The 54765-nt window shown below is 34.1% G+C and carries 37 protein-coding genes (1 of these 37 cut by a window edge); 19 read left to right on the top strand and 18 right to left on the bottom strand.

Going from position 1 to position 54765, the window contains the following annotated elements; all coding sequences use genetic code 11:
- Positions 1 to 189, top strand: a 189-nt coding sequence (locus Q0829_RS17555) for a helix-turn-helix transcriptional regulator (protein WP_298545636.1), incomplete at its 5' end; no start/stop codon positions are given.
- 211 nt (positions 190 to 400) lie between these two features.
- Here the strand turns inward: Q0829_RS17555 and Q0829_RS17550 are convergent.
- The 3 genes from Q0829_RS17550 to Q0829_RS17540 form a co-directional block, all read right to left on the bottom strand.
- Positions 401 to 1723 carry a serine hydrolase gene (locus Q0829_RS17550; protein WP_298545634.1) on the bottom strand — a complete coding sequence of 441 codons (1323 nt, stop codon included), beginning with the start codon at positions 1721 to 1723 and terminating at the stop codon, positions 401 to 403.
- A gap of 55 nt (positions 1724 to 1778) precedes the next feature.
- Positions 1779 to 2978 (bottom strand): leucine-rich repeat domain-containing protein, encoded by a 1200-nt coding sequence (locus Q0829_RS17545; protein ID WP_298545633.1) that lies wholly within the window; start codon positions 2976 to 2978, stop codon positions 1779 to 1781.
- Positions 2979 to 3057: 79 nt separating this feature from the next.
- A complete protein-coding gene (locus Q0829_RS17540) occupies positions 3058 to 3720 on the bottom strand; it encodes an AraC family transcriptional regulator (RefSeq protein ID WP_298545631.1) in 663 nt (220 codons plus the stop codon).
- Positions 3721 to 4697: 977 nt separating this feature from the next.
- On the opposite strand from Q0829_RS17540, the gene Q0829_RS17535 reads away from it, so the two are divergent.
- Positions 4698 to 5090, top strand: coding sequence for a hypothetical protein (locus Q0829_RS17535; protein WP_298545630.1), 393 nt, complete (start codon positions 4698 to 4700; stop codon positions 5088 to 5090).
- Here the strand turns inward: Q0829_RS17535 and Q0829_RS17530 are convergent, their stop codons facing one another.
- The 4 genes from Q0829_RS17530 to Q0829_RS17515 form a co-directional block, all read right to left on the bottom strand.
- Positions 5091 to 5717, bottom strand: a complete 627-nt coding sequence (locus Q0829_RS17530) for a pirin family protein (RefSeq protein ID WP_298545629.1) — start codon at positions 5715 to 5717, stop codon at positions 5091 to 5093.
- Positions 5718 to 5782: 65 nt separating this feature from the next.
- On the bottom strand, positions 5783 to 6556 hold the full coding sequence (locus Q0829_RS17525; RefSeq protein WP_298545628.1) for a TauD/TfdA family dioxygenase: 774 nt from the start codon (positions 6554 to 6556) through the stop codon (positions 5783 to 5785).
- 39 nt (positions 6557 to 6595) lie between these two features.
- Positions 6596 to 7156 (bottom strand): RNA polymerase sigma factor, encoded by a 561-nt coding sequence (locus tag Q0829_RS17520; RefSeq protein ID WP_298545627.1) that lies wholly within the window; start codon positions 7154 to 7156, stop codon positions 6596 to 6598.
- A 158-nt stretch (positions 7157 to 7314) separates the two neighbouring features.
- A complete protein-coding gene (locus tag Q0829_RS17515; RefSeq protein WP_298545626.1) occupies positions 7315 to 11031 on the bottom strand; it encodes a sigma 54-interacting transcriptional regulator in 3717 nt (1238 codons plus the stop codon).
- Between the two features lie 279 nt (positions 11032 to 11310).
- Between Q0829_RS17515 and Q0829_RS17510 the strand changes: the two genes are divergently transcribed.
- The 3 genes from Q0829_RS17510 to Q0829_RS17500 all read left to right on the top strand — a co-directional run bounded on the left by Q0829_RS17510 (position 11311) and on the right by Q0829_RS17500 (position 13948).
- Positions 11311 to 12693, top strand: coding sequence for a sigma-54 dependent transcriptional regulator (locus Q0829_RS17510; RefSeq protein WP_298545625.1), 1383 nt, complete (start codon positions 11311 to 11313; stop codon positions 12691 to 12693).
- Between the two features lie 231 nt (positions 12694 to 12924).
- The gene (locus Q0829_RS17505) at positions 12925 to 13470 is read left to right on the top strand and encodes a YHS domain-containing (seleno)protein (protein ID WP_298545624.1); all 546 of its coding nucleotides are present in this window, start codon (positions 12925 to 12927) and stop codon (positions 13468 to 13470) included.
- A gap of 94 nt (positions 13471 to 13564) precedes the next feature.
- Positions 13565 to 13948, top strand: a complete 384-nt coding sequence (locus tag Q0829_RS17500) for a DoxX family protein (RefSeq protein ID WP_298545623.1) — start codon at positions 13565 to 13567, stop codon at positions 13946 to 13948.
- A 156-nt stretch (positions 13949 to 14104) separates the two neighbouring features.
- Here the strand turns inward: Q0829_RS17500 and Q0829_RS17495 are convergent, their stop codons facing one another.
- The 9 genes from Q0829_RS17495 to Q0829_RS17455 form a co-directional block, all read right to left on the bottom strand.
- Positions 14105 to 15310, bottom strand: a complete 1206-nt coding sequence (locus Q0829_RS17495; protein WP_298545622.1) for an alginate export family protein — start codon at positions 15308 to 15310, stop codon at positions 14105 to 14107.
- 152 nt (positions 15311 to 15462) lie between these two features.
- Positions 15463 to 15912: a DMT family transporter gene (locus Q0829_RS17490; protein WP_298545621.1), complete on the bottom strand. Its 450-nt coding sequence runs from the start codon at positions 15910 to 15912 to the stop codon at positions 15463 to 15465.
- A 4-nt stretch (positions 15913 to 15916) separates the two neighbouring features.
- On the bottom strand, positions 15917 to 16342 hold the full coding sequence (locus Q0829_RS17485; RefSeq protein WP_298545620.1) for a DoxX family protein: 426 nt from the start codon (positions 16340 to 16342) through the stop codon (positions 15917 to 15919).
- Positions 16339 to 16995, bottom strand: coding sequence for an SCO family protein (locus Q0829_RS17480; protein WP_298545618.1), 657 nt, complete (start codon positions 16993 to 16995; stop codon positions 16339 to 16341). Before Q0829_RS17480 ends, Q0829_RS17485 begins: the two co-directional genes overlap by 4 nt.
- Positions 16996 to 16997: 2 nt before the next feature.
- On the bottom strand, positions 16998 to 18386 hold the full coding sequence (locus tag Q0829_RS17475) for a tyrosinase family protein (protein WP_298545616.1): 1389 nt from the start codon (positions 18384 to 18386) through the stop codon (positions 16998 to 17000).
- A gap of 49 nt (positions 18387 to 18435) precedes the next feature.
- Complete coding sequence (locus Q0829_RS17470; RefSeq protein WP_298545614.1) at positions 18436 to 18963, bottom strand: YceI family protein; 528 nt, start codon at positions 18961 to 18963, stop codon at positions 18436 to 18438.
- Between the two features lie 10 nt (positions 18964 to 18973).
- The gene (locus Q0829_RS17465) at positions 18974 to 20815 is read right to left on the bottom strand and encodes an amidohydrolase (protein WP_298545613.1); all 1842 of its coding nucleotides are present in this window, start codon (positions 20813 to 20815) and stop codon (positions 18974 to 18976) included.
- A gap of 15 nt (positions 20816 to 20830) precedes the next feature.
- On the bottom strand, positions 20831 to 21580 hold the full coding sequence (locus tag Q0829_RS17460) for a hydrolase (RefSeq protein WP_298545610.1): 750 nt from the start codon (positions 21578 to 21580) through the stop codon (positions 20831 to 20833).
- 49 nt (positions 21581 to 21629) lie between these two features.
- A complete protein-coding gene (locus Q0829_RS17455) occupies positions 21630 to 22343 on the bottom strand; it encodes a pirin family protein (protein ID WP_298545609.1) in 714 nt (237 codons plus the stop codon).
- A gap of 392 nt (positions 22344 to 22735) precedes the next feature.
- Between Q0829_RS17455 and Q0829_RS17450 the strand changes: the two genes are divergently transcribed.
- The 9 genes from Q0829_RS17450 to Q0829_RS17410 all read left to right on the top strand — a co-directional run bounded on the left by Q0829_RS17450 (position 22736) and on the right by Q0829_RS17410 (position 39187).
- On the top strand, positions 22736 to 23203 hold the full coding sequence (locus Q0829_RS17450; protein ID WP_298545607.1) for a YHS domain-containing (seleno)protein: 468 nt from the start codon (positions 22736 to 22738) through the stop codon (positions 23201 to 23203).
- Positions 23204 to 23365: 162 nt separating this feature from the next.
- Positions 23366 to 23731 carry an asparaginase domain-containing protein gene (locus Q0829_RS17445; RefSeq protein WP_298545606.1) on the top strand — a complete coding sequence of 122 codons (366 nt, stop codon included), beginning with the start codon at positions 23366 to 23368 and terminating at the stop codon, positions 23729 to 23731.
- Positions 23732 to 24467: 736 nt separating this feature from the next.
- Positions 24468 to 25733 (top strand): hypothetical protein, encoded by a 1266-nt coding sequence (locus tag Q0829_RS17440; protein ID WP_298545604.1) that lies wholly within the window; start codon positions 24468 to 24470, stop codon positions 25731 to 25733.
- A 508-nt stretch (positions 25734 to 26241) separates the two neighbouring features.
- Positions 26242 to 27462, top strand: coding sequence for a site-specific integrase (locus tag Q0829_RS17435; RefSeq protein ID WP_298545603.1), 1221 nt, complete (start codon positions 26242 to 26244; stop codon positions 27460 to 27462).
- 704 nt (positions 27463 to 28166) lie between these two features.
- Positions 28167 to 29027, top strand: a complete 861-nt coding sequence (locus tag Q0829_RS17430) for a hypothetical protein (protein ID WP_298545601.1) — start codon at positions 28167 to 28169, stop codon at positions 29025 to 29027.
- A gap of 1397 nt (positions 29028 to 30424) precedes the next feature.
- Positions 30425 to 33226, top strand: a complete 2802-nt coding sequence (locus Q0829_RS17425; RefSeq protein WP_298545600.1) for an RICIN domain-containing protein — start codon at positions 30425 to 30427, stop codon at positions 33224 to 33226.
- A gap of 546 nt (positions 33227 to 33772) precedes the next feature.
- On the top strand, positions 33773 to 36748 hold the full coding sequence (locus tag Q0829_RS17420) for a glycosyl hydrolase family 28-related protein (protein ID WP_298545598.1): 2976 nt from the start codon (positions 33773 to 33775) through the stop codon (positions 36746 to 36748).
- Positions 36749 to 37154: 406 nt separating this feature from the next.
- Positions 37155 to 38090, top strand: a complete 936-nt coding sequence (locus Q0829_RS17415) for a M57 family metalloprotease (RefSeq protein ID WP_298545597.1) — start codon at positions 37155 to 37157, stop codon at positions 38088 to 38090.
- Between the two features lie 551 nt (positions 38091 to 38641).
- Positions 38642 to 39187, top strand: a complete 546-nt coding sequence (locus Q0829_RS17410) for a sigma-70 family RNA polymerase sigma factor (protein ID WP_298545596.1) — start codon at positions 38642 to 38644, stop codon at positions 39185 to 39187.
- Between the two features lie 99 nt (positions 39188 to 39286).
- On the opposite strand, the gene Q0829_RS17405 is transcribed toward Q0829_RS17410, so the two are convergent.
- The gene (locus Q0829_RS17405) at positions 39287 to 41500 is read right to left on the bottom strand and encodes a polysaccharide lyase (protein ID WP_298545594.1); all 2214 of its coding nucleotides are present in this window, start codon (positions 41498 to 41500) and stop codon (positions 39287 to 39289) included.
- Between the two features lie 108 nt (positions 41501 to 41608).
- A complete protein-coding gene (locus tag Q0829_RS17400; protein WP_298545592.1) occupies positions 41609 to 43990 on the bottom strand; it encodes a carbohydrate-binding domain-containing protein in 2382 nt (793 codons plus the stop codon).
- A gap of 634 nt (positions 43991 to 44624) precedes the next feature.
- Here Q0829_RS17400 and Q0829_RS17395 point away from each other — a divergent pair.
- The 5 genes from Q0829_RS17395 to Q0829_RS17375 all read left to right on the top strand — a co-directional run.
- Positions 44625 to 47285, top strand: a complete 2661-nt coding sequence (locus Q0829_RS17395) for an endo-1,4-beta-xylanase (RefSeq protein WP_298545589.1) — start codon at positions 44625 to 44627, stop codon at positions 47283 to 47285.
- A gap of 74 nt (positions 47286 to 47359) precedes the next feature.
- Positions 47360 to 49612: a BNR-4 repeat-containing protein gene (locus Q0829_RS17390; protein WP_298545588.1), complete on the top strand. Its 2253-nt coding sequence runs from the start codon at positions 47360 to 47362 to the stop codon at positions 49610 to 49612.
- Positions 49613 to 49683: 71 nt separating this feature from the next.
- Positions 49684 to 51987 carry a T9SS type A sorting domain-containing protein gene (locus Q0829_RS17385; protein WP_298545586.1) on the top strand — a complete coding sequence of 768 codons (2304 nt, stop codon included), beginning with the start codon at positions 49684 to 49686 and terminating at the stop codon, positions 51985 to 51987.
- A 217-nt stretch (positions 51988 to 52204) separates the two neighbouring features.
- On the top strand, positions 52205 to 53455 hold the full coding sequence (locus Q0829_RS17380) for a helix-turn-helix domain-containing protein (protein WP_298545583.1): 1251 nt from the start codon (positions 52205 to 52207) through the stop codon (positions 53453 to 53455).
- Positions 53456 to 53734: 279 nt separating this feature from the next.
- Positions 53735 to 54765: the beginning of a T9SS type A sorting domain-containing protein gene (locus Q0829_RS17375; protein ID WP_298545579.1), read on the top strand. The gene runs 1339 nt beyond the window's last position; only the first 1031 of its 2370 coding nucleotides appear in the window; its start codon is at positions 53735 to 53737; its stop codon lies off the right edge, out of view.

The raw sequence follows: 54765 nt of genomic DNA, 5'->3' as shown, positions 1-54765 counted from the left end.
GCGATTACTAATAAATCTCCTAATCAACTTATTTCTTCTGTGCGTTTACAGTATGCAAAAGAATTACTTTTAGATCAAGAAAACACAGTAGCTGAAATAGCTTTTCGAACAGGCTTTTCTAGTCCTTCGTATTTTTCTAAATGCTTTAAAAAAGAATTTTCGGTAAGTCCTTCAGAATTAGTAAGTTAAATTGTGTTTGTGCTTGGGTCAAAATATCAATCTATTTTAATTACTTAAGAAAGTAAAACAAAAATTCTTTAACAGAATCAATGTAATCCAAAACAACTTCTCAGAGATGAAAAGCTTTTTTACTGTTGTAGCAGTATAGACTTGAACTCTCACATCTCACGATACTACATATTATATCCATAATCAGATATCTCATTTATCAAAGTTAATTTTATTTCACTCTTCTACCTCCATAAGTCTTAACACCGTATTGATAAAGAATAACAGTATTAAAGTTTTGTTCTTCGTCTTTTATAAATTCTACTCTCAACTCTTCATCAACTAAAAATACTTTTTCCGACTGCGCTACTAACTTAGCAGATTTTTGTCCAGGAATAACAAGTTTGAGTTTCCCATTTTCCTCTTCGATATTGAAGGTGACATTTTCTTTTATTTCGAAAGTACCAATATAATTTTTTAGATGATCAGTAGAAATCTTATATTTCTCGGTAGGAACTAGCTTTTTACTTTTGATTTCGAAAATTTCTTCACCTTCATCTAAATAAGATGTTATTATTTTTTGATATACTTTAAAACCTTGGTCAGCATTAGTAAAAATGACCATTCCGTTTTTGGATTTAGGTAACAGTACCACAAACGTCTTGATGCCATTTTCATCTCCTGAATGCATAATAACCGACTCACCGTTGGATAATTCTGGTATGACCTCCCATCCCAATCCATAAAAAAGGTTTTCTTTGACCTTTACTTGAGGTGTCATCATATCGTTAAATAATGATTCCGGTAAACCTGCTCCGTTCAAAATATAGGAGCAAATCTTAGTGTAATCTTCTATGGTGGTTAGTAATCCTGCTGCAGCGTTTAGCTCTGTTCTTGGAACATATTCGAATTCTTCATAATTTTTGTTATACGGATATACCACTTTATCCATATCCCAATTGGGATTCCAAGTGAATGAAATATTTTTGAGCCCTAAAGGCTCAAAAAGTAAGTCTTCAGCAAATTGTGGTAGGCTTTTTCTCATTTTGTTCGTAATAGCTTTTCTAAGATATTCATAACCTTCACCAGAATATAAATACTGACTGCCAGGTTCAAAATTAAAAGCTAATTTTTTTGAAGGACTCATATTTCGCCAATTCACAAAACCGGATTGATGGCTCAACACGAATCTGGCATTCAATTTTTTGAGATGGGTATCCACTTTTAAATCTGGGTCGAGATGATATTTATAAAGCGGTTCATCTAAAGACAAATCTCCTTGGGATATTATATGTAGTGCTACAGTAGCAAATATAGGTTTGGTGAGAGAGGCTACGGTAAAAATACTCTTATGATTAGCAGGTACTCCGATTCTTTGTTCACCAAAAACTTTGGCATATGAGACTTTTCCGTTTTTAATAATACCTACCGCAACAGCAGGAACTTTATACTCTTGTTGCCAAGTAGGTAATGTTTTTTCGAAATCAAATGATACTTCTTTTTGTCCGAATGAGCAAATTGTAAATAAAAGAAAAAGATACGACAGTATTCTCATGGTAAGATATTTGTTTTTAACTAAGACGATTGATTTTAGATCGATTAGGCGTATATTATTTCATTATTTTTTTACTTGGCGTTAATTGATAGATGGAATTTATCTCTATTTCTTTTGTTAGAATATTCTTGCGTTTTGATTTAATATTTTTGATTATTTTCTTATTCATATTGGCTAATTCAGTAGTGTTATCCAATGGATTGTTATGTAAGGAGACATCCGTGACACCTTCTAAATTGTACAATGGCCATAGGTTATCTATTTTATTGTAATCCAACAAAACCCAATCAAGATTTTCCAAAGATGCAATAGGAACAATTGACTTTATTTGGTTACCTGATAAGAATAATTTTTTTAGTCTACTCAGGTTTTTCAACTCGTCAATATTGTCGATTTGATTTTCCCTTACATCGAGCCATTCGATGTTGGTTAAGCCTTCAAGAAATTTCAATTCTTTAATTTGATTTTGTCTCAATACCAATACACCTATATTTTTTAGGTTTGATAAAGGTTCAAAATCTTTTATCTTGGTATTCATAAGATTTACCTGAATGAGCTTAGTGAGGTCTTCCATAGCTGAAATATCCGAAATAGGGTTTTTTTCCAATATGAGAATCTCAAGTTTTTTTAGCTTCGATACAGCTTTTATATCTGCTACATTATTATTAGGTATCCAAATGCCTTTAAGCTGGATTAAATCTTTTAATGGCTCTAAAGTCTCCAATTTATTGAAGGCCATATTAAAATGGGTTAACTCGGTCCAATTTCGGGCTATTGATATATCTTTTACCATATTGAAGTTTCCTGAAATCCCTTTGAGTTTCTTCAAATTCTTCAACGGTTTTATATCTGAAACGAAATTTCTATCGAAAAAAAAGGTTTCCAAAAGGACTAAGTTTTCAATGGCAGATAGCGATTTGACCTGATTTCCATTAATAAATAAACTCTTGAGCATGGATAACCCGGACAAGGGAGTTAAATCAACAATTTTGTTATAATCTAATTTAAGATACGTGAGATTTTTGGCGTGCTCCAATCCGCTAAGTGAAGTAATCCCTTTTCCAACAGCAATGAAGCGTGTCAATGATTCCAAATCAGACTTCAAAAGTTCGCCTGTGGGTTTATCTAAATAATTGCGTATTGCTAAATCGAGATAGAAATCCTCGATTAAGATTTGGTCATTTTTATTTTGTGCATAAACCAATGTTGTTAAACCTAATAATAGGCACGTGAATAGTATTCTTGAAAATTGCATAATAATTGTTTTACCTCAAAAATCAACAACTGTAATGGTAAGTAGACACTAATTTCTGGTAAAAAAGTTTCAAATTATATTATGAAACTTTTTTCTCCTTTTCCAATTGTTTGATATATTCTTTAGGTGTCTGTGAGGAAAACTTGGAGAATGCTCTATAAAAGGTGGTTTTAGATTTAAAACCAGAATCTTCTGCAATGTATTCTAGTGTAAGACTCTTATGTAATCCTTTTCTAAGTTTATCTTTTACTTCTTCAATTCTATATTTATTAGTAAAGTCATTAAAAGAAGTATCCAAATAACTGTTGAGTAATTTAGATAAAACACTGGGAGTGGTTTCCATTAGTTCTGCAAATGTTGATAAAGAAAAGTCTGCGCTTAAAAAAGGTTTTTTATCCTTCATTATATGTAAAACTGATTTTATCTGCTCTTCAACTACGGTTCTACTTACATGCTGCTTTTTCAATTTAGGATTTGAATATGATAAATAGCCTACCAAAGAAATGATATACAATACTATGCCGTTATATATTTTAACCATCATGGTTAATGAAAAGCCTAACCACTCATCCACGGGTGAACTTTTCCAGTAGCCGTAAATCTTACCCAGAAGAGTGGTAATTAATTCGAATAGCACTCCGACGAAAAATAGACCTAGTAAAGTCAGGATCCAGGTACGATATGTATCAGCTTCTTTTGAATTATTTATAGCTTCATAATTCCTTACTTCTAAGTATGACATAATTGTGTAACTAAAAAGCAATAGCAAAAGGATAATATTATGTAGTAGTTGAATCTCGAAATACCCATATCGCAAGATCCATACTCCCTTCATTTCAGGAGAAACAGTCAAACTGCCTATCCAAATTAGAACGTAGTACACCGTGAAAACAAGAGGTAAAATTAAATGAAGGAAGCTTTTAGAATCAAACCGAAAAGAGTAACTCAAAAGAGATTTAAGATAGAGGTACAATAAAGGAAAGATAAAAATCACCAAATTGAATGGTAGAAATCTTAAATAATCATTTTTTTCCAATAATCCCGACTTCCCCAAGAAAGTAGGAACTAGAGAAAGACCAACTATTAGTAAAAGCCCTATAAGCAACTTATTTGGTGTTTGTTTCCAATTTCTATTTCTGATTATGAGAAATACCATTATTGTACTCTGGAATAAACCAAAAAGGATTAAAGCAGCTGTAAGGTTTAAGTTCATAAAATTTCAACTTAATGCGATTAGGTTTTAACCGATACATCGGTTTTAATAACTTTTCATATGTTATAAAAATAACAGAATTTATAACATTATATGTATATAAGATGAATAAGTATATAATACGTTCATATAGTAGAGGTTTAAATTAAAAGTTGATGAAGTTCAAAAAGGGACAGGACAGTAAAAAACAAAAAAGCCGAATCATTTGATTCGGCTTTTCTTTTGCTGTGCGGGCGGGGAGACTCGAACTCCCACACCTCGCGGCACTAGATCCTAAATCTTGGCTATATTGTACTAAAGAAACGCAAATTGACTTAAATTTAACAAGTTATGTTTCTTCTAATTTTTATTGAAGTCATTTAATATCAGTTAATTTCAGCATTTGTTGTACCTATGTTGTGCTCAAAAATCATTTTAAATCAATATCTTTAAAAAAGCGCAATGCAGCCATTAATGATCGTTGAGATTGGCAGATAACGACTTGTTTTTACACTGCCGTTCGCATTATGAATGCTCATATAGTTAAAAAAACTGGTATAAATTATATTACTCACACTCAAGTAGATAATATTATTAATCCATTTAGTAATAATCCAAGTGATGCTATTTTGGATCAGCACACTTACGGATCCTATATTGCATTAGAAAAATATTCCAAATTATCGAGATACTTATTGAGTACTAAAGACTCTGAAAGAGTAGGAGATATAAAAAAAGCTTGTCTGACTAATAGTAGACATTTTAGCAAAGCCGTTCATCATCTTGATAATATAATAACATTTTTTGAGAAAGAGCACCAAGTAATTACTGGTAAAATTCAATTGGATTGTCCCGATATCAAATCTAAAAAGTTCAAAAAATTTGTTTACAAGGAAATTGAAGTCCCTGATGGCTTATAGTTATTCAATAAAACCCTCTACAGCACAAATTCCAATTTCATCTTTAAGATTGTCATTAACTGAAAATGTAGACTTAGATTTTGATAATAATTGTAACATGAAAAGTTCTGAATAGACCGGTACTGGAGATTCTTTTCCATATCCCTTTCCCGCTATCAAGGTATATTCTACATCTTTTTCAACCCAAGATGGATGCTCAGATTTTTCGGTATGTGAGAAATGAGGTTCTATTTCTTCTTTATCTTTTGGCAACGCTACCCATATTTGAAATCCGTGAAGGGGATATGTTTCTCCATCACGCATCTGTGCAGGTGTGCGTTCAGTATGCACAACGCCATTTCCACCTGTCATCCAACCTACATTCCCCGGAAGAGTTTGTTTTATGGCTCCGGTAGAATTACGATGCATTATTGAACCTTCAAAAAGATAGGTGAGCGTAGAAAGACCTATATATGGGTGTTGACCAACTTCCATATAATTGTCGAGACTAACATCTGCATGCTCCATATGGTCAATGAAACTGAATGGTCCAACCATTCGTTTTTTCCGGAAAGGGATTAAACCACCTACTAAAAAATCCCCGATATCTCTGCTTCTTTCTTCTATGATTAGGCCTGCATTCGACATCAGTTTTTATATGTTTTATTCTAAATAAAGATAATTGATTCCTTAAACGTATGTGGGTAATCAGCTCAGAAATAAATACCCAGAGTTGTCATACGAAGTAGTGTTCGTTTTTCATTCTCCAGCAAAATATCTGCTCTGTGCGCCACTGCATAATTGTCAAGTATTACGATGTCGCCTTCTTCCCAATGGTGAACCAATAACGATTCTTCTTTAGACAAACGCTCATTTATATAGTTGAAGATTTGATTACTTTGTTTTACCGGTAAGACTCTACCACTGTCGCAATGATTGAGAATATCAGTTGAAAAACCAATGTCGAAATAGATACTATCCTTTCCAACAAAAGGATGTTTCCATAATAAAGGATGTACAACCATATCTCTGTAAACTACACCATAATCCCTCCATAGCATTTTATCTTTTTCCGGAAGGTTTATACTCAGATTTATTAATGAAGCAAAAGATGTTGCGGTACCTGACTCTGGTATTTCTATCATTTGAAAAGTACTTAAATGAGAAGGACGTTCTTGATAAGAGTTATCAGAATGCCAGAAAACTCCAGAGCCTTTAGTAACCCTTACATTACTCTTCTTGCGTTCTACTTGTGCTGGCGGAATGGAATATACTACTGGCAATTCTATCTCGCCTAAAGCACTAGTAAAAGCAATTTGTTCTTCCTCCGTCCATTTTCTTTTGCCCTTAATAACCACTATGCTATAGTCGGAGATTAACTGTTTTAAAGCAGCTACATCTTTTTCCTTCAATTGGGTTATATCAGAGAAGTCTTGAAGTTCTACACCTATGTGTTTGTTTAATTTTTTAAATCTCAGAGTTTCCATAATCCTCGAGTTTTTTTATTCTTACTTTATTTAAGTTTGCTACACAGTATAGTCAAATTGATTTAGTCTTGTCGCAATGGCTTTTCTAGCTCTACTCATTAAGACCCACGCGTTATTTTTTGAAATATTGAGACGCTTGCATATTTCTTCAGTACTTAATTTATCGTAAATTCGCATTTTAGCCACACTCGATTGTTTTGAACTCATTCGCTTGAGGCTCTCTGCTAATAGATACTCTAGAGCTTCTAGATTCATATTCGAAAGTGTTGTTTCGTCACAATCTACAATAGCAGTTTTACCGTAGTAAGTTTTCTGATATTCCTCGTGAGACAGCGCATATTTAAGCATCTTACCTTTAAAAGAGGATTGCCTTCGGTAATAATCTACTATCTTCCGTTTAAGAATAGAGACGAGCCAGGTATGCTCAGAACATTTATGTTGAAAATTATGCATTGAACCTAAAGCTGCCAAAAAGGTTTCAGATATTATCTCTTCTACATCTAGCGGATCCGAAATTCTTGCTCGAGTATAATTCTTCAGAAAAGAGTAGTAGTTTGATATCCATTTATCTGGCTCAATTGTATTTGTACCTGCCTTCATTATAAGTATTGTTTCTGAAACCATACAGAAAACCATACCGCAATACAACCGCCTCATAATTAAATACTTAAAACAAATGCCTAATAGTAATGTACAATATGTTGTAACACTTATTACTATAGCTCCAATATGCCGGAGTAAAGTATTCCACAGAAAGCCTAAGCAACAAACTCTTTTTTAATACCAAGTTTACGCATTCTAGACTCTAGAGTAGAGGGATTAATATCCAGTAAAGCAGCAGCACCGTTTTTACCACGTACGCGACCGCCACAATGCTTTAGAGTATTTATAATAAGTGCGCGCTCATTGTCTTTTATAGTTTTTGGTCTAAAGCTTTTGGGTACATCAATTTCATCATCCTTTTTTGCGCTCAGTTGTGCAAGATTTATATTTAGTAATCCTCCATTTGAGGTTATCATTGCCCGTTCTATAAGATGCTCTAGTTCTCGTACGTTACCTGGCCAGTGATATGCTTTCATCTGTTTGATAGTCGTTTTGGAAATACCTTTGAATTTTTTGCCAAACTTTTTACTCTTGCGCTCTAAAAAATGTGAAGCTAAGGCAGGGATATCAGCTACTCTGCTACGTAATGGTGGTAAAATAATCGGAAACACATTAAGTCTAAAAAATAAGTCTGCCCTAAAATTACCTTCTTGCACTTCCTTTTCCAGATTACGGTTTGTAGCGGTTATAATACGTGTATCGATTTTTATAACTCTATTACCTCCCAAGCGTTCTATCTCACGCTCCTGCAAAACCCGTAACAATTTAGATTGAAGCTCAATGGGTAATTCCCCTATTTCATCCAGAAAAATAGTACCTCGGTGAGCCAGCTCAAATTTTCCTAAACGACGCTCGGTAGCACCTGTAAAGCTTCCTTTCTCATGCCCAAACAGCTCCGACTCTAAAAGTTGAGCAGGCAATGTGGCACAATTAATTTTAATAAGTGGGCGCTCACTACGTGGCGACCTATCGTGTATGGCACGAGCTATAAGTTCTTTACCTGTACCTGTTTCTCCAAGAATAATAACCGAACTACTACTAGAAGCTACTTGCTCTACCATCTCAAAGACTTGCCGCATGGGCTCGCTAGAACCTATGATGCTGTCAAAATTGTAGCTGGTCTTTATTTCTTCCTCCAGGTATTCCTTTTCTAAGGTAAGTTGCTCGTTAAGTCTTTGTATTTCTTCATTGGCAAGCAGATTACTAATGGTCACGGACAATTGGTCTGCAATATTGGGATATAGTTTTACGGCATTTGAGGTCATATCCTGTTCTTCCTTAAAATGAAATACCAACAGACCAAATACTTCATTAGCATTATAAAGTTTAAGAACCGTACTATGGGTAATACCTGTTTCTTTCATTAACTGAGGTCCTTTAAAATCTGGAAACTCCTTAACCCATGTATCAGCTTCGTACTGTTTAAAGTTCTCTTCAGCTAAAATAACTTCAACCGGCGTATTTTTTATGGGAATTAACTGGTTGAAAATGTCATCGTGGAAAGGATGCGTTTGACCTTCTTTGGAGCTTATACGCAGCACGTGTTGAAAATTCGCTCCGTCTTTGGAAAAAATAATGATGGTCGCATCATCATACTTCACAATAGGCTGTATCTGGATCTTAAAAGTGTGATATAGTGTCTCTCTGTTCCTTATCTTAGTAGCTGCTTGACTTATAGCTAGGAGCATTTCCTTTTGGATTTTTTCTTCAAGTATGCCCTCATTGGCCAGAACATTACTTATCGCAACCGACAACTGGTCTGCAATATTGGGGTAAAGTTTTACCACATTAGAGGTCATATCCTGCTCTTCCTTAAAATGAAATTGGAGAAAACCATACACCTCATTACCCTTTTTTAGTTTAAGAATGATACAATAATTTAATCCTGTTTCTTTCATCAACTGTGTACCCTCAAAATCTGGAAATTCCTCAATCCATTTATCTACATTATATTGTTTATAATTTTCATTAAACAATACTTGTTCCGCAGGTGAATTTTTGATTTTTATGGACTTATTTACTACTTCGGTATACAAAGGATGATTTCTTCGTTCTTCCGTAGCCATTGTCAATATGTGTCTGAAAGTAGTTTTATCTTCTGATAAAACCGCGGCGACAGCATCATCATACCTAACAATAGGCTTTATCTGCGTCATAATGGTATGATACAAGGTCTCCCTATCCCGTACCTTGGTTGCTGCCTCGCTAATGGTCAACAGCATTTCTTTTTGGTTTTTTTCTTCCAGTACGCTTTCGTTGGCCAAAATATTGTCAAGGGCAACAGAAAGTTGCTCCCCTATAGACTTGAACAGTGTAAACTCAGATTTTTTAAAAAAATGCTTTTTTTTTGCATTTATACAAAACATTCCAAAACTACTAGTACCCACCCTTAAATTTGTTGCTAAACAATCTCGGTATCCCTCCTCTTTTATAGGATATTCCTTAAATTGATAATACTCTGGAAACTTTTCTTCCAAATCTATAAAATCAAATAAAATAACCTTTTCCTCACTGGCATCTACTTGCTCCATCATAAACGCTATTAATGAGTCTTTATGAGACACATTAGTAATACCAGAAGCTTTTAAAGTAAATTCATTAGTAATTTCTGGGTACAAGCAAGCAACATCATAATGATGCTTTCCATCTTCTGAAAGTATAAATACTCCTAAATTAACGAACTTAAATATGGGTTTTATTTCTGATATGACAAATAGTAGAAATTCTCTAAGACCACGTATCTGGGTTACCTTTTGGGTAATTTTTAATAATATAGAATTAATTCTTTTCTCTTCAAGTATTTTTTCATTGGCAAGCACATTGCTTATGGCGACGGAAAGCTGGTCAGCAATATTAGGGTAGAGCTTCCATCTGTAATCATCTTGTGGCTGAGCCTCTTTGAAATGAAAAAGTAACACCCCAAAGAAGGTTCCTCCGCTCATTAATTTTGAGGCTATAGTAAAATGCAAACCTACATCCCTCATCAAAATAAAGCCAGGATAGGTTGGAAATTCTGGCAGCCAATCGGTATGCAGTTCATATGCACGCACCATTTCTTCTTGTTCAAAGAATGTTTCAATAGGACTAGTCGCTAAGGGAAGAAAATTATTAACTAGGCTAGCGTAATTTGGATGTTTTTTAGTGCTTTCGGATGCCGTAGTCAGCAGATGATTATACTGCGCCCCATCTTCAGACAGTACAATGGTGACAGCATCCTCAAACTGTACAAGGGGCTTTATTTTATCCATAATCGTTTGGTACAGGTCATCCCTATCACGAATGTTAGTGGTTGCCTCACTTATACGTAAAAGCGTCTCCGCAAACTTTTTTTCCTGTTCTATGGCTTCATTGACTAGAATATTTCCCAACGCTAGTGCCAATTGGTCTTTAATGCCTTCATAAAACGCATCCTTTTTTTCTAAATAAGGCTCTTCTTCAAAATGAAAGAGAAGTACGGCAAAGATGCCATCATTATTTTCTAACAGGAGACTAATACTATAATTGAGCCCTGTGTCTTGCATTATCATTAAACCTGGAAAAGTAGGATACTCTTTCAACCATTTTTCTAATGAAAATAAATCAATACTTTTTCTTTTTGTTATATCCTCCATTGGAGTTCCGGTTATATCAAGCTCCTTATTTACAACCTCGTCATAGTTAGGATGCGCTATCCTTTCATCTGGCGACATTGTTAGAATATGAGTGCAGGTCTTTTTGTCATCGGATATTTGAATCAGTACCGCATCGTTAAACTTTACAATAGGACGGATGTACTCCATAACCGTCGTATAAAAATCATCTAGACTACGTATATGAATGGCGGCCTTGCTAATTTGCAATAACATTTTCTCTAACGATGCGGTGGCTTTCATATCCTATCTCTTTGCCTTAAAGATAGTCAATTCCGCTGCTTATACACCTCAGAAAACACGATATTTCGCTCTTAATAATCCGAAAAACACGAAATATCATAGGCGCTAAACAATACATTTTTGTTTGGGAAAAAAAATTATCGGCCTTACCTACCGTTCTTGCTGCGCTGACAGGAATTCCTTTAAATACCAGAAAATATTGGCACGCTTATAGACTAGTATGGCTACTGAGAATAACATTTATTCTAATCTTTATTCTCTTAAGGACGACTAAAAGCTATGAGTAAAAAGGTTTTGGTAATATCACATAGAACAGATGAGGCTCGAAAACTTGCCCGTCAAATGTCTCTCGCTGGCTACGGTGTTACGGGCATTACAAAAGATAAGGATAGTATAGAACATAAGGTCACTTCAGAAAAGCCCGATTTAATTGCGCTAGACCTAGAGTTAACTAATGAGCTGGAGAGCGTTAGCCTTCTCGCACGTCTTAAAGAGAAATATAATATCCCTTATATTGCTCTTGCTAACCTTCCAGAACATTCCTCGAATTTACTTGGTGCCGATGCCATACGAGGTCTATGGTCGTATCATCTGGATAGTCTAGAACTTCAAAATTTTCAATTGACTTCTGATTTATCTCTCTCCTTAAAAAGCCAGAACAAAACGGCATTGCCTGGCAGTGTGCCATTAGTTCCACCAAAGACATTTGATATTATCGGGGATTCAGAAGCTTTCGCGAAAGCGTTATCACTGGCAAAAAAAGTTGCCGCTACCGATGTTACCGTTTTGCTCACCGGTGAAACAGGAACAGGTAAAGAAGTTTTTGCTAAATACCTCCACCAAATGTCACTACGCAATAAGAAAAAAATGGTTACCCTAAACTGTGCCGCCATACCGGAAAACCTAGCAGAATCTGAGCTCTTTGGTCACGAAAAAGGAAGCTTTACAGGTGCTACCGAAAAGCGAAAGGGGAAGTTTTTAAGAGCAAATAAGAGTACGCTATTCCTAGATGAAATAGGCGAGCTACCACTTATCGCACAATCAAAACTATTACGTAGCCTTCAAGAAAAAGAAGTAGAAAGTGTAGGTTCTACAGAAACTGTTACCATAGACGTTCGGTTTATCGCTGCAACTAATAAAGATTTAAGCAAGATGGTAGACGAAGGTACTTTTCGTGCGGATTTATTCTTTAGACTCAATATTTTTCCTATTCATCTACCTGCACTTCGGGAACGCCCTGATGATATTATTCCCTTAGCCGAATTCTTTTTAGAGCGCTATGCAAAAAATGCGAAAAAAGAATTCTTGGGGCTATCTAAAGCTTGTAAAAAAAGGCTTTTGGGCTATAGTTGGCCAGGAAATGTACGTGAGTTACAACATATGATGGAAAGAGCCGTAGTAATGGCAGATACAAGCGAGATAGAAATCCCACAAGGCGAATTTTCCGAAAATGCTCATATTCATTTTGACTTGGCAACCGATAATAATGAAATATATACCCTAGAAGAAATAGAACGCAAGGCTATCATCAACGCACTTACCTTATGCAAAGGTAAAATAAGAGGTAATGACGGAGCGGCAACATTATTAAAAGTACACCCCAACACTTTAGATTTTAAAATTAAAAAGTTGGGAATAGAAAAGACTAAACTCTTTAATTAATAGTACCATTACCTATTGTAATATATACTGTGATAGCTACAATATATTGTATTTATTTCTGATTTTAAAACATTGTAGCAATCAAACACCATAAATACAACTATCTGAAATTCAAATTACTACATGTTATTGGAAATGATTTTCAGCCTTTGGTATCTATGTTGTCTCTCAATTGATAACGTTTTAAAATTTAATACATAATCGTCTTTAGAGACACAAAAAACAAGTACAATGAAAAAAATTATCTTAGGCATTTTCATAATGCTAATTGCTGGATTCACACTGCAATCCTTCACGTCAAACTCTGATAATCACTTAGAAGATTATACTGCTTTTATGGATGAGACAGAGTATCCAATTATTACAAAAGCAAACAAAAAAAGTCATAATATAGATGACAATAATATTGCACTTTTAGGGTATAGCCCAGTTTCTTATTTAGATTTACAGCTAGCCCAACTGGGGAACAAAAATTTTAAAGCACAATACGACGGAGTTACGTACTACTTTACATCTGCAGAGCAGGCAAATACTTTTAAAGCTAACCCGACAAAATATCTTCCTCAATATGGAGGGTTTTGCGCAACAGGAGTAAATCACGGCGCTAAATTTCGTCCGGATCCTAATAAATTTATTGTAAAAAATGACAAGTATTTCTTATTCTCCTACAATAAGATTGAAGGCTCTGATGCTATTATCCCGTGGATGCAAGGCAACCATAAAGAGCTTGTTAAGGTTGCAGATAAAAATTGGAGTAAGCTCTCAAACAGCTACTAAGCATAAAATACTGATATTAAGTAACTGGCATCGTACTATAACGTACTCTGCCAGTTTTTAGATTATATAAACCATTAACCAAACATTATACATTATGACATCTAACATCTCAAAAAAGCAAAACATCATTCTATGGACTCTAAGAATACTCGCTGCCGTTGTACTGATACAAACATTAAGATTTAAGTTTACCGCAGCCCCAGAATCCATTTATATATTCTCTACTCTCGGTATGGAACCTTGGGGTAGAATAGGCACCGGTGTTGTAGAACTTATCGCGTCTATATTAATCCTCTGGCCCCGATTCTCGGTGTATGGAGCCATACTAGGTGCTGGCGTTATGAGTGGTGCTATTGCCTCACATTTATTTGTTTTGGGAATCAATTTACAAGATGATGGAGGATTATTGTTTTATACCGCAGCAGTTGTATTCTTGGTTTGTCTTGCAATTATATATTTACAAAGACAGGTACTGTAATATCAATTTCCTATACTCAAAAAATTGGGGCTTTCTTAATAAGAACTATGAAGATGAAAAGAATGTTTAAGTTCCTATATTTCTGTCTTTCTGTAAGAAGAAAATTGTTTTCGCGAAAGTACAATTCGCTACATATAGTCTAGACTTGGAGTAATGTTAGAATTTAAACTCTGCGGTAAACACTGCGTGAAACAAGGTATCATCTAAGTTACTTTGGCTTAAAAATGCTCCAGGGATTATAACATTAGTCTCAAACTCAAAACTTAAAAATGTATTTACCTCAAAGACTGTCAATGCCCCAAATTGATGACCTATAAAAAAACGGTTATTTACTGGGGGATATTGTAGATTTAGAGATGGTCCATACACACCATCATCCAACGAAAATCGCCAGAATGCTACATAATCTACTTCTAGCAAAAACCCACCTATTTGAGTATTGTAATAAGGGTGAATATCAATAAGATTTGACGGACCAATACGCGCTACTCTGCCAAAATATGCACTTCTAGGATACAATCCATCAAAAGTATTTACTTCATTATCCGTATCGCTTCGGTCACCACTTACGACCTCGGTTTTTAAACCAAGAACGCCTTCTTTCCCGATAAGGTTCACAGGGTATTCTAGGTTAAAAGAAGCGGTATAGGCATTGATAGTTTGTCTTCCAAAACTACCTATCTGATAGACAAATTCGTTATTATAGGTCAAACCTTTCCATTTTCCAAAATGACGTACTCCAAAGGAGAATCTTCTATCTGTCGCGCTATTAGCTGTCCAAATTTTGTTTTCTTCCTTCTTATAGAGTGCATAGATATCTGTATTTGTCTGGTTTTTCCAATATTGTGTCCAATAAAGAGCGGTAAGTGATTCTGTGGTGTTTAGAGCATCGTTGTCAAAAACACCTTCTTCAACTACCACTGGTATTGCGTGTAATGCTCTAATATCGGTATTCTCATCTTTAAATTGAATTTGACCCATATCAAAAGATAAACGCACGTTTGGCCCTTCTCTGATGTCGACCAGCCTACCACTTCCTAAACGTAAATTTTGGCGCCCTACCAACACGTTCCAATTATCTGCAAACTGATATTTTGCAAATAATTGATGAATGCTCAACTCATCCTTATCTACAGGAGAACGGTCTTTTTTTCTGTCAATCAGACTAGAGTTCAACTCTGCAAAAACCTCAAAATTATCGGAGAATTTCAGATGCGAATGCAATTGTAAACGATGTAAAAACCAGATGTCATTTTGGTCTTCCTCTCTAGAAAACTCCTCATTGATAAATAATTCGGATTGAAACCGGTAACTACTACCAAAACTTAGCGTTGTATAGCGACCAAGTTTTATTTTTTTCAAACTGTGGTAGAATGAGGTATTTTCACTCTCATTCATAACAATATGGTCGTCTTGACGGAGTAATGAAAAGTCAAGATGATGAGGAGGTTCTTGCGCTTTCGCGAAAGCGAAACACAGAAAACAACTTAAAATAAACCGGCATTTCATTGAGTTTAAAATTTTCTAATGAGCAGTACGCCTCCAATGATGAATGCTATACCCATTAGTTTTTGCCAATTAATCTGTTTCACTGGCAAACCTAAAAGTCCGTAATGGTCAAAGACGAGTGATACCGCCATTTGACCAGCAACTACTAAAACAAAGGTCAAGGCCGTGCCCAATTTAGGAGCAAGTATAATAACCGCAGCAACATAAAATGCGCCTAGAATTCCAGCTATCCAAACTACTGGTGAGACTGTTTTTGTTGCCGAAATAGATGAGAAGTCAAATTTCAAAATCAATAGATAAATCAATAAGCCCACCGTACCAATGAGAAAAGAGGCAAAAGCTGCAAATATTGGCTGATGCACAGACTTACCTAGTTGAACATTAAGACCTGCTTGTAAGGGTAGAACAGCTCCAGCAAGAATGGCGAGAATTATAAATATAAATTGAGTTTTCATTGTATTATTTTTTAAAGAATTTGTAGTCTAAAGAGTGGCTACCTGGCCCTAAGTAGAGTAATACTAAAAAAGATAGCGAGTACATTAACGGAACATCTTTTACCACCCAAGGGTCTGAGATGTGCACTATAAAAAAGCCTAATAATGTAATGCTTATAATGGGTAATATTGCTATTCTGGTAAGTAGCCCTAACATTACAAATAGTGGGCACACAACATTTGCAAAAATTGCAAAATAGGTACTTAACGTGCCTCCAATGCCTAAAGGGTCTGGAATATGTTCTAAAGTTTCTGAGAAATGGAATACTTTCTTTAGTCCGTGTGTATTGAACAGTGATATTGCAAGGCATATTCTGAAAACGAGTAATGCAATATCGACTTTAGATTTAGTGATGTTAGAGGATAATAAAGTATTGAGTTTAGTTTTCATTTGCTTTCGATTAAAAGAACATTAATATCATTTATCAAACGATTGGTGTCGTTCACATCCAGACCGTCATAATATCCTCGTATACGCCTTTGGGTATCTATAAGAACAAATGTGCCATCGTGGAGTATGTTATCAGACTCATCTTCCATACTTTTTTCAGTAAAAGCACGTACTTTATAATCCTTTGCTAATTGTAAAATTTGCTTCTGGTTACCAGTTAATAAAGACCACTTATTTGTAGGTACTTCGTGCATTGCTGCATACTCTTTTAATATTTCTGGGGTATCATTTTTACTATCGATACTGAAGGAAATAATCCTGAGCTTCTCTTCATCTTCAAAATAGGTTTGAACTTCAGCCAAGTTGTTGGTCATTACTGGGCAAATAGTTGGGCAACTCGTAAAAAAGAAGTCCACCACCTGAATCTTATTGCTAAAATCGGTATGTTCTATTGCTTTGTTTTCCTGATTAACTAATTTGAACTTTGGCGCTTTATAGAAAATCGTATCCTTGGTCTTAGGATGTATAGCTATCTCACCAAGAATAGGAAGCATTTGTGACAGAGCAACCTCCTTTCTCTGATTGCAGCTCCCCAAAATTATTAGGAATAAAAAGGCAATACTCATTGATATGTGATAGCTATAATTTCTCATAGCTACATAAGTTTTAGTGTTACATTCTCAAGTTTTAGTTTGCCTTCCGAAATATCCCTATTGGGTAAAGAAACCGGTTCAAAAATCACATTTACATCAATACCTGCGGCAATCACTTCTGCAACTTCTTTTTCAATCTCAACTTGTAAGTGAACCCCAGAAGCTAGGAATAATGAATCTAAATCTTGAATGGGCAGTATGGTAAACGTACCCGAATACTTACTTACATTTTTGCCTTGAAAAGTATATTCAAAATAAACTCTGGCGCAATAGGCGTGATAGGGCAATTGTACCCGACTAAAGTGAATAACAATGTGTGTTCTTTCTTTGTTATCAAGCTGCGTATAAATAGCATTCATTTCTGACGCTTCCGTATCAAGAGGCATTACAGCATCATTTGCTGATTTATCTCTAACCGGGATATCTACTTCTTCTAGTGGATTTTCACAAGATTTATTGAAATCAAGATTTTCAAAAGTGTATCCTAAATTCTCGGTATTCAACACCTCCCGAATCTTGAACTCTACCGGTTTACCATTGCCATCTGTGACATATAGTTTTTTATCTAACCATTCTTCTTCATTGGGTAGTTGATTTTCTGTGTCATAGGCTTGCCAAGCGTTCCATATTCGGTCACAGTTACCGTGGTGACCATAAAAAATGGGGTCAAAGCCAGATTCAGAAAAAGAAGCCATCTGACCACCTATCCAGTTATGTATGTTATTATGAAAAGTTTGTTCTGCAATACCATCTAGTTGTGGCTCTCCCTTTCTCTTAATTGCTGGATGCCCACCAAATGTTTTATAGTTCTTTGCTCTAAGCGCTGCTCCTACATTCATAAAATCCAATGGGATGGTATCTTCTGGTCCGACTTGACGATAGTCATTGCTCAATGGGTTATTCTCTCCAAAAAAATGTTCAGGAATTTTGTTTTCTTTTGTCCAGTCCCAATAGTGCAGGGCTAGTTTAGGTTCGCCTACCGCTTTCTGTAGCTTTTGTTCTAAGGACCATAAATATAATCTGTGCCACGGCCAAACATACCAGTTGTAATGTATCTGGTTTGCATAAATACTGGTGGCGCAAAATGCAGTATGTAAAAGCCCGTGAGCATTCCAACCCATAGGGTCTAGTGGCGAATGCTCCGAGCGTTTTTTTAAAATGGTTATCCCATCCTTTAAAAGTTGAATCTCTGGGTCGTTTACAGGAATGTCAGCAATATTTCTTCGTACAACTATTGAATTTGAAGGGACTGCAATGCTATTTGTATTTTCTTTTTGCGCTCCGTTGTTTTTACATCCCAGTACACCAGAAGAAACTAAAGGAAGTCCTAGAACGGAGATACCGGTCTTTTGGATGAATGCCCTTCGTGATGTATGTTTAGAATCTTTCATTGCTAATAGTATTTAAAAGCATCACCTTTCAAAAAGTAATGCTCCTTATTTATGCTTCTTTGATAAACTGAAGGTCTATAACAAGTTTAACTGTGTCACTTACCACAACATTTCCTGTCTCAGTAACCGCACTCCAGGTAAGGTTAAACTCCTTTCTGTTGATTTTACCCGTAATCTCAAAACCTGCTTTTGTTTGACCATAAGGGTCAACAGCGACTCCGTTTAGGTCTGCATCCAAAGCAATTTCTTTGGTTACATCCTTAATGGTTAAATCACCTACAATCTTTTCTCCGTCAAACGATTTAGAAATGAATGTCATCTGAGGATATTTTTCTATGTTGAAAAAATCTTCAGATTTTAAGTGGTTGTCCCTATCTTCATTTTTAGTGCTTATCGATGCAATTCTCGTCTTAAATTCGAACTGGGCATTCTCAAAGTTGTCTCCATTGGTTTCCACAGAAGCATCAAAATCCCTGAAGGAACCGCTTACGGTCGAAATCATCATATGTTTTACCTTAAATCCAATTTCCGAATGTGCATTGTCGATATTCCACTGTGTTTTCATTTCTGTTTCCATTATTTAGTATTTATTTAGATTGATAGCCCCCATAATATTTCACTGGAGACCAGCCAGGTATTACTTCAGGCAATTCTGGGTTTAAATTTTTAAATTCCTCAGCACCGTAGACCACATTGCCACCGACAACCGTTAGTACTGACTTCAAATTTTTAATTTGTTTTTCTGGGATGGTGAAATAATCGTCAGTAAGAATGCTGAAATCGGCATACATTCCGTCTTCAAGCGTTCCTTTTACATCTTCTTCCTGCGAAATCCACGCGCTTCCTTGGGTGTAAAGATGAAGTGCTTCTTCACGTGACAGCAGATTGGAGGGTTCCGCAAGTTGAAAATCACCTACCGTTTTACCACTCACTAACCAATATAATGCTGCCCACGGATTATAACTGGCAACTCTAGTACCGTCTGTGCCAGCGCCAACGGGAATTCCCATATCTATCATCTTCTTTACGGGAGGTGCTTGTTTTGCTTTTTCAGCACCATAGCGTTCCACAAAGTATTCTCCAGCATACGCCATTCTTGCTTGTATAGCGATACCTCCATTAAGTGCTTTAATACGTTTGAGTTCACTTTCTCTAACTGTCTCGGCGTGGTCAAAGAGCCATCGTTTTGCCGCCAATCGTCCGTTCGTTTCCGTATTGACTTCTTCCAATACATCAAGCATATTAGCAATAGTTTCTCCGTAGGTCGCGTGAATTCTGAACGGCCATCCCTTGTCTACGTGCAGGCGTACGATTCGTTTTAAATCTTTTCGCCAAGTTGGTCGGTTTTCTAGAAAAGGCTGTGGCGCTAAGAAATTCTCAAAATCCCCAGCACTCCACGCTAAAAACTCCCCGCCACCTTCAAGCTCGTAACCGTGGTCTAAATGTATTTCACCATTATGACCTACTTCATTAGTTGCCATCCATTCTTGAAATTCTTCATATTCTGAACCCTTATTTTGCGGAAACAAATAGTAAGAAAGTCGAATAGGCATTTTACCGGTTTTCGCCAAAATATCAGTACCTACGTAATCTTTGGGGAACTTATGTCCCCCGCCACCAGCATCAATACCACTGGTGATACCAAAACTATTGAGCTCTCTATAAAATTGCTTAGTCCCATTGACCATTTGTGCTTCGGTCAAAGGCGGTAATGCACCGATACGAGCATAGAGAATTGTTGGGTTTGGCTCCGCTAAAAGTACACCCGAAAGCTTTCCGTTTTTATCTTTTTCAAAACTGCTTCCTACTGGTGCTTTAGTATGCTCATCAATTTTCAGAATTTCTAAGCCTGCTTTATTTAACCAAGCTCTGCTATATAAAAAGAGTATGTAGGTAGGAACATCTCCTGTAGCTTCGTTGATTTCTTCAGGTGTAGGAAATCGCTTTTCTGCAAACTGAAATGGACTCCAACCACCAATAACTCGTACCCATTGTCCGTCAGGTGTTCTTGCCGCTTGTTCCTTCAGCATTTCAAGTGCTCTTTTCAAGGTTTTTACACCATCCCAACGCAGTTCTGTATTAAAGAACCTACCACCTCGTGTTAAGTGAAGGTGCGAATCATTCAACCCCGGAATGACAGTTCTACCTTTAGCATCAAAAACTTGAGTTTTATCTCCCTTTAGTTTTAAAATATCTGCAGAGCTACCTGCTCGGAATACTTTTCCGTCCTTAACCGCAATGGCTTCTGTGATGTTATTATCAGAATCCATTAGGGCGACCTTAGCATTGGTGACAATCATGTCTACCTTATCTTTTGATTTAACTTCTTTTGAATCTTTACAACTTGAAAAAAGAGTAGTTAGAACAAGTATTACGAATATCTTTTTCATAGTGACATAGTTTGCATTAGACTTTCTGTAATCTGGCACAAAAAGTCTTTTTTATTAGTGTCCGTTGTTTCCTTCTTTAGCCCAATCGCTCATTGTTTTGATATAATCAATACCTAAACCATACGCACCGCCATATCGTTTAGAAATCTCTACTACTGGACCATAGGTGTCAGTACGTGCCCAATCTCTGTGCACTTCCAATAAATATTGTAATGAGGTAATAGGTTTGACTCCAGCTTGCACCATTCTCATTATTGCCATATCATGGGCTTCTTGAGAGGTTCCCCCACTGCCGTCTGTAACCACGTATACATCATAGCCGTCTTCCATAGCCGAAAGTGATGCTGTAAGCACGCATACTTCAGTCCACAGTCCAGCAATAACAAGCTTTTTCTTTCCTATTTTTCCAACCGCAGCTACAACTCTCTTGTCTTCCCAAGAGTTCATCGTTGTTCTGTCTAAGTATTGCTTTTCATCTCCGTAATATTCCTTGATTTCAGGGAACACTGGTCCACTGAATGATTTTTCGGCCACTGTTGTAATTACTGTTGGAACATTGTAAAGTTTGGATGTAGCCGCTAAAAGCCCGGTATTATTTCTAAGCTCTTCTATAGGCTGGGATTCTACCGCAAATGCCATTTGACTTTCGTGATCAATCATCAAAAGCGTATGATTTGTTGGATTTAATAGTTCCTTGGACGCATTTGAAGGGTCGTTATTTGGGTTGGGATTGTATTGTTTCCATTGTGCAAATGTTGCAGTACTTACCAGTAAAACTAGCATTGTGATTTTAAGTGTTTTCATTGTTTCAATTTTAGTGTCATTGTCTGACGGTTTATATTCTCTTTCAACATTAATTCATCGGTACTTCTATTAGCAGTATTTCAGTTTTGGTATCTGCTTCGACATCTATAGATTGAATTTCCCATAGTCCCAATCCATCTCGTTCTTTTAAGGATTGACCATTTACTGTGGAATTTCCATTGAGTATGAAAATGTAGATACCGTTATTGTTTGGTTTGTGTAACCTGTGAGATAGTTTCTGGCCTTTGTCCATTTTCGTCATATGAAACCACGCATTCTGATGTATCCAAACACCTTCATCATCAGGATTTGGAGATAATATTTGTTGTAGTTTGTTATGACGGTCTGCTACATCTAGTGTTATTTGGTCATATCTTGGAGTAACTCCATTTTTATTTGGGAATACCCATATCTGAAGAAATTTGACAGACTTATTCGGGTTGTAGTTATACTCAGAATGTTGAATGCCTGTTCCTGCACTCATTATTTGAATATCACCAGATTTGATAACCGTCTCGTTACCCATACTGTCCTCGTGCTTAAGGTCTCCATCAAGAGGAATAGAAACAATCTCCATATCTTGATGCGGATGCGTACCAAAGCCTTTACCTTCTGAAACTGTATCATCATTTAATACGCGCAGAAGTCCAAAATTCATTCTTTTTGGATTATGGTAATTGGAAAAACTAAAGGTGTGTCTTGAATATAACCACCCTAAGTCGGCAGTACCACGAGAATCAGATGTATGTAAAACGCTTCTCATTTTATTGGTTTTATAGTTATTGAATAAACCAGAGCGAAGCGAAAAATACATTCCCATTATTCTGGTCAACAGTAACTTGCCAAATTCAATGCCTTTTTAAAAAACAAATTTAAAGAACTGTTAATCAGGGTTTTAAATTTAAAAGATGAATACAATTAAACACGGCATACTGTGGGAGTACAGCATACCGTACATGCTTCTAGCAATATTTAAGAAGAAATGAAACATCCCAATAATTGGATATACGCTATCTAAATGTACACGCTATTGTACCTACCCAAATGTGGTAGTCTTCAGTACAACTACAGAGCATCAAAGAGCTGATAAAGTGGGTTTTGCATAATGGCATAGTTATAGTTTGCTTGCAATACAATTAACTTAAATTCAACAGTATGAAAACTTCTTTTTTAATTATTTTACTAGTAGCCATTTCAAACGTAAATGCACAAACTGGTCAAGGTTTAAAACTTACAAAACACTATAATCTTGAAAATAATGGCAAAGCTATAAATGGCTATGATTTGGTCTCTTATTCTGAAAATTCTGCACCTAAAAAAGGTTCTAAGCGAATTCAAGAAAAATATAAAGGTGCTACCTATTATTTTTCTTCCGAAGGTAATCGCACTAAATTTAAGAGTAATCCTCAGAAATACTTACCAGCTTATGGCGGTTGGTGTGCTTATGCTATGGCAGATGGAAAAAAAGTCTCTGTGGATCCTGAAACTTTTAAAATCGTAGATGACACTTTGTATTTGTTTTATAATAGATTCTTCAATAATACTCTTAATAGTTGGAATGAAAATGAAAAAGGATACAAGACCAGGGCAGATGTGCAATGGTCGAATATTCTAGGCAGGTAGCAACTCTAGTTATTTGTAGAAGTACGATATGTTGTGTTATTGGAGCGTTTCGAATTTCCCACTTTTAATAGCTATTTCCTAATTTCACGTAAATAGTTGTGAGGGCATGATTTTTAGATTCTTTCAATTTGAAATTCAATACCTTACAAAAAAGTCAAGTCTATGATAGATCTATTCACAACAGGCGGTACTATCGAAGATCTGAAATATGCATCTGAAAGTGAAAAGCTTACTGAAGCTTCTATTGGAATAGCACATTTCTTAGAAATCTTAAATCCGCAAAAGGAAATAATAGTAGAAAAGGTAATGTCTAGGGACAGTCGATTTATCACAGATGATGATAGATTGAAGCTTTTGTCAAGTATTGAAAACGTTTCAAGTGATAAAATCATAGCTACACACGGAGCCCTTACAATGATTGAAACTGCAACTTTTTTGGCTAAACAGAAGTTGGATAAAGTAATTGTGCTAACAGGGGCTTTTGTGTTTGGGAGTTCTAATGAGATTTGTATTAGAAGCAAATGGTAAAGAAAGATACAATGAGTTTGAAATAAGAATAACCAATCTTTTTTTAACTATTTTCTTGATTACATTTTTCTTTGACATTGGTAGTTTAAGATTAAATAATGATGTTTATGAATTATAACTGGAGTACGGAACTCAAGAAATCTTTAAAGGGCTAAGGCAGATTGAAGCACATATTGGAGAGGTTTTCGATATTGCATTACAATGTAATATTGCTAGGGACAAAGTAATTGTAAAACTTCATTCTCTTTTCAAGGAATGTATACTATGGTTTATTGAATCTAGAGATATTAAATAATGGGATGGTTGCACATTCCGTAGTTTACTCACTCTATGTTGAAATAGTTATACTAATCCCTTATAATGTTTAAATAATTAAATATTCATTTCGATTATGACGGGAAGAGTGATTGGAATGGAAAGCTAAAATTGGGGATTGTGTCCAAAACTTGTATAGTGAAGCTCTTTTTCTGAAATGTAGCTTTTCACGGAATGAAAGGAAATGGGCTGAGTGGGCTTTCGTGAAAACGTAATTCTCCTCTCCATAGACATCACATTGAGTTGGAATAATACAATATATAGTAGGCCTTTCTTTTAACCTGAATACATCTAAATGGTTTAATTAATTGAATTACAATATTTTAAGTTTTTTTAAATCTATGGCATAAGTTTCGTTTCCTTTCTTATCGAATATTCAAAATACACGTGTTACCTAATTTTAATCTAAAAATTAAATATTATGAAAACATCAAATTTTACAAATGGTTTATTGAGTTTAATGTTGCTTTCTATCTTCTTTTATAGTTGTAGCGATGAGACTGAAGTAATCCCTAATGAAGGTATAAGTGATGCCTCTACTGTAAGTGATTCAAGCATTAATTTAGAAGCTGCGATGGCCGAAATGGAATCTTTAACACAGTTAAGAACCTCTGAAATGGAAATCTCGGAAACAGAGAAAGCTCAAAGCGCAAAAAGAACTTTCCCTGCCGAATTTAATGTGTTTTTAAAAAGTGCTATTGCACTTAATAATTTAGAAGACCCAGACAGAGCTAATGTGACATTACCACTATTTAAAGGTAAAAGACCAAATGGCAGACCTGCGTATTTTATACTAACCGAGACGTCTAATTTTAACGTCGCAAAGCTTTTCGGAATTAATTATGCTCCAAAATTAATTAATGCTATAGGTACGGGTGGAGAGCAGTATGTTACAATCAATCGTGGCCGTATTCAATTTGCTGGAGATATTGACTTTAGTCCAGAACGAATTTTAGAACCTGGTATTGAATCAACTTTCCCGCCATCTGTTGCTGAGCCAGGAGCTATAGGTGATGACGAATGGTCATCAATCGTAGTGTTACCTAGTGGATTAGTTCTTAATGCAATGGTGATTGCAAATTCTACCGGATTGCATGACAGAGTGATTAGTATATCTAGAAGACGAGGTCATGTTAAGCTTCAATTATTAGATGGTTTTCAAGGAGGTGACCAGTTTTACTATCACCTAGTTACCGACTCATCTGACAGAGGTGCGGCTACGATAGAACTAGGAGTATATGCACCTAGGCTTGCTAATTTTTCAGATTCGTTTGGTCAAAGCACTCTTTTTGAGCCTTCTCCTTTACTTGGTTTTTCACCTAATATAAATGGTTTAACTGGCATTGGAAACCCTAACCGTCAAGGTCTTAACTCCACCATCCTAGATGACGATTTAGACCCCATTAATGTATTTCCTATAGACCCAGATAACGATTTACAGTTTGGGAATAATTATAGCCCGTTATGGGATGCGCATCTGAGCCAATGGACGGACAAAGCAATAGATACAGATCAGAGACGCAGAATCGTAAGTTTTGATGATTTGGATAACCTAATATCTGATGGACTTATTGAAAGTTTTGCGGGTAGTGCTGGTATTGAAAATGATTTTGTAGTAGGACTTAGAGCGTCTGAGGCTATCATTAACTGCCCAGTTATCTGTCAACCTTTTGAAGGGAGTAATTAAAAGTTTCTTGAAGATCTGACTTTAAATCTCCATTGTTCTCCCAGTTGTTAAAGGAAGCAATGGAGATTTTCTTAATTTAAATATCATTGATACTTAAGAGCACACTAACTTAAATAATATAACTTGGTTTTATCAATTAACATAATTCCTTATCATATGAAGTTAGTTGATGTTATTTTCTAGAAACGACTACAAAAAACCAAAATGTTGTACCCAAACAAAAAAACCTCCCATTTCTGAGAGGTTTTATGACTGTAAATTTACAGTTGAAAAAGTGCGGGCGGGGAGACTCGAACTCCCACACCTCGCGGCACTAGATCCTAAGTCTAGTTTTTAAAAGTTCTTTATGAACCTAAATATTCCTTAATAGCTATTAAATTAAGTATTTAAAGGATTTTAAAGCTTTTTTAATTTCAAATAAATTTAAGATAAAACGCTAAATGTTTTACCTATGTTTTACCCTTTTTAAAATTTTTATATATTTTTGAACGAAATTAATATTATAAAAATGGCAACACTCAAGACTGTTTTACATCCAAAAATTAATAAAGAGGGTGAAAAACTTTATCGTTTAGCTCTTAGGGTAACAGCAAATCGAAAAATTAGTTATTTACATTTAGGTTATAATGTTGATCCTTCTGATTGGGATCCTGAAGCAGAAAAGATTAAGAAATCACACCCTAAATATAGCCATCTCAATAGGCTAATAAGGAAAAAATACGACCAACTAGAGGATGTAATATTTGAATCAAAATCCTCAAAAACTCCTTTGAGTGCCAGGCAGATTATTGACGCAATTAGAGAGAGGAAAAAGAGCAAAACATTTTTTGATTTTGCAGATGAGCATGTCTCGGATTTAAGAAGAGCTGGAAAACACAACAGAGCAATTTCGGACAATAGTAAAATAAATAGAATAGAAGAATATTTGGGAAATAGGAATTTGTCTTTTCAGGATATTGATGAAGCGATGTTAAAGAAAATGAAGACATATCTAAAAGCAAATAAAGATTTATCTGAAAGATCAGTTATGAATATTTTTGTGCTGATTAGGTTACTGTTTAATGCTGCAATTAGAGCAGAAGTGGTAGAACAAAAATATTATCCTTTTGGAGTTGGTAGAGTAAGGATAAAATATCCAGATAGTAAAAAAATAGGCTTAAATAAAGATGAAATTTTATCTATTGAACAGTTAGAGTTAGATGAAGGAACACCTATATGGCATACAAGAAATGTGTTTTTGTTTTCTTTTTATTTAGCAGGGATTAGGATTTCTGATGTTTTGAGAATGAAATGGGGAGATATCGTAGAGGATAGACTACATTATCAGATGGGAAAAAATGATAAAATAGACTCCCTAATGTTGCCGTTAAAGGCTATTAGTATTATCAACCAATATGATAAGGGTAAAAAATCAAAAAGTAGTTTCATATTTCCAGAACTTAAGGGTGTAGATCAGAAAGACTCGAAGGCTATGTATTCTAGACTAAAAACGGGCACAAAAAAAATCAATAAGTACCTTAAAGAGATAGGGGAGATGGCAGAGATTAAAAAGACAATTACAAGTCATATTGCCAGGCATTCTTTTGGTCACATTGCAGGAGATCAGGTTTCTCCACAAATGCTCCAGAAACTATATAGGCATTCACATCTAAGCACAACCATAGGTTATCAAAGTAATTTTGATCATACCAAGACGGATGAGGCTTTAAATAACGTTTTGAATTTTTGATTACATCCAAAGAGATTGTAGGTTTGAATTCCTCCACGGTAACTATTAGTTTCAAAACCTTTATAAATACTAGTGTTTACAAAGGTTTTAACTTCATGTTTAAGCTGTGTAAGAAAAAACTTATTTTATTTCCGCAGTGAGAACAGGACTCAAACAATTGAACTTCAGGTTATAAGCCTAAATAAAAATATACCTAACCCTTCATTTATAAAGGTTTACACTTCAAAAAGTACATGAATACGCACATTTTCCAAATATTTCTGCTCTTATAATAAATACTCTATCATAGATTACTGATTATATAATTATCACTATTTCAAAGATTCTTGATATAAGTACAGAGCTAGGAAGAATGTAAACCTTAAAACAATAAAATATAGATCCGGTTTGACTAAAAAAAAGACAATTTATAGATATAATGCGTAACTAGCGTTAATAAATAAAAGCGGTTGGAAGAATAAGAGGTAGAATAGAGATACTAGATATTTTTTTCTTTAGGTAAGTTTTTGTTTGACTCTGATTTTTAAACCAGAAATTATGTGTTTAGATTCTAACTCAGGATAACAGAGATTGGATTCCTTCCTGGGGTAATTGATTTGCACTATAAAAAATAAATAGAAAGAATTATACCAATATTACCATAGATCAATTTTTAATAGACCTTAAGTTTATAATTTTGTCTTATAAAATTAAAAACCTAAACGATGAAAAAAATAATTGCAATCGGGATCTTATTAATCTCACTGAATATTTATTCTCAGAATTTCAAAAGTAAATGGACTGTCATAGATTTAGAAGCACCTGAATCGGTTGTTTTCGACAAAAATAGTAAAACATATTTTGTTTCAAATGTAGCTGGTCAGCCTGCGGAAAAAAATGGTTTGGGATACATTTCAACCATTAGTGAAGAGGGTGAAATCATAACAAAAAAATGGATTGAAGGACTTAATGCTCCAAAAGGATTAGGTGTTTTTAAAAATTTGTTATTCGTAGCAGATATTGACAAAGTAGAAGTAATCGATATAACAAAAGGTAAAATTATTAAAACATATGTAGCTGAAGGAGCAACTTTTCTAAATGATATAGAAATTTCTGAAAGTGGAGATGTTTATATTTCTGATACTTTTGGGGGTAATGCCATTTATCAAATAAAAAATGAAGAAATATCATTATGGATTAAGAATAAAACCCTTGACTATCCTAATGGATTAAAAATTAAAAATGGAGATATTTATGTTGCTACTTGGGGTGTGGTTACAGACCCAAAAACTTTTAAAACAGACACACCTGGAAAATTACTTAAAGTAAATTTAAAAACAAAAGAGATAAAGGAATTTACAAAATCTTTTGGTAATCTTGACGGGCTGATACTTCTAAAAAAATCATTTATAGTATCTGATTGGATAGAAGGCGGTTTGTTCATTATTGATCAAAAAGGAAAAATCAATAAAATACTTGATCTGAACTCTGGATCTGCGGATATATTATACCTTGAAGAGAAAAACCTAATTCTAGTACCACAGATGTTAGATGGTAAATTAACGGCTTATTCCATTAGTAAATAATTTGGTTTCGCAAATTAATCAATAATAAAATATTTTTAAAGGGAAGGGTGTCAATGTTCGTATTGATACCTTTTCTTTTAAAAAAGTTAGAAGTCAGTTATTATATTAGTAGATTGATACTGAATAAATAATTTATAAAATAAACTAACGGCGAGTTGGAATAGTAAAAACTTTTTTTCAATAATTTAAATACTAATTATTCAGATATATATGTAGTTGTTGGAAATCTAGGTTTAACACCTAATATACAGATAGTCTCCATTAGAGCAGTAACTAATTATAATAATCTAAACTCACTAATAACTGAGCAACTTAAGTTTGGACAGAACTCTTCTTGTGATTTGAATCCAGATATTATTGATGGCGAAACGAATTATTCGGATAAGGAGGTTTGTTAGGATTTCTAACCACAATGGAGGCTTCTTAAACAGCGTGCAAATAGGGTAAGATGTGGATGTTTTTTAATGTAAAAAACATATATTAATATAGACATATGAGTTGGGTCATTGTACTAAATTATTGTACATGGACTATTTTGTAAGAGTTTGTAACGGTGCCAATTAAGATGAAAATTTCGATGAAACACCTAGATTTATCAGATATACCAACCTGTATAGACATCTTGATTCTTTACGGCAAGATTTGTCCCAATGATAGAAAATTATAAGAATATCAATATTCAATTTTTTATTGCCATAAAATGCAATATATAATTTTAAAAGGGTGGATTACAAATTAGTAATGTGGTGTTATATATTTACCAAAACATTTTTCTTTAGTAATACGTAAATTTCTGATATAAAATTTAAAACCTAAAATTATGTTAAAGAAAATTTCACAAGTCAAGTTTGGTAAAGTATTAAGTAAAACCGAGCAAAAAAGTATTACTGGGTCTGCAAGACCAATTTACACAAGACGTCGATGTTTCAGTAATAGGGATTGTACCAGACCTCCATATACTGTTTGTAGTAACGGTTTTTGTGGAAGATAATTATCCACTCTATTTTAATCAAAATTGTATGCTCATTAATGTTAATTTTTTAATGACTCTAATTTTTAGTACGTTTTCAGATTCAAAACTCTATTCTTGATACACTTCTTCCTTCGATCGAAGCACTCGAATAGATACTTTGATATATAAATCTAAATACACAACGAGTTATTAAAACTTAAAATATTGAAAGTGAAAAACACTTCTATTTTAAAATTTATACAATTATTATAAATTTTAAAAGCTTAATTACTAAGCTTAACCCCTTAACCCTATGAAAACTCCAAAAAAAAACTTCAAATTATTTAGTTTGATAAATTGCTTGGTTAAAGCAATCAAAAATCATTTGATGAAATCATACCATAAAAATATCAGGTTTAATAATAATTTAATAAACCTTAAATTATTGAATTGTTTACTATTTATATTTATATATCAAAGTATCTATTCGCAAATTTATGTTTCTAAAACCGGAAATGATAATAACTCAGGCACTTATAACAGCCCTTATCGCACCATACAAAAAGCAGCAAATGTCGCTCAAGCAGGTCAAACGGTTACTATTCGAGCTGGAGTATATTATGAAAATGTAGTTGTCAAAAACTCTGGAACAAATGAGAATAAAATAATATTTAAAGGAGAACTTGATAATCAAGGAAAACATCTCACCATAATAGATGGGAGTAAAGAGATTTCTGGATGGATTAGAGATTCTAGATTCTCTAATGGAGTATATTACCATACTCAATCTATTCAGCCTAATACTCTAGTGCTTCATCAAAACGGGGATACTTATGATATAGCTAAACTTGCTAATTTTAATTATCCAATTGAAACAATCATTAATTATAATAACAACCATGAAATAACTACAGTTTGGAACAAACAAACTGTTAGGTATTGGGATGGTCTTGAAGCTTTATATTATTATAAGAATGGGAGAATTTATCTTAGGTTTAGAGGTAATGATAATCCCAATAATAAAAAAATAAGATATTCTACCAAGTCTGGTTTTCTGATTGATAATAAAAGTGATATTATAATCAAAGATCTAAAAATTCGAGCCAGTGTAAGGGGCATAGAACTATATGGAGCAAATACAAAAAATAATAAAGTTGATAATTGTTATTTAATCAATGGACAAGAACGAGTGTTAATAGTAAATGGTGCTTTTAACAATGAGATAGCTAACTCTACTATGAAAATGCAGGGTATGCCATCTAATTATATTGGTGGAGCATGGGGGAGCGGAAACAAATATATCCATGCTGTTAAAGAGCATATTTATAACGTTTATAAAAATGAAGTAGGTATTTCTCGTCACTCTCCAAATGAAGATTGTGGTATTGATTTTGTTGGATCAGATTCCAAAGACATTTATGGTAATCGATATAAGGAAGGTGGTGCTGGTAACAAAATTTACGGAAATAACATATCAGAAAGTTTAGCGGCTGTCGTAATGAAATCTACTAGGAATACAAAAATTTATAATAATGTTATACACAATACCTCAAGCATGGCCTTTGAGGTTCATGAAAATTCATTTGGTATTGAAGTATATGACAATCTATTTTATGATATAAATTTTTTATCCAGAATTCAAAAATCTAATATTCAAAAACCCAGAAGAGTATTCTTTTATAGAAATAGATGTTGGAACGAACCTGGAGTTGGAGCACCTTTTATTTATGCACATTTTGATAATGGTGAAAACTATCGTGGAAATGAAATTTATATTTATCATAATAGCTTCTCCGGAGGAAATACTAATATTTCATCAGCATTTTCTACTAATTTAGACAATTATTTTCTAGTCAACAATATATTCTCTAACACTTTAGGTCCAAGGAATGTAATCAAAAGTGTTGGGAAATATGACTATAATTGGTGTGGTGGACAATTTACTAAAAGAGATTATTATGGATCTAATAATATTTTAAGATCAGATAGTAAATTATGGAGTGATAATACACGTCCTGATTTTAAGCTGACTTCAAATAGTGAGGCTATTGATGCCGGAATAGATCTATCAAAAACCAAAATAAATGGACTTTTACTACCTGGAATGTATCCAGGATACTTTAATGGAAATAAGCCAGATTTGGGAGCTTATGAATTTGGGCCAAGTTCTGATAAAGATTCTTTAAACTCTATTAATGGTCCTGATCAAGTATCTTCTAATAATACATATTCTGTTAGTATAGGATATACTGCTTCTACAGATAGAGATATAATCGTTTCTTTTTTAGAAGACGAAGCTCCTTTTACAAATTACGGTACAATAAGGGTATCTGTTTCTAAAGGTAATAAATTCATAAATGTAGCAATTCCTATAAATGATAATATACCTATTGCTACAAATAAATATCAATGGTCAACTTATATTGTTCCAAAAGGAGGGAATTACAGTAATCGTCTTGATAGTAAGGCAGAAAGAGATATTGATGTTATACCTAGTGCTAATAATATTATTGAATCCAATTATTGGAGGTTAGAAAACAAAGAAACAGGACAATGGGTACGACCTTTAGAATGTGCTGTTGACACAGGAACCAAATTAGTTGTATCTCCAATAGGCAATACCGGTGATTGTACAATGTTTTCTTTTAAAGAAACTGATTTTGGATATTATTTTATTATCAACAAAGCTACTAACGGAAGATTGAAATTTAAAAATGATTCTAATGTTGCGAATGATACTGTGCCAGTAGAATTAGTAGGTAGTGAGTATGGCGGGTGGAATCCACAATGGAAACTAATTGATGCTGGAAACGGATATTACAGAATTCAAAATAGGGTTACTGGTAACTGGATTCGTTCAAAAGGATGTTCTGGAGAAGAAAATATTCCAATCACTCAGGTTTCTAAAGATTTTACAGGGGATTGTACCAAGTGGAAACTGGTAGATGCAGGACCGATAGATACTTCCTTACGGGCAACCAATGAGGCGATAGAAAGTTCTGATATAACGGTTTATCCAAACCCTGCCAGAAATCAATTATTTGTAAGTGGTGATACCAAAGATATGGCATCCATAAAAATCTATAACCTACAAGGAAGAAACATCAAAACAATAGATACAAAAATTCTGTCAGATCAGTCTACTATGATGATCAATACAACAGGATTACAACAGGGTCTATATGTTCTATCGATTGATTATTTGAAAAAAGATTCAAAGAGTATTCAGTTTGTGATCAACAACTAATTAACAAAGATTAATTAGTTTTCTATCATATAAGGCTTCTGCAGAGTTTTTAATATTGCAGAAGTCTTTTTTTAAACTAGTCTTATGAGAGCAGTACTTTTAGAATATACTGCTCAAGATCATTTACTTATTGTATAAGGAATAATTATACATAATAATTAACTCAAACAAAATCGAGATTATTTTTTTTAGAAAAATAGTGATCGATATCGTTACCCCCAAACCAAAAATATTGGAAATGTTATCGATATTGGAGTTATATTTTTCTCGCTAAGTACAGATTGATTTATTGTAGTAATGACTATCAATTCAGTATTCAACGAGTTTTTACAAGCAAGTTATAAATTGTTATGAATAATTTATGAACCCATATAAACCAACAGTGAATTGAAATAATAAAAATTCTCTTTTTTTAAATAATTTAACTATCAAAAATCTGAGACGCACAACAAATCTTAAATAAGCTTATTTCTAAAAAACCATGTTATGAAAATCACTTTGATTAAATGTAAGGGGTATAGAAAGGTTATAAAATACTTTTTTTTAATGTTTTCTTTTTTTCTCTCCTTGCATACTTTCTCTCAACAAAGTATCAGATTTCCGGTAGATGCTCGTGTAATGGACGTTACAACAATGGGAGTAGATAATACAGGTAGTAGAGATTCTACGGCTGAACTACAATCGGTAATTGACAGTGTGCAAAATTTACAATTTGGACAAATATGGCTTTATTTTCCTAAAGGAACTTACTTAATTAGTGATGCTCTAGTTGCCGAACGTTTTATTACATTTCAAGGGGAAAATAAGGACGAAACTATAATTCGCTTGGTAGACAATGCTCTCGGTTATGAAGATGCTTCTTCTCGAAAAAATATGTTGAAAATTGGCCTTTCGGTTAATGAAAGTTTTGATGTTTTTGTGAATGATTTGACATTTGATGTAGGTAATGGAAATCCTGCTGCGGTAGCTCTGGATTTTCAAGCGCATAATATGGGAGCCGTTAGGAATGTGAAATTTATTGGTCGAGCGGAAAGCGGAAAAATTGGATTGCAAATACAAAGATTAAAAAATACTCGACCTGATTGGTCCACACCAGGACCAATGTTTATTCAAGATATAACTGTGGAAGGGTTTGAAGTTGCAATATTAATAGGAGAAGATACAGCAGGACTTACCCACGTTACACTTGAAAACATTGAAATATCCAATCAACGGATAGCAGGTGTAGAACTAACTCCAAGATTAAATGTCTCCTTAAGAAATTTTAAAAGTAATAACTTAGTTTCTGCGATTAAAATTTTTGATAGCTTTGGTTCTACTATGGCTCTGATGGATACCGAAATGATTGGAGGGTCTCTTAATAACAGCGCAATTCTTACAGATGGGGATTCTAGTATTTACCTCCATAATGTAAAAGCAGAGGGATATAAATCAGTGGTAGAGCAAGCAGGTAATACCATACCCGGTATGAGATTTGAAGATTGGTCGTCTGATAAACCAGAAAGCTTATTTGAAAGTCCAGATGTAACCCTTGGTCTTCCTATTAAAGAAACACCTACATATTTTAATAACGATTTTTCAAGTGATTGGCAACCTGTAAATAGTAATAATGATATTCAAAGTGCTTTAAATTCAGGTAAGCCAGTAGTATACCTTTCTGATAAGGGCGATCCCAATTTTAATATTTTTTCTGTTACCAATACTATAACTATTCCAAGTAGTGTAAGATGGTTTCATCTTATGGGACACGCCATTGGACTGGGTAATTGGCAAGGTGGTGAAAATCCCGTTTTTATTATCGAAGGATCTTCTTCAGATCCTCCGTTAATAATTGAAAGAATGAATTACAACAATCAGCAAACCATTGGCCAAAATATAGTTTGGTTACATCGTGGTTCTAGAACTGTGGTTTTCAAAGATTGTAAAGGTAGATATAAAGCAGAACCAGGAGCGGGAGATGTTTTTTTCGAAGACTATGTAAGTAGTAAGGTTGAGTTTGTAGAAGGACAAAATATTTGGGCCAGACAATTTAATTTGGAAGATGCCCAAAACCGTCCAGATCCTCTAGTCACTAATGATGGAGCCCGATTATGGATATTAGGATATAAAACAGAAGGAGCAAAGACCGGAATAAAGACTATTAACGGAGGAATAACGGAAATGATCGGTGGTAATTTTTTGCCACTAGAAGGAGCATCTACAGCGGGGATTCCGTTATTTATTATTGAAGATGCTAGCTTTTCTGCTACAGGATATCAAGCTTTTTATACTTGGAATATCCATGTAAAAGAGACTAGAGATGGAGTTACAAAAGAATTGCTTAAAGATAGTAAAGTAAATATGGCTCTTTATTCTGGTTATAAAAAAGAGGATGTACCAAACAATGACTATAAAGTAATTGGAGAAGTTGGAAAAATCACTAATAATCAGAAAGATAAAAACACTTGGTATACTATAAAATTAAATAATACTTACTCGAATCCAGTTATTTTTATGGGTCCTCCTAGTTATAATGGAGGTCAACCTACTACCGTCAGAACTAAGAATATAACGAATAATAGTTTTGAATATCAGATAGATGAATGGGATTATTTGGATGGAGCTCATATCACAGAAAGCTTGTCCTATATGGTTTTAGAGTCAGGGACCCATAAGTTAACTAATGGTAAAATGATAATGGCAGGAAAAGTAGTACAAGGCTTAAACCATACTTGGAAAGTTATTGATTTTCCTATGGCATTTCCAAGTACTCCCGTTGTTCTTACTCAATGCGCTAGTTACTATGATGGACAGGCCGTTGTATCCAGACAACGTTTGATCGGCCAAAATCGATTTCAAGTGCAATTACAAGAAGAGAAGGCTAATGATGGAATCCACGATTTTGAGGATATAAATTGGATAGCAATTGAAACAGGTATAGAATCAGAAGAACTCCAGTATGAAATAGTATTAACTCAAGATTTTGTGACACATGATTTTCGTTCAATAAACCACCAACAAAGCTATAGTGATGCCCCTATATTTTTAGCTGCTATACAAACCTTTGATGGATCAGACCCCGCTAGTCTAAGATATAAGAATCTAAATAGGGCGGGAGTTAATATGAAAGTAGAAGAAGAAAATTCGACGAATAGTGGTGTAGCGCACACTAGTGAAGTGATTGGGTACTGTACTTTTAACAAACCTGGTGATATCTTTGGAATATCGATGACAGAAGTTTTTAATTCAAGAGAGGAGAATGTCTCCAATATTAATGTACTGCTAGCAGATAATTTGACTCGAGCTCTAATATATCCTAATCCAATAAAAAACAGAAAACTCAATATCAGCTTCGATCAGAATTTAATTGGAGATCAAGTCCAGTTAAACATTATAGATCTTTATGGTAAAATAGTTCTATCCAAAACGGTACAGTTTAATAATCCCTTGTCATTGGATGTGTCTGGGCTCGAAAAAGGAATCTATCTTCTAAATTCAGTTATAGATAAAAAACAAATCACTTGGAAAGTTGTCATACAATAATATATATTATTATCTATTATGGGATGTTATGATTCTTTTGCTTTATAATTTCATTTTTGATCAGAAAAGATGTCGTTAATCCTAAACAAAAGTATTGTAGAGGTCATCGATATTGGTGCTAATTTCTTGTTAAGGAAAGGGTTGTTTATTGTAGGTGACGAATAAATTGAAACCATAGATAGCGTATCTTCATTATGTTTAGTATACGATAAAGTGTTTTTCTCTGATATTTTAATCTTTTCTATAAAATCTTGGATGTTAATGAAAGAAGATTAGTCAATAATACTTCCGTTTATGAATTTTTGATTCATATCTAAAAACTCTTATCCGTCAACCGTAAATTCAGTGAGAATTGCTAAAGTAAAATAAAATACATTTACTTAGAAAACTTATAAAACTATTTCACATGATTTCTCTAAAAAAAATATCTGTAGCTCTCATTAGCAGTTTGATTTTAATTTCTTGTTCTAATGATGAAATTAATGATACTAATACTTCAATTAATGAACTTCCAAAAGATGTTCTGAAAAAATTAGAAGACCTTCAATTATCTCCAAAAAACTTTGAATTAAAGGAATTTGTATATCCTGATGGGAATATAGAAGAGATCATAATAACTTCAGGAGATATGGCTATGAAGAAAAATAGATTTCTTAATATTCCTGCAGGTACAGAAGGAATATCCAAACAATATAGAACTCAGTTTATTGTGGATATTAATATTCATGAAGAAGTAAATATTAATGCCTATATTGGCGATACAATTTTTATTGACGGATTACCAAGAATTGCAGGTTTAACAGAGGGAGCCCAACAAGGTATAAAAGACGCTGTAGAAAATTGGAACTCTGTGTTTGGCTCTAAATTAAAACTACGAGTCGATTTTGATTCCTCTCTCGTTTTTGACGAAGATTTTTATGAAATAGCTATTGCTAATGATTTGTCACTTCCTGGTTTTGGAGGGTTTGCTGATTTTCCTGATGAAAATGGTAATCCTGGAGCATTTGTAGCTATTGGTTCTGATGCAAACAATTTTGCGGCTCAATTCCCTGATGCCATAGAGCATTTGGTAACTCATGAACTAGGACATACTATAGGTTTTAGACACACTGATTGGAATACACGACAAACTTGTGTAGATTTTGGTTTAGAGCCTGAACCTTCAGAAGAACCAAATCCACCAGCTTTAATTTTTGGGACATTGCCAAGTATTCCTGGAGTTATTGAACAAAGTAACTCTATTATGAATGCATGTTTTGGAGTCAGAGCAGTCACAGGAGAACTTAATGTTTTTGATAAAAATGGATTAAGAAGTTTATATCCAGGTTTTTCATTTTACTAGTAAAACATCTTTTCTTAGAAATTAAAATAGCTATGAAAATTGGATAAATTTAAAAATTAACACAACTCAATTATTTTTTTAATAAATGATTAGGACATAATCTATGTAATTTTTAGAAGTAGTTACTAGCTATCAATATAATTTAAAAGGTTTGGTAGCTAGTCCTGATTATTTAAGCGTAGTTATAAAACTACACTAAATGATGATTAAAATACCATTTGTGAATGCAAGTATATTTGCGATGTTTTTAGCTACTTATTTTGGATTCTTGTTTTTATAACATATGCGCAGTACTCAAAATTGTAACAACCACTACTCAAAGACGATCTAGATTATTTTTTTGCAAAAGCTTATATATCCTAAAGAAGTGGATAAACTTATAATAAGCAATCCTAACACACAAACACAAAAAAACCTAACAATTCAATAAATAAATAATGTCGGAACGATTTAATCGATAAGGAAGCTAATCAATGCTGTTCTTAATCGTTTTTCGCTCTAGTATTATAAAATTAACAGTATGGAATGAATTAAATCTTAAAACCATATAAATGAATTGTAAAAAAATTAGCTTAGAACCAGAAAAATGGATCGATCGATATTATGATTATATGATAGCGTTTGCCAGAAAAAGAATAACTGATCCAATTATAGTAGAAGATATCGTGCAAGAAACTTTTTATGCTGCTTTAAAATCTCAATTTCGTTATAACGGAAGTTCAAAAGAACGGACTTGGTTGACAACTATTTTAAAACGTAAAATAATTGATAATTATAGAAAAACTAACTCGAGGGCAGGACGTCTGGAACAATTAAAAACTGATATTTCTGGATATGAAAACTTTAATCTTAAAATAAATATGCTTTTAATATCCGAATGTCAACAAGCTGATTATAATATTCGCTTTAAGGAATTAAATAAAGTTCTGAAGATGGAAATAAGGAAACTGCCTAAAAAAGAGTCAAAAGTATTTACCTTAAAATTTGTAAAGGAATATGATGTAGACACTATCTGTAAAAAGTTAGGAATATCACGAGAATATTATTGGGTACTAATACATCGTGCAAGAAAAAAAATATCTAATTCTATATTGTGAAAAGACTTTTGGACAAGAACTAAAAAAGTAATCTGCTATTTTCGAATAACAAATTTGTTATTCGAAAATAGCAGATTGATTACTAATAACAATTATAAACTACTGCACAATTAATTTCGAAGTTTGTATGGTTTCTGATGATGTTGCATCAATGATGTTCATAATGTAAATTCCCTGAGCGACTTTTTCAAGGTTAATTTGAGAAGAGTCCGATAGTCTTTCTCTACTAAAAACTTCTTGTCCTTTTAGGTTATATAACTTAACTCGATAGGTGTTTTTTAGACCTTGAATGTTTATAACACCTTGATTTACAGGATTTGGATACACAGATACTTCAGCGATTGGAGTGTCTTTTGTCAAGTTCTCAGAATTTCTACTTCTGTTTGATGTACAATTTAATGTACCATAATCAAAATTTCCATTAGCCCAAAGCCATTCTCCAGCTCCAGCTCCAGTTCTTACTGCATTTTCTGATTGTACTGTAGTACCTGCAAAAGTAATTTTATCAATACGTACGTTTTTATCACCCCCATTAGAAGAAACTCCATCATTAATAAATTGCACTTTTACATTCCCCCCAGAAGTTGTGTCCGTAGTGTAGTTTTGCATGCTGGTACTATTTACTGCCCATTCGCGCACCAACTGATTATTTATTAAAAGTCGGATAACTTCTTCACCTGTTGCACCTGCAGCTCGAACAACAATTGTACAATCTGATGTTGCATTATTCACGACATCAATATTTGGCTTATATTTAAAATCCAATCGATCATTCCAAAATGTACCTGTTGGTCCAATATGTGTGGTAAATCTATACCGATCATTTCCTAAGGGTAAATTAGCAGGTATCTCTACAGGTATATCAATCGTGCCGGTTCCTCGGGTTACCGGAACTCTTACCGATGCAAAAGAAGCATAGTTTGATTCTTGTTGAAAATTAACGAATAAATCGCGATTCGTAGATGCTGAGTAAGCTACTTTTACAGTGGCGGTAAATCCTGGTGATACTGAAGTAGGAGTAGTCATGGAAACAACCTTATCCTGAATATCAGCAGTTTTTTTAAATTTTAATCGATCTACTTTCAACCAATTGGATTTAGCTCTTACAATAATCGTGTGAGTGCCAGGTGGTAATTCTCTCGTAGTGTAGGTTAACTCACCCCAATAGGCATCTTTATCCAAAGCAGAAATAGAACCGGGAATTAAGTTAAACTGTTTAACTAGCCCCTTTACCTTAATTTCGTATTTATCTATAAGATTTGTTGTAGTTCCTGATTGTTCTCCTGTGCGTAATCGTAAGTCCAGTTTATACTTTCCAGTTTCGCTGATAGTAATGGTTGTTGATAATTCATCATTGGTATCATATAATCGCACAAATTTTCCTCCACTGGCATCGGGATTGTATGTGTCTGGTCCGATTGTCGCTATTGTTCCTGCTTCGTTACGAACAGTATACTTATTTTCAATTTCAATAGTGCCTTCGGTTGATGCAGGAGGAGGTCCATCATCCCTACCTTTAACACATTTAAAATTATCCATTCTTAAATATTGTGTATGATCTGGTGCCCAACTTGGATCATTTCCTCCCATAAACGTATCAAAAAGTACACGGTTTACCGTATTTCCTTGAGACATTAAACGCAGCCCGCTGCGATCTAATTTCTTTTGTCCGTTTACCCAAACTTCAACTCTACCGTTCGCATTATTACCGGTATTAACCGTTACTGTTTGTTTCAGAGTATACCAAATTCCTGTTTGAAAATTAAGTCCCACGTTCCAATTCTCTCCATAAAAATCGGTTTGATCTTTATAATAAGCATATACAACCATTCTACCGTTTTCTCTCCACATATACCGCGTAGAGAATCCACTACCGTCAGACGGTATTCCCCCACCGGTAGGTGCACTACCACCTGCTAAACCAGGTAGTTTACCACCCAATCTCCAATCAAATCCATTATCAAATTTCACTTTATACTCAAGAGTGTATACATTGTTTCCATTAATATTGGATCTGGCTACGATACCACAGTTGGTTCCATATACTCCTTGTGCAAATTTTATGCGTAAATTTTTGTCCTGTATATCTGAATTTTGAGAGTTTAACCAATAATTACAATTTCCTACATCGCTTTGACATCTTGACTGATTATAAGTAGTACCATTTCCATATTCAAAAGTATTGGTAAAACCATCAGTTTGGCTCTTTATTTTATTTATTCCCAAAAAGAATATCGCAACCATTAGTATCCGATATAAAGAAATATTCCTATTGCGATTGGTTTTTTTTGATAATTTGAGTTTCAATTTCATAATAAGTTATTTAAATTAATTCATATAATTTTAGGGTTTGACAGGCTTTTATAATGCTATCTGCCTTGGTAAAATATTACAAAAGCCGTTTACATCAAACACTGCGATTTATTTTATAATAAGTTTAGAGGTTTTTATAGTTTCTTGTGTAGTTTCATCCATCAGATCGAGGATATACAATCCTTCGCCTATGTTGTTTAAACCAATTGTTGAATTTATTAAAACATGATCTTTGGTAAACACTACTGCTCCGGTAAGATTATATAGTTTTATTTGATATTTTGATTGTTGGTCAGCTCCGCTAATAGTTATAGTAGGATTAGATTTTGCAATAGGATTTGGAAATATATTGACAGTAGTGTTTCTTGGTTTGACTTGTTTTGTAAAAGAACTTCTATTGTTGGGAGAACAGGATATTACTCCAAAATTAAAGTTCCCGTTACAGTATAACTCCTGACCATAACCACAACCTGTTCTTATCGCATTATCTTCTGTTTGGTATAATGTACCACAAACTTGAATCCAGTCTATATTTACATTAAGATCACATCCGTTATTGGCATCATTTACAAAAGCTATTTTAATCTCTTGGTCACCTCTGTATTGATTATAGGTATAAAGTTCAATATCTGACGTTAAAGTCCATTCACTCACGGTTTGATTATTTAATAAAAGTTGAATTTTTTCACCACCGCAAAACCCTTCTGCACCAATAGTGATGGTAGAAAATGTTCCTGTAGAGGCATTCGTGCAATCCACACCGGTTCTCACTACATTATCTGTTCTATTTGGCCACCCTCCCCCAGGAGTAGTAATAAAGGTCTGAAATTGATATTCATCTACCGCAATCGGTGTGTTCGAAGCAATTGGTACCCGTACGGTTATAGTACCACTTCCTTCAGTAATGGGAACGATCGTTTCTCCGTAGACCGTATAGTTAGGACCACTTACTGATTGAAATGCTACCTGGATATCTCTATTCGTTGAAGAAGAATAGGTGACTGTTACACCTACCATAGTTCCTGGATTTACTTCTTCAGGAGCTGATACCGATACAATATCGTCATTACTTCCTGGATTACTTACATCAAATGGTAGTGCTCCTATATCTGAAGAGGTTCCAAACCCTACATTTTCTGCAGTCCCAATAGCAGGACTACCTGCAAGAAGTTTTACATTCTGAACCGGGAATCCATTATTAACAGTTGGCAATCTTAGTCTGGCTGAGGTTGAATTCTGATTATACGGATTCGTCATAGTAGCTAACAAATTTGTTTGAGATTGAGTAAGCCCGTTAGTACTTGTTAGGTTTGGGTTTGTCACAATATCGTTGCTGCTCACAGGTTCTGGATTTCCTGTAGTGTTCCAATGTATATTTTGGTTGTAATTAATGTTGGTATCTTGATATCTAGAAATAGTAGTTCTGGAACCATTAGTATTATATAATATATTGTTCTTTATATTGGCATTGTTGACTCTACCTATTGATAATTGAGAATCTCCAATTGCAACTTCGTAAGCTGGGTTTGCAATACGAGTGGTTTGACCGTTATCAAACATTGTATTATGATACACATCCACATTATTACTGGAAAAAATATTAATTCCCTGCCCTCCGTTTCCATAACAAATATTACCAATTACCAATGTTCTACCGGTATATGGAACAGGATTGCTACTTTGGTTTTGGGTAAAATCATCGACTATGATGCCGTTTCCATCTGTCATCCTATTATTACCAATACCTCCTGCAAATCCTCTTAGATTAACATTATAACGACTGATATTATTTTTAAAAATAATGCTATGATTAGGATACTCAGGAAACTTACCCACATTAAGATTAGATGGTTGATATGCAGATATTCCACTATTGGCATTGTTGGCCTCATATGCGCAATGTTCGACTAAATTACCTTCTATGAGTATAATATCTGATCCTCCAATAGTAATACCGTTTCCTGGAAAATCATGAAAGTAATTGTTACGAATGATTACATGATGTGAATTGTTATCCATCGCAATGCCTCTTCTTTGTCGCCATTGTTCTAATCCGAAATTTGGATTCCCTATTAGATTTTTTACATCATTAGGAGCAGGCTCGAACTCGAGGTTTTCAATAATTATATACGAAGTGTTAAAAACGTCAATACCTTTTATGGAGGCCGAAACTACCTTTGGTAAATTACCTTGTGCATCCTTTACACCCTGAAATGTAATGTAATTGCCGTTTGATCCGGATCTTTGAATAAAAATTTCTGCCCAAGGACTGCTTGGGTTTTCACCCGTATAAGTTCCGGGCATTATTTTTACAGTATCTCCTGGGGAGACAACACCAGATGCATATTGAATTTGTTGAAAAGCTGCTGTTGGACTAAGTCCTGTGTTATTGTTATTTCCGTTATTGGAATCTACGTAGTAGATAGTCTGGGCAGGAAGATAGATCGTGAACAATAAACAAAGAATGTTCAATAATTTTATTCTTTTCATAATTTCTTTTTTTTTAAGTTGATCTTAAATGGTTACGTTTTATCATCAGAAATAAGTTATTCCGAATCTGCAACAATATTTTCTCGTCATTAACTTATACGCTTAGTTTTTGATAACTAACAGTGAGGTTTAAAGTTTAACTTTTGTTAATTCTTTGTTAAGTAAAGATTATAGGTGTATATATACATTTAGCTTATTCAAATCACTGATAACAAGGGTTTTAAGTGTTTTTTAGAGATTTTACTAATAGTAATCTAACTTTCAACAAAATGGGAGGAGTGAATTTTTAAAAAGTATATCTAAAAACAGAAATAAGTCATTCTTAAACTCAAAAGATTGTTTTATAAATCGAAGTAGAAAAACGATATATAATTGATTACTTTTATATAACCTTAAAACCTATTTTATGAATATTAACCAACTATCTTTAAAAAGAGAGAACACTTTGTTACTGTAGGACTCTTTTGCATCCGCACTAAATAAATTAGACAAATTACGTATTGATTGGGTTAATAATCCTTGGTTTTAGAGGGTTAGATCTTGTGTGTGTTCTGTATTCAGATGAAGAACGCATATTCTTCAATGATATAGGTTTTGACTTTACAATTTATTCAAATCATCTAATTAAAATATTATGAAAATATACAACACTTTAAAAAAAGATATTCTTTCACCCAGAAAGAATAACCTCAAACCAAAATTTACAACCTACGTTCCTATTCGTGTAAATAATTTAGAGTTTAAGTTAGTCTCTAATTTTAGCTGGAAAATACTCTTGCTTGTAACCTTTTGTTTGTTACTCCAAAAAAATGCATATGCTCAAACAGTACCAAACGGTGAGCGTTTAAAAGATATAGCGGGAAACCAAACTTTAATAGGCAGTGTAATAGGTGCTGGTACTTATTTGCCGATAAATACCCAACAAGAATGGAAACAAAATTCTCAGACTGTCCTTCTTAGAGAATGTAGTGCAGGAACGGTATTATGTTTTCCTACCTTTACCTGGACAGGTCCATATCAATATGACCTGGATGATTTTAATGCCACAGTGAATTGGTTAGAAGATAATAACAAAGTTCAAATAGCACATCTATTAGCTGGAGGATTTACCTATCATCCTCAATGGCTTATAGATAATCGCGGTACTTACTCCCAAGCTGAATTACGAAATATGCTGGAACAGTTTATCAAAACTGTTATACAAAGTAATAATAACGATGAAAAAGTAGATATTTGGAATGTGGTTAATGAAGCTTTCTTTGTCACTGGTGATTTTACCATTGCTAATAGTGTATTTAATGCTTTGGGACGTGAAGATGATGAATCTGGATTGACGGGTGATGATAAAGTAGTCAATAGATTTCCGATCTACATTCGATTAGCTTTTGAATATGCCAGAAAGTATACGAATAAGAAGCTGGAATTACGTGAAAATAACTGCCATTTTTCAGGGTTAAAGCATGATAAACTATTATATCAATTGGCAAATCATCTTAAAAACAAGAATGTACCTGTAGATGTTATTAGTTTTCAAACACATTTATCAACGGGTAGAAATTATGATTGGAATGATTTTAAAAATCAAATAAAAAAATATAAGGACTTAGGTTACGAAGTCTATATTACGGAACTTGATGTAGGCAATTCCGGTACCTCTACAGGTGATCAGGAACAAAGAGACGTGGCTTACAATGCGATCAAGGCAGCAAGAGAAGCAGGTGTTGGTTTAATAAACTTCTGGGGATTACGTGATGGTGAACTGGGAGCATACAGAGAGGATGAATTTCCTAACTATTTTGAGACAGCAAATTTTAACCCTAAACCGTCTTATTATGGCATGCAACAGGCATTAAACGAAACTAAGTTTAATCAGTCTCCTCAACCACCAATTAATGTAACGGCAAGTACTTCATCCAATAGTCAAATTCAACTGAGTTGGGGAGATGCTTCTTACAATGAAGCAGGATTCAAAATAGAGCGCAAAACAGGTAATGGCTCTTATAGTCAGATAGCTAGCGTAGGATCAAATAGAACTAGTTATACAGATAATGGACTCGCAGCATCTACGACCTATTCTTATAGAATCAGGGCTTATAATACGTACGGTAATTCTACATATAGCAATCAAGCCAGTGCCACAACGTCCTCAGACACTGGTGGTTCTTCAAGTTTCAGCTTTATACCTGTAGCAGATAGTTATATTGATAATACAAACCCTTCAAGAAACAACGGATCCAGAAGTAGTATCGCTATGCAATCGAGTTCTAATAGACAATTGCAAGCCCTCACAAGATTTCAAGTAAATGGTTTGGTCAACAAAAAAGTAATCGCTGCAAAATTAGTACTCAAAGAATCTCCCAATGGTAGCATTAATAATAATAACAGTCGTATTACTGTTCGAAGAATTAATAGTAGTTGGTCAGAAACTGCTGTGAGTTGGAATAATCGCCCTGTTTTTGGAACACAAGAACTAGGTAGTTACCCAAGAAACTCTATTCAGGATAATGAAACGATTGAGATTAATATAGATGCTGCTTTTTTTGATAATGATGGAGTATATAATTTGGCCTTATTAGGTGATGGAGGGGGAAACGATGTCCATTTTTATTCCAGAGAAGGATCAGTTCCTCCAAAATTGGTGTTAACCTTACAGGATGATGCACAAACAGGAAACACTCAGAATATTATTGTAAGGGTCAAAGGAGATTGTGGGGGAGAAAGTATGTCATTACAAATAGGAGGTAGCGATGTAAAAACTTGGAATAGTATAGGAACTGCATTTGCTAATTTTCAATATACAGGTAATGATAGTGGGGCTATCAGAGTACGATTTATTAATGATGGAAATCAAAATCAGTGTGATAAAAATATACAAATCGATTACATATCGATCAATGGAAATGTTTACCAGGCTGAAGGGCAGGAAATTAATACCGGAGTCTATCAAAACGGAAGTTGTGGTGGTGCGTATAGCCAGAGTTTACATTGCGGTGGGTATATTCAATTTAATGATCTGAATAGAACTAATTCGATAGAGGAGTCTTTAAAAAACACCGAACAAATCAGGATATATCCTAATCCAGTTACCGGAAACTCTATCCAGATTGAGTTTTTAGATTCAAATATTCCTCATCGGGTATCACTATACGATGTTCAAGGAAAAATGATCCAGAATATGAATCCGAAAAATAATAATTCTATTGTTATAGATGCTAGCAAATTAGCTACAGGTATGTATATCTTAAAAATTATAGGTAATAAAGAAATTTATACCGAACAAATTATAAAAAAGTAAATGTCTTAATATAATAGTCACATATCTTGAGAAAACCCAGGGTATGTGACTTATATAGAATTAATTATATGGTTATGAAATATATATATTATAGGAATGTTATTAGCTTTTTTATTATTCTTAATTTTTTATTTCTAATAAAAAGTTACAGTCAAAACCTAAATAGAATTCAAAATGTAAATGTTACAGGTAGCGAATTAAATATAGGCGATTGTACTCCGGTTACGACTTTTAATGATGCAATGTATGTTGCTTGGATAGAAGGAACTACCCTTAAAGTTTCTAAGAAATTATCTAACGGTTCAAGCATTACTAATATTGTAAGACGAAATATTCAAAATGATAAATACCATGTAATGCCATCTATCGCTGTTGACAAAACAGGATATATACATATTACTGCAGATGTTCATAATCAAGACTGGGTTTATTATATTTCGAACAATCCAGAATCAATAGATGCTTTTACTAAACATAATCCAGGAAGTATAAGTTGTCCACCCGGAGAAGAAATTACTTATCCAGAATTTTTTAAAGATGTTAATGACGAATTATATATAACCTATAGACATCAAACAAAGTATAATGGAGATGTACCAGGAAAAATGGGGGGTGCGATTGCTAAGTATAATGTGCAATCGAAGTCGTGGACCATGCTTGGAGGAACATCTCATGGAGGTAGTAAAACGATGGTTTGGGCTAACGGTGGAGCAAATAAGAAAGGGTTTTACCAAAAGCCGCTAATTCGTTTGTTTTGGGATCGTACCAACAGAATACACTTGGTAACCACTATTGCTGTAGAAAATGCCCCAAATAGAACAAATAATGGGATGACCGATGTTTTATATGCATATTCTGATGATGGAGGATTTACCTGGAAAAAAGCTAATAGGAGTTCAATCAACAGTTTGCCTCTTACCCGAAATAACGCATCGGTGATAGCCAATAGATCGAGTCAGAAAGATATTATATCTGGCGCCAGAATAGTTGCTTTTGACCGAAACAAACCAGTAGTATCGTATCAAATAGGAGAAGGAAGTAATAAACAATTGTTTATGAAAACCTGGAATGGTAATTCCTGGAAAGAATTAAATGCTCCATATAAAGCTACAGCATTCTATGGAAGACGAAATGGTGAAGTAGTAGTTTTTAGGCCCTATAATGGTTGGTATATTACCAAGGATGAAGGAAAGTCTTGGCAAAATATGCGATCTAATCCTTCTAGCTATAATGGTACTTCTGATCAGGTGGATTATGAGTATTACTTGACAACTGGAGATTTCAGGTGGAGAACTGTTGACCGAAATTCTGATAAAGTAACGATCTACACATATGATCGAAACGAGGAATCGGAAGAAATAAATATACCAGTTTTTGAAATAAAAGAATATACAGGACCATCTACAGTAGTGGCCGGACAAAGCTATAGTGTAAATATTCCTTATAATGTTTCAGAACCTGCCGATCTTATTTTAACAATTCAGAATAGGGATGATAGTTTTAGAAATGCAGGTTTTGCTCGTGTTTTAGTAAGTGAAAATGGTACAGCTAAGGTAAATATACAAATAGATTCTGATTCTAAGCTAGGAAATAATTATGTCTGGAAAGCTTATCTAACCACTAGAGGCGGAAATTGGAGTAATCGACATATAGTTAGAAGTATATATGACATTACCTATTCAGTTTCGCAGTCTTTTAGTATAAAGAACTATTTACCGCCGAATCATGTAAGACCGGGTGAAACTTATACTATCAATATTCCCTATACGGGAACAGGAACAGCAGATGTGAAAATCTCGCTTCAAAACAAAGATGAAAATTGGGAAACAGAAGGATCCGCACGCTTAGCCGTTAATGGTAATGGAACTGTATCCTTAAACGTTACGGTAGATCGAGATGCTAAACTAGGGAATAACTACATATGGCAAGCCTATATTGGACCTTCTGGAGGGAACTGGAACAGTCGATATGATAGCAAAAGTGTCAATGATATCAGTTGCAGTTTTAATTTAAGAACGGTTTCAAACCTGTTGGAACTTCAAACCAAAAATCAGAAACTTCCAAACATAAGTGATAAGATTAATTTTTATCCAAATCCAGTAAACAATCAATTGATCTTAAAGTCGAGTAGTTCGTTAAAAGATATACAAAGTATCAAAATCTATGACATACAAGGCAAGTTAGTAAAGAAAATGACTAAGAATAAATTAGAATTGAACACTCAGAGATCTATTGATGTATCTGGTATTGGTAATGGGTTGTATATTTTATCCATAGATCTTATAACGGGAGAAACAGAAAACTCTCAATTTGTTATTAAACATTAAACTCAACTATATGCTTTCCTGAATTGCTCAATTATCGCTTTTTAGGAAAGCTTTTTTTTAAAGCTAAACTTATGAAGAATATTCAGTTTTTTTGGATTACTACATCATTTACAATTCTAAATATAACGATTTCTTGGTCACAGGTTCCTGCTTTTCCGGGAGCTGAAGGATTTGGTGCTGGTGCTAGAGGCGGTCGTGGCGGACAAGTAGTTTATGTAACCAATCTCAACGATTCTGGCGTAGGTAGCTTCAGAGCTGCTTGTGAGGCTTCAGGACCAAGAACCATTCTATTTAAGGTAGGTGGTACAATCACATTAGAATCTACCGTAAAAATAGAGAATCCTTATATTACTATTGCAGGACAATCTGCTCCTGGTGGAGGAATATGTCTTAGAACTCTCAATGATAAAACTCCAGTTTCTATGAAGACACATGATATCATTATGCGTTATATAAGAATCCGACCGGGTTCTGGAGTTACCCCGGAGGGATCTGATACGAAAGACGCGTTAGTCATAAAATCAGAAGATGCTCACGATATTATGATTGATCATTGTTCCTTTACATGGGGTGTTGATGAAACCGTATCAACTTATACTGGTGATCCCGATATAAATGTGACTAATATTACTTTTCAATGGAGTATTATAGCTGATGCGCTCAATTGTAATACTCATGTAGAAGGATGTCATAGTAAAGGTATGTTATTACAAAATGCTGAGCAAATCTCTATACATCATAATTTATTTGCTAATAATGGGGCGCGAAATCCCATGATACTTTCTGGAGAACATGATGTGGTGAATAACGTAATATATAATTGGAAAGGATCTGTGGTTAAGATCGAAAATCGTTATGGGAGTGTATTTCTCAATTATGTAAAAAACTATTTAGTGCCAGGAGAAGATAGTGATTTAACCGAATATGGGCTACAGGTAAAAACTCCGGGCATAAACCTATTCTTAGAAGATAATATAGCAGAACATTCAAGACCAGATAATAGTTATCCAGAAGATGCAATCGTTAATTTTAGAGAACCTGGAACAGTAGTTTCTACGAGATATCCATTTCCATTTGTTACTACCACTCCTGCGAGTCAGGCTTATGATGATGTTTTAAAAAACGCTGGTGCTAGATTACCACAGCGAGACAGCGTAGACCAAGGTATTGTTGATGGTGTGAGAAACAGAACAGGCAGGATTATCGATTACCCTTCTGATGTTGGAGGGTATCCTGTGTTGGCTATGGGTATTGCGCCAACGGATAGTGATTCAGACGGAATGCCTGATCAATGGGAGACAAGTCATGGATTGAATCCTAACAATTCCTCAGATGGATCCGAAGATCAAGATGGGAATGGATATACTAATATAGAGGAGTACTTAAATAGTTTAACGGATAATAGCACTACTATCCCAGAAGATTGTAATGGCGACCAAGGAGGTAGTGCTTATATCGATTCTTGCGGAAATTGTGTAGGAGGCAATACCAACATTAATCCTTGCGATCCCGGCATAGAAATTAAGGATGTTACAATTCCGATTGTTACAAAAAAAGATGACGCAGAAGAAAGCCTAAATGGGAGAATTGATCTAAATAGCTCGGACATAGAATTGGTTGACGATAGAACCACAACTCAGACAGTAGGGTTAAGGTTTCGTAATATTCCTGTCCCCAAAAATGCTAAGATTACAAAAGCATATATTCAATTGACTGTAGATGAACTTGATTCTAATCCTTGTGATTTGATAATCAAAGGGCATGATACGAATGATGCTCCAATATTTAATTCACAATCTGATTTTAATATTTCTAGCAGACCTACAACTGATTCAAGTGTTAATTGGAATCCAAGTCCGTGGATCTCAATAGGAGAGACAAGTGAAAATCAACGAACCCCAGATATAAGAACAATTATTCAAGAAATTGTAAATAGAGATGGATGGGTGTCAAATAATAGTATCGCTATCATTATTCAAGGAAATGGAGAGCGTACAGCAGAATCCTATGATGGGTCTCCTAATCAGGCAGCTACTTTAAGAATCGAATATGAGAATGTTCCTCAAACTATAGAAAATAATATTGGCAGGCTAACTAATCAAAATTATGAAGAAGGTTTGCCCCCTATAAGTTTTTATCCTAGCCCAGCAAATAATCAATTGATCTTAAAGAACAATAATGCTATTGAAGATATAAAGAGTATCAGAATTTATGATCTACAAGGCGTGATGGTAAAAGATATCGCTAAGAATGAATTAGAATTAAATACCCAGAAATCCATTGATGTATCAGCGATTGACAATGGTGTTTATATTTTGTCTATAGATTTTGTAAAGAGAGAAATACAAAACTTTCAGTTTGTTATTAAACATTGAACTCAGCTATAGGCTTTCCTGAATTATTCAACTATCGAACTTTCAGGCAAGCTGAATTTAAAAATCGCTAGAAAGCAATTAAATAAGAAAACCGTATAGCCTGAAACATAGATTAGGAAAAGCTTTTACTCCTTAATCAATAATATAGGCTACCGTGAAGATTTTTTCTAACTATTTAAAGTGTTAATATATACAATTGTCAAGAAAAATTTCAAAAATGAATTTCAATTCTATATACCTTATCCTACTGTTAATTCCATTTGTTTGCTTCTCACAAAAATGGTACAACTATAAACATAATGAAGTAGTTTCATTACAGGCAAAGTATACAGAAAAAACTATTATCATAGACGGGGTACTATCAGAATGGGATCATACAGAGGAAATAGCGCTTAAAAATATTCTTTTTAAGAATAAACAGAATATCCATAAAGTGTTAGCACTATGGGATAAACAAAAACTGTATATAGCCTTTCGTATTTATGATGATTATTTATACGAAATACCCAATCCAGATAATAATAATCTATGGAATGATGATGGTGTCGAATTATATATTTGTACCAAACCAGAAAACGCTCCTCTAAATTATTTATCTGAGAATGAGTTTCAGTTTAGTACTAATATTAATAAAAATATCTCAACTATTAGAGGTAAACCATTATCAGAAGAGGACAGCCTAGTCATTGGTGAGAATAGGAATTTCAAATGGAAAGGAGACTTTCAAGTTGGTATTACCTATGATGGAACCATTAATGACAACACCGATAAAGACTGTATGTATATTGTAGAATTAACTGTAGGTTGGAGTTCAGTAAGTTACATTCCTAAAATAGGTAGCAGACTTCTTGCTGATCTATGTGTAAACGATAGAGATGATCGTACATCTTTTAAATATTGGGATTGGGCTAACCTTTCCATATTTGCACAACCGCAGAAATGTAACAAAATAATACTTACAGATCAGAATGGATACATAACTTCTGAAAAAACAGAGTATTTTATATATTTTACTCTAGTATTATTTATTTTGGATCTTCTATCCTTTTTCAGGTTAAAAAAACAGTCTTTACTAAGACAAATAGTATTGAGAAAGCAAGAGATTTCTATTCCCGAAAAAAAGAAAGTGGCACCTTCGGATTCTTATACAAAAGAAATAGTACTACAAGCGATAAGAATCATTGAAGAAAAATTCGAACAAAACATAGGAATAAAACAATTATCTGAAAGCCTTCATAAATCTCCGAGACAATTACAGCGTTTATTAAAAAAAGAGACAGGAAATACATTTACTGAAATCATTACAAAAAGACGCATGGAAAAAAGCAAGGATTTACTATTAGGGAGTAATCTTTCAATATCTCAAATAGCTTTTAACGTAGGTATACAGGATGCTTCCCATTTTAACAGGGTGTTTAAAAAACATTTTGGTGCGACCCCTTCAGAAATAAGATCGTCTAATGTATAAAACAAGTCTTTTGTAATTTGATGAATAGTATAAATAATAATGCTTTTAATTCCATGCAAATTGGAGTTAAAATAAAGTGCGTTTTAGGGCAAAAAATTTAAAAATTCTAATCTATTAACAATATGATCTTAAAATTAAGCGGACAGGGAAATGTAGTGATTATTTGACGTTTTTTGCTTATAAATTGTCGTAAAATCCAAATAATTCAAATGATGTAATCCCTAGTTTTGAAACGTAAAATTTCTTCAAATTAATTTATAAACTTAACACAATTATCTTATGAAAAATGTTTTTTTAAACCTAGTATTAATACTTATTATACCCATTTCATTATGGGCTCAGGAACCCATAGCAATTCCCTCATTCCACGCTATGAGCCTATATTGGTCTCCATCGGGAGGAGTCCAAGGAAAAAAAGTAGTGGTAAGTTATCGGGAAACGGGAGCAACGCAATGGCTTGCAACACAAGATATGATATATAACCCTCGCCATAGTACAGAGGTAGGTAAATACAGAAGTAGTGTGGTTAATTTAAAACCTAATACTGATTATGATTTTAGACTCACACTTCAAGGTGGAGTAACAAAGCAATTAAAAAAACGTACTTGGACAGAAAAATTTCCTATTAAAAAGACAATAAAAATTGGGAATCGTACCAGCACACTCAACGCAAGTGAATCAGGCGATAAAAATGGATATGTGCTTTATGAAGCAGAAAACCCTGGTCAAACGGTTATAAACGTAGGGAATAATGCAAAAAGTGGTATAAGTGTAACTGGAGAATATGTTATCATACGTGGATTCATTGTTAAAGGTGCCCAACGAGATGGAATTCTGGTTCAGAGTAATCACGTAGTAGTCGAAAATAATGATGTAAGTGGTTTTGGAAGAAGGGGTGCAGATGGATTTGCTTTAAATTGGGATTCAGGAATAAAACAAGTACGAGGAAAAGGTAATATTATTATCCAACGCAATAAGATCCATCACCCTAGGTATGATGCCAATAGTTGGCTGGAACCAAGACCTAATTACACTAGTAATAATCACCCTCTAGGTGCTACTGGGATAAATCTATTTGAAAGTTCTGGTAAAAATGTGATACGTTATAACGAAATATATTCGGATAACGCTCATTATTTTAATGATGGTATAGGAGGAGGACAAAATGATAGTTGGGTAGGTAATGTAGGCAGCGACTCCGATATTTATGGTAACAAAATAAGTCACTGTCACGATGATGCTCTTGAGATAGAAGGAGGAAACCGTAATGTTCGTATTTGGAACAATTATATGAAACAATGTTTTATTGG

The sequence above is a fragment of the uncultured Aquimarina sp. genome (assembly GCF_947492405.1).
Taxonomy (GTDB): Bacteria; Bacteroidota; Bacteroidia; order Flavobacteriales; family Flavobacteriaceae; genus Aquimarina.
Note: the sequence above shows the minus strand (reverse complement) of the source record. Positions and strands in the feature narration are given on the sequence as shown.

What these genes read in the sequence shown, in the direction of transcription:
- Q0829_RS17395 (WP_298545589.1), top strand. Translation starts at nt 44,625, where the DNA reads ATGAAAATATACAACACTTTAAAAAAAGATATTCTTTCACCCAGAAAG.
- Q0829_RS17480 (WP_298545618.1), bottom strand. Translation starts at nt 16,995, where the DNA reads ATGAGAAATTATAGCTATCACATATCAATGAGTATTGCCTTTTTATTC.
- Q0829_RS17460 (WP_298545610.1), bottom strand. Translation starts at nt 21,580, where the DNA reads ATGAAAACACTTAAAATCACAATGCTAGTTTTACTGGTAAGTACTGCA.
- Q0829_RS17440 (WP_298545604.1), top strand. Translation starts at nt 24,468, where the DNA reads ATGAAAACATCAAATTTTACAAATGGTTTATTGAGTTTAATGTTGCTT.
- Q0829_RS17525 (WP_298545628.1), bottom strand. Translation starts at nt 6,556, where the DNA reads ATGGAAACTCTGAGATTTAAAAAATTAAACAAACACATAGGTGTAGAA.
- Q0829_RS17550 (WP_298545634.1), bottom strand. Translation starts at nt 1,723, where the DNA reads ATGAGAATACTGTCGTATCTTTTTCTTTTATTTACAATTTGCTCATTC.
- Q0829_RS17445 (WP_298545606.1), top strand. Translation starts at nt 23,366, where the DNA reads ATGATAGATCTATTCACAACAGGCGGTACTATCGAAGATCTGAAATAT.
- Q0829_RS17435 (WP_298545603.1), top strand. Translation starts at nt 26,242, where the DNA reads ATGGCAACACTCAAGACTGTTTTACATCCAAAAATTAATAAAGAGGGT.
- Q0829_RS17490 (WP_298545621.1), bottom strand. Translation starts at nt 15,912, where the DNA reads ATGAAAACTCAATTTATATTTATAATTCTCGCCATTCTTGCTGGAGCT.
- Q0829_RS17420 (WP_298545598.1), top strand. Translation starts at nt 33,773, where the DNA reads ATGTTTTCTTTTTTTCTCTCCTTGCATACTTTCTCTCAACAAAGTATC.
- Q0829_RS17520 (WP_298545627.1), bottom strand. Translation starts at nt 7,156, where the DNA reads ATGAAGGCAGGTACAAATACAATTGAGCCAGATAAATGGATATCAAAC.
- Q0829_RS17530 (WP_298545629.1), bottom strand. Translation starts at nt 5,717, where the DNA reads ATGTCGAATGCAGGCCTAATCATAGAAGAAAGAAGCAGAGATATCGGG.
- Q0829_RS17455 (WP_298545609.1), bottom strand. Translation starts at nt 22,343, where the DNA reads ATGAGAAGCGTTTTACATACATCTGATTCTCGTGGTACTGCCGACTTA.
- Q0829_RS17485 (WP_298545620.1), bottom strand. Translation starts at nt 16,342, where the DNA reads ATGAAAACTAAACTCAATACTTTATTATCCTCTAACATCACTAAATCT.
- Q0829_RS17415 (WP_298545597.1), top strand. Translation starts at nt 37,155, where the DNA reads ATGATTTCTCTAAAAAAAATATCTGTAGCTCTCATTAGCAGTTTGATT.
- Q0829_RS17535 (WP_298545630.1), top strand. Translation starts at nt 4,698, where the DNA reads ATGAATGCTCATATAGTTAAAAAAACTGGTATAAATTATATTACTCAC.
- Q0829_RS17390 (WP_298545588.1), top strand. Translation starts at nt 47,360, where the DNA reads ATGAAATATATATATTATAGGAATGTTATTAGCTTTTTTATTATTCTT.
- Q0829_RS17475 (WP_298545616.1), bottom strand. Translation starts at nt 18,386, where the DNA reads ATGAAAGATTCTAAACATACATCACGAAGGGCATTCATCCAAAAGACC.
- Q0829_RS17450 (WP_298545607.1), top strand. Translation starts at nt 22,736, where the DNA reads ATGAAAACTTCTTTTTTAATTATTTTACTAGTAGCCATTTCAAACGTA.
- Q0829_RS17540 (WP_298545631.1), bottom strand. Translation starts at nt 3,720, where the DNA reads ATGTCATACTTAGAAGTAAGGAATTATGAAGCTATAAATAATTCAAAA.
- Q0829_RS17380 (WP_298545583.1), top strand. Translation starts at nt 52,205, where the DNA reads ATGAATTTCAATTCTATATACCTTATCCTACTGTTAATTCCATTTGTT.
- Q0829_RS17515 (WP_298545626.1), bottom strand. Translation starts at nt 11,031, where the DNA reads ATGAAAGCCACCGCATCGTTAGAGAAAATGTTATTGCAAATTAGCAAG.
- Q0829_RS17470 (WP_298545614.1), bottom strand. Translation starts at nt 18,963, where the DNA reads ATGGAAACAGAAATGAAAACACAGTGGAATATCGACAATGCACATTCG.
- Q0829_RS17410 (WP_298545596.1), top strand. Translation starts at nt 38,642, where the DNA reads ATGAATTGTAAAAAAATTAGCTTAGAACCAGAAAAATGGATCGATCGA.
- Q0829_RS17430 (WP_298545601.1), top strand. Translation starts at nt 28,167, where the DNA reads ATGAAAAAAATAATTGCAATCGGGATCTTATTAATCTCACTGAATATT.
- Q0829_RS17405 (WP_298545594.1), bottom strand. Translation starts at nt 41,500, where the DNA reads ATGAAATTGAAACTCAAATTATCAAAAAAAACCAATCGCAATAGGAAT.
- Q0829_RS17400 (WP_298545592.1), bottom strand. Translation starts at nt 43,990, where the DNA reads ATGAAAAGAATAAAATTATTGAACATTCTTTGTTTATTGTTCACGATC.
- Q0829_RS17385 (WP_298545586.1), top strand. Translation starts at nt 49,684, where the DNA reads ATGAAGAATATTCAGTTTTTTTGGATTACTACATCATTTACAATTCTA.
- Q0829_RS17510 (WP_298545625.1), top strand. Translation starts at nt 11,311, where the DNA reads ATGAGTAAAAAGGTTTTGGTAATATCACATAGAACAGATGAGGCTCGA.
- Q0829_RS17505 (WP_298545624.1), top strand. Translation starts at nt 12,925, where the DNA reads ATGAAAAAAATTATCTTAGGCATTTTCATAATGCTAATTGCTGGATTC.
- Q0829_RS17500 (WP_298545623.1), top strand. Translation starts at nt 13,565, where the DNA reads ATGACATCTAACATCTCAAAAAAGCAAAACATCATTCTATGGACTCTA.
- Q0829_RS17545 (WP_298545633.1), bottom strand. Translation starts at nt 2,978, where the DNA reads ATGCAATTTTCAAGAATACTATTCACGTGCCTATTATTAGGTTTAACA.